Origin of the sequence: Coprococcus sp. TM115-187 (assembly GCF_027679115.1) — a bacterium.
Classification (GTDB): domain Bacteria; phylum Bacillota; class Clostridia; order Lachnospirales; family Lachnospiraceae; genus Allocoprococcus; species Allocoprococcus comes.
In genome coordinates, this window is record NZ_JAQEKS010000018.1 from 1 (window position 1) to 57,671 (window position 57,671).

The window sequence follows — 57,671 nt, forward strand, 5'->3', positions numbered from 1 at the left end:
AACGGTACGCACGGTGGTGTGAGAGGACGGCGGTTAGTCACCGCCTCCTACTCGATTTACAGGGTGTAACACACTACACTTTGCCCTGCAAAGTCGTGTGCCAGACGTTCCCTCTGGACTCCCTTATGGCAGGTCTTACGCCCTGCTTATCCTACGCTCCACGCTTCGGATAAAAGAATGGCAGCATGACGGTGACGGCTCTTGCGAGGGGGTATTCCAAAAACACCGTCATCATCGACATGACCGTCATGCAGGGAATAAGGGTGACAGTTGAGGCAGTCGGTAGGGGGTATCCCAAAACTGCTGTCACCGCCGTCACCGCTGTCACCCAAAGGGCAGTTTACCCGCCGAAGAAAGGAAGATGATGAATTATGCCCTATGCAATCCTGCGTTTCCAGAAACGCAAAGCGGGCGGCGTTGCGGCTTGCGAACGCCACAACGAGCGTAAAAAAGAAGCCTATAAAAGCAATCCAGATATAGATATGGAACGCTCGAAAGATAACTACCATCTTGTGAATCCGCCGAGGTACACCTACAAGAAAGAGATTAACCGCATGGTAGCCGAAGCAGGGTGCAGGACGAGGAAAGATAGCGTGATGATGGTGGAAACGCTTATCACGGCTTCGCCAGAATTTATGAACAGCCTGCCGCCCAAAGAACAGAAAGCGTATTTTACGATGGCTCTGGATTTCATTTCAGAGCGTGTCGGGGAGAAAAATATCCTCTCCGCAGTCGTCCACATGGACGAGAGAACGCCGCATATGCACCTCTGTTTTGTGCCGATTACACCAGACAATAAGCTGTCTGCCAAAACAATTTTAGGCAATCAAAAGAGCCTGTCCGAATGGCAGACCGCCTACCATGAGCGGATGTCCTCACGGTGGAATCAGCTTGAAAGAGGTCAGTCCTCAATGGAAACGAAGCGGAAACATGTCCCCACATGGCTCTATAAGTTGGGCGGCAGGCTTGATAAACAGTATGAGGAAATTGTGTCTGCACTGTCCGACATCAACGCCTTTAATGCAGGGAAGAAGCGTGACAAGGCTCTGGAACTGATTGCGGCATGGCTCCCAGACGTGGAGAAATTCTCAAAGGAAATCAGTAAGCAGAGTGCCTATATCAATAGCCTAAAGGAGCAAATCGGGCAGGAATCAGACTATGCGGGGCGTATGCGTGATGAAAAGTATGAGCAGGAACTAAAGGTGCAGAAAGCGAACCAGAAGATATTTGAGTTGCAGAGAACCAACGAGCAGATGGGGCGGCTGCTCTCAAAGATACCGCCCGAAGTGTTGGAAGAATTGCAGAAAAACCATAAAAGCAGAGCGAAAGAAAGGTAGATATGTGAATGAAGAAACAGGATTTTAAGGTGTTAAAGACCAAAGACTTGTACCCGTTTCCCGACAATCCGTTTCATGTGGCAGAGGATGAAACGCTGTCAGAATTAGCGGAAAGCATCAAGGAATTTGGCATTGTCACGCCGATAATCACACGCCCGAAAGAGGACGGGAACGGCTATGAAGTGATTGCAGGGCAGCGGCGTGTCCGTGCGTCTGAACTTGCAGGGATAAATACCGTGCCTGCGTTTGTCCTGCCCTTAGACCGTGACCGAGCCATCATCACCCTTGTAGACAGTAATTTACAGCGTGAGAATATCCTGCCATCAGAGCGGGCGTTTGCCTACAAGATGAAATCCGAAGCCATGAAGCGGCAGGGTTTCCGCACAGACTTAACCTCGTCACAAGTTGTGACGAAGTTGCGGACGGACGACAAGGTGGCACAGGGCTTCGGCGTAGGCAGGATGACCGTACAAAGATTTATCCGTTTGACGGAACTGATACCGCCGATTTTGCGGATGGTGGACGAGGGGAAAATCGCCCTCACGCCTGCGGTGGAACTGTCCTTTTTGAAGAAAGACGAGCAGGAAAACCTCTTTGCCACGATGGAGAGCGAAGAAGCAACGCCCTCACTCTCACAGGCACAGCGGATGAAAAGCCTAAGCCAGAGCGGGCGGCTTGACATGGATACGATATTTGCAATTATGACGGAGGAAAAGGGAAACCAGAAAGAAACCTTGAAAATCAACACAAGCAAGCTGAAAAAGTATTTTCCGAAGAACACAACGCCGAAGCAGATGGAGGAAACCATCATTAAACTTTTGGAGCGTGAATTGCAGAGGAAACGGGGCAGGGACAGCCGCTAATATTCTCTTTTCGGGAGGTAAATGCAGAAAATTGAGGTATGAAGAATGAAAGAAATCCAGTATGAGATTGTAAAGGAAATCGCCGTATTGTCTAAGGGCGACAGCGGCTACACAAAAGAAATCAATCTTATCTCATGGAACGGAAGAGAGCCGAAATATGACATCCGCAGCTTTTCCCCGAACCGTGAGAAGTGCGGAAAGGGTATCACGTTGAACGCTGATGAAGCAGCAGCACTCCTTGAAGCATTACAGAAAGAAGTAAACAGCGGGGATTGATGGTATCTGATTGACAGGGCGGGGCGTTTCCAGACGTTCTCCTGCCCTGTCTGGAAAGGAAGATTTAAGTATGGGCGAGGATAAGAAAGCAGATAAAAAGAGAAAGCGTATCGTGCCGAAAGCACCAGTTCAGATGATAATCAGCCGTGAATATGTCGGCACGCAGACAGTCACAGAAGCGTTTATCCCGATTATTTCCGAGGATATTCGGAAGAAGATTGCCGAGGGCGACACCTTCGACAATGAGGGGCTGTCCGCTTAGAATGTACGCAATGGAACATGAAAACAGATAGGACAGATATGGAGGTTTTACAGTATGGCAGGAATAAGAATGGAGAACAAGATTTATGAAGTCGGCATGTACTGCCGCTTGTCAAAAGACGATGGCACGGATAACGAGAGTGCGAGCATTGCGACACAGAAATCCATCCTCACGGATTATGTGAAAAAGCAGGGATGGCACTTAGCAAAAACGTATGTGGACGACGGTTACTCTGGTACAAATTTCCAAAGACCAAGTTTCCAGAACATGATTAAGGACATTGAAAGCGGTCTGATAAACTGCGTTATCACGAAAGATTTATCTCGTCTGGGGAGGAACTATCTTGATTGCGGACTGTATCTGGAAGTGTTTTTCCCAGAGCATAATGTGAGGTATATAGCGGTCAATGACGGCGTGGACACGCTCAATAAATCCGCTATGGACATCACGCCTTTCCGCAACATCCTAAACGAAATGTATTCCGCCGATGTGTCGGTCAAGATAAAATCGGCGTACCGAGCGAGGTTTCAGCAGGGGAAATTCATGGGGACGACAGCACCATACGGTTACGTCAAAGACCCCGCCGACCACAACCATCTGCTGATAGATGACAAAGTTGCCCATGTGGTAAGGGAAATATTTGACCTTGCGTTAGCGGGCAACGGAATCGCCAAAATCCGCAAGCACATCAACAAACAGCATATCTTACGCCCCGCCGCTTATGCGGCGGAGCAGGGGGCAACAGGCTATGAGAGGTATTTTGAGGAGAATGAGGAGAACCGTTATATTTGGAGCGAGAACAGCGTAAGGGGCATTTTAAGAAGCCCGATATATGCGGGAAACCTTGCAGGCTACAAGCGGATTGCCGCCAACATGAAAAGCAAGAAACGCCCCTCTAAGCTGCCCGAAGAATGGGAAGTGATACCAGACACCCATGAGGGGATAGTCACGCAGGAGGAATTTGATACCGTACAGCAGCTTATTACAAGCCGCAGATTACCAGAAAACAAGGGCGGCTTTGAGAACATCTTTGCAGGCGTTATTAAGTGTGCGGACTGCGGCTATGCGATGCGGGCTATGAGTGCCAACAGGAGGAAACGCCCCGACATCATCGACTGCGTACAATATTCCTGCAATAATTATGGCAGATACGGTAATATCATGTGTACCGCACACAGCATTGAAGCGAGGGACTTGTTCAACGCTGTCCTCACCGACATCAACCGATTTGCGGATATGGCAGTCAATGATGAAAAGGCAGTGAGGGCGATTGAAAAGCGGCTCACGGAAACAGACCAGAGCAAGGCAAAGGCACTGGAAAAGGAGCAAAGAAAACTGAACAAACGCCTTGCAGAACTGGACAGGCTGTTTTCCTCACTCTATGAAGATAAGGTGATGGAGCGTATTACCGAGCGGAATTTTGAGATGATGTCGGGAAAATACCAGAAAGAACAGCTTGAAATTGAAGCAAGGCTGAAAGAGGTAACGGAAACGCTCAGCGACAGCTATGAGAAGACGCAGGGTGTCCGTGATTTCCTCTCCCTAATCCGCAACTATCAAGGCATTAAGGAACTGGACGCAACCATCATAAACGCACTTATAGACAAGATACTTGTTTCGGAACGTGAGAAACTTACAGACGGAATGGTGCGGCAGGAAATCAAGATTTATTATAAATTCATCGGCTTTGTCGGTGAATTACATATCACACCGACAAAGCGGTGGACTGCGTTAAAGCCTAAGAATTGTACGGTGTGCGGTGTTGAATATGTTCCCCGCTCTGGCATATCGAAGTATTGTCCTGCTTGTGCCAAGAAGATACAGAGGGAGAAATCAAACGAGAGCAAACGCAGGAGCAGGGAGCGAAACAGACAGGCATGTATTGAACTGTCCGCAAAAAATGACCGACTGACTTGGAACAGAGGGAAGGACGTATTATCCGTCAGGGAAACCATAATAAAAAGGTTCATATCTTCCGGTATGTAACAGAATCCACTTTCGACAGTTATATGTGGCAGTTGATCGAGAACAAGCAGAAATTCATTTCCCAGATTATGACGAGCAAAGCACCGGTCAGAAGTTGTGAAGATGTGGACGAAGCGGCGCTGTCCTATGCAGAGGTCAAAGCACTTGCAACCGGAAATCCGGCAGTAAAAGAGAAGATGGCATTAGATGTGGATGTGGCAAAATTAAAGCTTTTAAAAGCTAATCACATGAATAACCAGTACCGCCTGGAAGATGACATTGCAAGGAATTTTCCGCAACAGATTGCAAAACTGACGGAGATTATTGCCAGCTACAAGGCAGATAAAGGAAGTACTGTTGATCGTATTTCGGTAGAGGAGTTTCCAAATTACACTATTCCCGTGATTTCATTGAAGAATCAGAAAAAAATGGTTGCAGTATTAGAAAAAATCGACGCTAAGATAAGGACTAATAATAAGATAAATGATTATTTATCATATCAATCTTCGATGGCAGCTTGACCATTCATGAGCATTGGAAGTAACCAGTCTCTTATTGAGGCTAATTCATCACTTTCTTTCTGATATTGTTCTTGAAGCATGAGCAAACAATTAAACTTGTTTAAAATAGCTTTATTATCAGGAATAAAAACTGGAATATTTTCAATATCTCCTTTGGTAATGAATTTTACAATCGAACCTGAAGCTGCAGATTTAAATGACTTTATTTGATACATGCTTGCTAAATACAGAAGAGCATAATACTCTAGGTCTGGTATTAACACATATGTTCTTTGATAAGCATTAAATTTTCCTGTATAATGCTTAACATTAAACTCTCCATTGCCGGCTATCAAAATAGATGAAGCATTGAACGCATATTCATCACATTTCAATGTATTACTTGAGCAAGTAAAGAAATTATATTTCCCATTTGGTGATGAAAAATTTGCATCTTCCTTCCCAGTAACAATATTGGTCAAAGCAGATGCAATTGTATTATGACCAGTAATATTCCCAGTTTGAGCATCATTCATCATATTTTCATACAACAAGCAAAGTAGCTGTTCTAAATAATCATTTAAAGTGGAATGGAGAAGATAGATACGATCGAGAAATTTCTATTGTAAAAGAGTCATGACCAAAGAGAAATATCTAAATTATATAGATAGCCTTGTTATCCAGTAATTCAAGGAGAACGAATCAACTATCAAAATAAATAATGTTTTGAATACGGGGATGAAGTAGAAAGGAAAGTACCATGACAAAGGATGAAGTAAAAAAACTCTGGATGGACAGTCCGGAATCACTACAGTTTTTAAATAATGCTACAAAATTTTATAATTTAATGATGATGTATCGTTGTGCTATTCGGGAGATACAAACTAAACTTGAGGTTTTGGATGATGAATTTTCAGTTGAGAACAATCGAAATCCTATTTCTTTTATAAAAACAAGGATTAAGAAGCCCAATAGTATTTACAATAAATTGCAGAAAATGGGACATGATTTTACAACAGAAAATATACAGACATATTTAAATGATGTAGCAGGCGTTCGAATAGTTTGTGCGTTTATTGACGATATTTATATGATATCAGATTTGATTACCCAACAGGATGATATTAAAGTTATTGAAATAAAAGATTATATAAAAAATCCAAAACCAAATGGTTATCGAAGCTATCATATGATTGTTGAAATACCAGTATTTTTTGCTAAGGGTAAAACACCTATGCGTGTAGAATTACAGATCCGAACCAATGGTATGGATTTCTGGGCAACATTGGAACATCAACTTCGCTATAAAAAAGGAATTGAAGAAATGCCTGGTTATGATGAGATAAGTGAAGAATTACTTCATTCTGCAAGAGCTATCATTGAAGCGGATAATGAAATGCAGAGAATAAAAGACAAAATTGGTATGTTTCATGAAATTTAGGCAGAAAACTGAGCAAGTAGGAAGGTGGAATATATATGAAGCAAGATACTTTAGAGGGCAAAGCAAAAACAAAAAATGGGGTAAAACGGCTGTGTTTTTCCATAGTCTGCATTCTTCTGGAAGTAATTTTTATTATTACTATCGTAACACGCTTGAATGAATATGCAGAAATTATAAATTTATTTACAAGGATTTTGAGTGGAATCTTGGTTTTGGGATTGTACGCATCAGATAAGACCTCTTCTATGAAAATGCCTTGGGTCATCTTAATTCTAATCTTCCCAATTATGGGTGTAGGCCTGTATTTGTTGATTGGTTTGAATGGTGGCACACATAAAATGCGTGAACGATATACAGAAATTGATAGTAAATTATTACCAATGCTTCCTGACAATCAGGAGTGTTTGAGTAGAATAAAAGAAACGATTCCGAAAGCAGGAAATATCGCAAGTTACATACAAAGAAATTCGCAGTATCCAATCTATCAGAATACAGATATTGTGTATTTTGATGAAGCAGTGACAGGATTAGAGGCACAGCTTAAGGATTTGAAGAAAGCACAGAAATTTATCTTCATGGAATATCATGCGATAGAAGACGCTGAAGCATGGCATAAGATTCAAGATGTTCTGGAAGAGCGAGTAAAAGCAGGTGTGGAAGTTAGAGTATTCTATGATGATATGGGTTCTATAGGCTTTATTAATACAGATTTTGTGAAAAAAATGGAGCGAATAGGAATTCATTGCCGTGTATTCAATCCGTTTATGCCAGGTTTAAATCTGTTTTTGAACAACCGTGATCATAGAAAAATAACAGTTATTGATGGAAAAGTCGGATTTACAGGTGGATATAATCTCGCAAATGAATATTTTAATTACACACACCCGTACGGACAGTGGAAAGATACAGGTATTCGTTTAGAAGGAGATGCTGTTCAGTCGCTTACGGTGACATTTTTGGAGATGTGGAATGCAGTAAGTGATAAGGATGCTAATGATTCTGATTTTAGTAAATACCTTTTCCATTATGATTATGCGGCACAGCAAACTGGGTTTGTTCAACCTTATGCAGACAGTCCTATGGATAATGAGCAGGTAGGAGAAGAAGTTTATATCAGTATGATAAATAAAGCTGAAAAATACTGTTGGTTTATGACTCCATATCTAATCATAACAGATGAAATGACACATGCGTTATGCCTGGCTGCTAAGCGAGGGGTAGATGTAAGAATTATCACACCGGGTATCCCTGATAAGAAGTTCATTTATAATATAACTCGTTCTTTTTATCATGGATTAGTTAAACATGGTGTTCGTGTTTATGAGTGGACTCCTGGTTTCTGTCATGCAAAAATGAGTGTGACAGATGACTGTATGGCAACCTGTGGAACAATTAATCTGGATTATCGAAGTTTATATCACCATTTTGAAAACGGCTGTTTTATGGCAGATTGTCAGGCAGTTGTGGAAATAAAAAATGATCTGATAAGAACGATGGGAGAATGTCGTGATGTGACAGACCAATATCAAACCGGACGAAGTGCATATTTGCGACTGGGACAATTATTTATGAGATTATTTGCTGGATTGCTATAAGAATCTGATGAAACGACCTTTCAAAAAACAGTTGATTTAGAAGTTAACTGTTTTTGAAAGGCCGTTTTTGTTATATCTAACAGTCTGTTGTACAAAGAAGATTTTGCATGGATGAAAAAACAAACCTTGTTGAGGTTAAATTGAGTTTTCCATTGTATTGTATGTGTTTCTTTTAATCGTAATAATGGCAGGTAAGGAGCTGTATATGGTAGTCAGTGGATGTCTTGTGATACGAAAGACAGGAAAAGTACATGGTGCAGACTGGCATGGAAAGATAGTAACCTTTTTATTATATGGAACTGCAGCGGTGCATATTATATGGTTCCACATTACACCGATGGTATCAGATCTGTTGATTGGTTTGTGCGCTATAATGATGGTCATATCGGTCGCTCTGTATATTATCCAGAATACCAGGACTCTTAAGGGAGAGACTGTATAAGCAATTTTATATTGCAATGACTAGAAAAATATTTAGGAGAAGATAGATATAAACAGTAAGTCAAACACACAAACTATGGAGTCTTTAGTCGGTTTAATAAAATTTTAGATAGAAAATAAATCATTCAATGTCATTTAGATAAGGTTTTTTATGACAAAAAGACAGATTGCATATCTGCCTCATAATGCAGTATAATAGTAACGAGATTTATGTAACCCGATACATGAAATCCCTATTTCTCTTTGGACTGAGGTGGATAGGATATTTTCGATTGTACCTGACAGGTGTCAGATACTTTTGTATGAGAAGCATGGTCTCTGTTTCATCACCGCCGTGTTTGAGATATGCCCTGCATATGTTTACTGCATTTGAAACGGATTTACTCTGCATCTGGAGCATAAACTGAATATACTCGCGGAAAGAAAGTTTGCGGTTCCTGGTAAAATCACTTTCCGGATTACGGCAGAACATGGAGTGAATTTCATCGAGTTCTGTGATGCAGTTGTCGAGTGTGGATTTTAAATTAGATAAGAAAAAATCAGCCATAATGAGCCTCCTTGAAATATGTTTATAATCAAGGCTTGCGCAACATATATTGGCTTACTTGTCAACTGTTTTTTGTAATATTTTTAAAGTTTTTAGGCATAAAAACAGTGGCTTTCTATGACAGAAAACCACTAAAATGATGCTTAACTGAATGGCATTGCTTTATAATCACTTTGAAAATGGTTGTTTTATGGCGGATAGTCAGACAGTTTTGGATATAAGAGATGATCTTGGAGCAACAATGAATGAATGCAGGGAAGTGACCGAAAAGTACCGCACAGGACGGAGTGCATATTTACGGATCGGACAGTTGTTTATGAGATTGTTTGCAGGACTATTATAGCAGAAAGAAGAGGTGTTCGATATGTGTACAGCAGCAACTTACAAAACAAAAGATTTTTATATGGGTAGAACGCTTGATTATGAATTTTCCTATGGGGAACAGATTACGATAACGCCAAGAAATTACGAATTTGATTTCCGGTTTGCCGGGAAGATAAAAAGCCATTATGCTTTGATCGGAATGGCATTTGTTGCAGGAGGTTATCCGCTTTATTATGATGCTGTTAATGAAAAAGGCCTTGGAATGGCAGGTCTTAATTTTGTCGGCAATGCGGCATATGAAGAGGCTTTGCCGGAAGATGAAACAGAAGTCAGCCAGGTGGCACAGTTCGAGTTCATCCCATGGATCCTTACACAGTGTGCTACTGTAGCAGAGGCGAGAGAGAAGCTGGCAGCAATGAGACTGACAGGCACAGCATTCAGTGAACAGCTGCCGACAGCACAGCTTCACTGGATCATTGCAGACAAAGACGCCTGTATCGTTGTTGAGTCTATGAAGGATGGGCTGCATGTATATGATAATCCGGTAGGAGTGCTTACCAATAATCCACCATTCCTGGGTCAGATGTTTGCACTGAATAATTATGCCGGAGTATCCAGAAAACAGCCGGAGAGTACTTTTGCAGGAGTATTACAGCTTGATGCATATAGCAGAGGAATGGGTGGAATGGGAATACCTGGAGATCTTTCCAGCCAGTCAAGATTTGTGAAAGTTGCCTTTACAAAATTAAATTCGATCTCCGGTGAAGAAGAGGGTGAGAGTGTAAGCCAGTTCTTCCATATCTTAGGATCTGTAGATCAGCAGCGTGGATGTTGTGAGGTGACAGAAGGCAAATATGAGATCACGATATACACGTCCTGTTGTAATACAGCAAAAGGTATTTATTATTATACGACTTATGATAATCATCAGATCACAGCGGTTGACATGCATGCGGAAAATCTGGATTCAGATCAGCTGATCTGTTATCCGCTTCTGTCCAAGGGCGAAGTCAGATGGCAGAATAAATAATACGAAAATGCACGGAGAAAGCATATCGCAGAACAACAGGAGGAAAGACCATGAAAGAAGTTAAAACACCGAAAAAACCACTGGCATATTATTATGGGATTGTGTTAATAGTGCTGATCGTATTTAATCTGGTTGTCACACCAATCCTTATGGAGCATCAGGTAAAGGAAACGGATTATGGAACTTTTATGAGCATGATCGAGAAGAAGAATATCGGTGAAGTAGAAGTTAAGGACAATCAGATCATCTTTACAGATAAAGATCAAAAAAATATTTATAAAACAGGTCTGATGAACGATCCGAACCTGACGGACAGGCTATATGAATGTGGAGCAGTATTCGCAAAAGATATCGATAAGCAGATGTCACCGATCATCAGCTTCCTGCTGACCGGGGTTTTGCCATTGATCCTTTTTATCGCACTGGGAAATTATATGGCGAAGAAACTGATGGAGCATGCCGGAGGAAAAAATTCGATGGCTTTTGGAATGGGAAAAAGCAATGCGAAGATTTATGTGCAATCCAGTGAGGGAATCCGTTTTTCAGACGTTGCAGGAGAAGATGAGGCGAAAGAAAACCTTTCAGAGATCGTTGATTATCTTCACAATCCGAAGAAGTATACCGATGTAGGTGCGTCTATGCCAAAAGGTGTCCTTCTTGTAGGACCTCCGGGAACTGGTAAAACAATGCTTGCAAAAGCAGTTGCGGGTGAATCAAATGTACCATTTTTCTCAATGTCCGGATCAGAATTCGTAGAGATGTTTGTCGGTATGGGAGCTTCCAAGGTTCGAGATCTTTTCAGACAGGCAAAGGAAAAGGCACCATGTATCGTGTTTATTGATGAAATTGATGCCATTGGTAAAAAGCGTGACGGACAAATGGGCGGAAATGATGAGAGGGAGCAGACCTTAAATCAGCTTCTTACAGAGATGGATGGATTTGAAGGAAATAATGGTGTCATCATTCTTGCTGCAACGAACCGTCCGGAGTCGTTAGATCCGGCACTTACACGTCCGGGACGTTTTGACAGGCGTGTGCCGGTTGAACTGCCGGATCTTGCAGGACGTGAAGCAATTTTAAAGGTTCATGCAAAGAAGATAAAAGCATCTGATGATGTTGACCTGCATACGATTGCACGTATGGCATCCGGTGCATCCGGTGCGGAGCTTGCCAATATTATAAATGAAGCAGCATTACGTGCTGTCCGTAGTGGAAGGACCGTTGTAAATGAATCTGATCTCGAAGAAAGTATAGAAGTGGTTATTGCAGGATATCAGAAGAAGAATGCGGTTCTTTCAGATCAGGAGAAGAAGGTTGTTGCATATCATGAGATAGGACACGCTCTGGTAGCTGCATTGCAGAGTCATTCAGCACCGGTCCAGAAGATTACGATCATCCCGCGTACCTCAGGTGCACTCGGCTACACTATGCAGGTTGAGCAGGGTGATAAATATCTGATGACGAAAAAAGAACTTGAGAATAAGATTGTTACATTTACAGGCGGACGTGCGGCAGAGGAGATCGTATTTGGTGAGATCACGACAGGAGCCTCCAATGATATCGAACAGGCAACAAAAATTGCAAGAGCGATGATCACCCGCTACGGCATGACAGATGAATTCGACATGGTGGCAATGGAAACCGTGACCAACCAGTATCTTGGCGGCGATACGTCTCTTTCCTGTTCCACAGATACCCAGAAGGAAATTGATGAAAAAGTCGTGCAGCTCGTAAAAGCAGAGCATGAAAAAGCAAGAAAAATCCTTTCCGAAAACAGGGAAAAACTGGACGAACTGGCTATGTACCTGTATGAGAAGGAAACAATTACAGGTGACGAATTTATGGATATTTTAGACAGAAAATAATGTAGTTAATTAGATAATCAATGTCATTTAGATAAGGTTTTTTATGATGAAAACAGTATATCATATGCGTTCATGCATTGAAAATACTGTTCAGTTAAGAAATGCTGTATTTTTTAGATGCACTAATGCGTAGAAAGCAGGTGTATGATGAGTTCAAATCATTTTTTGTGTATGACAAAAAGACAGATTGCATATCTGCCTCATAACGCAGTATAATGGTAACGAGATTTATGCAACCCGATACATGAAATCCATATTTCTCTTTGGACTGAGGTGGATAGGATATTTTCGATTGTACTTGACAGGTGTCAGATACTTTTGTATGAGAAGCATGGTCTCTGTTTCATCACCGCCGTGTTTGAGATATGCCCTGCATATGTTTACTGCGGTGGCGAAATTAATTTTATAGACGTGTTTGGTATTTTTAGATGTTTTTACCACAGCGTGAGAAGTCACTAATTCACAGAAATTATACAGAATCATACGAGCATTGATTTCCCCAATTAATACTAAATTGACTACTCCAGCATCACCTATTGATCATATCTTTATTAAAGGATTTATAAAAAATACATGTAGAGTGTCGCAACCAACAGAGTGTTCTGATCATTTAATTTTATGGGCTGAAGAAAAATAGTTAGTAGTTCTGAAAAATGGAATTATTTTTATCAAATTAATCAATACAGCCTGCTGGTTTGATCCAAAAAGCCCAATTTACAGCTTTGGGGCATTTATTTATCTGCTACTCATCATAATGTACTCATATTTTTATACAAATATTACTTTCAATGCGAGCGAAGTAGCACACAGCATTCAGAAAAGTGATGGAATTATCCCTGGAATAAGGTCTGGGCAAAATACAGTTGCATATTTAAAAAGACAGATGAAATCACTGATCTTTATCGGAGCAATCTGTATGTCCATCATTGCTATGGTTCCTATTTTTATCAGTGCACATTATGGATTATCCCGGCTGTCGTTTCTTGGTACATCAGTAATCATTACTGTGAGTGTAATTACTGATACAAAAAATCAAGTACTTAGTCAGCGACGCAGTAAAAAATATATAGCAAAGGCGGTGTAAAAATGTTTAAGAAAAAAGAAAAAAAAGATACAGCATCCGTGTTTTTCTATCCGTCATTAAAGAACACTATCGTCGATACTTTTTTTATTTTATTCATTGCGGCTATAGGAACTGCCACTTATTTTGGAATCGATATGATCATGAGTAAAATAATTTCGTTTATTTAAAAAAAGGCTGGGGAACCAGCCTTTTCCTATTTTTTACAAATTATTTCATATTGCTCATAGCTAAGGAGGTTTATTAATTGGAATATGCTAAGAAAAATACAGAGGATCCAAAACTTCTTTTATCAGTAAAAGAAGCCTGCAAGTTAACAGGAGTGTCCGAAAAAACAATGCGTTCTTTAGCTTATGAGCAAAAAATGATGGTGCGAATAGGAAAAAGAACTTTAATTCACAAAAAAAAATTAGAAAAATGGATTGACCATCAAGTGCGGCATTGAGTATTTTATCCTATAGTACCCAAAAAGAGCTTCTTGAAAAGCTCATTAAAATTTGATACTATTAAACGGATGAAGTACCTGTCCATGGGTCAAGGAAAGACAGGTGATCGTCATGGGAAAAGATCTAACAGGCAAAGAATTAGGAAAAGGGTTTACCCAACGAAAAGATGGGCGTTATCAAACACGCATATCCCTTGGAGGAGGAAAGAAACCGATATGCCTATATGGTCATACTTTAAAAGAAGTTAAAAAGAAAAGGGAAAAATTATTAGAAAAAACAAAATACGGATTAGATATAGACACACACAAAATAACTCTAAATCAGTGGTTTGAAAAATGGATGGAACTCTATATCGTAAATAGGATAAAAAAAAACAACAATTCGAAATTATATCGATTCGTATAATCGGTGTATAAAATATATAGGCTATATGAAATTAGCAGATATTCAAATCACGCATGTTCAAAATATGGTTATTGAACTAGCTAACAAAGGCTATAAAAAATCCACTATCCGTTCTACTGTTTCTGTCGTATCCAGCTGTCTTGAAAGAGCTGTAATCGGAAAAATGCTTTTATTCAATCCATGCAGAGGGATTGTTTATCCGGAAATAACGAATAAAAACTTCAAACCGGTCAAAATGGCAGGACAGAATTTGAAACGCATGACAAATGACGAAATCATAAGGTTTTTTGATGTAGCAAGAGATACTCGATATTACGAATTATATATACTGCTTCTTTTTACAGGAATGCGGATTGGAGAGGCGTGTGCATTGGAATGGAAAGATGTTGACTTTCAAAACAACTATCTCCATGTGTATAAAACAATCAATATTGTCCCTGTTTATTACGATGACAACGGGAACAAACTAGATAGACCTTATTACATCAAGCAAATTACATCTCCAAAAAGAACCGCAAGTATAAGAAAAATCCCACTATTCAAGGCTGCAGTTGATGCGTTATATAGTTGGCACGAAAAACAGCTTGCTGACAAAAGAAAGTACAAAAAAAGTGGGGGATTAAAAATTTGTTATTAAATGATTATCCTCAATTGATTTTTACGACACAAGAGGGAAATTGTTTTATGCCGACACAGGCAGAAAAAGAGTGCCGACGGATAACTTCCATAATGAATAATCATGAAAAACAACAGGCACTAACAGAAAATAGGGAATATCATATTTCCAATATTCATCCTCATTTATTCCGCCATACGTTTATTACATTGTGTTATGAATCTCATATGGATCCAGCGTCTATAATGCTTATTTCCGGACATAATGATATTGATATGATGAAACATTATACACATCCGGACTCCGTATTTATTAACAGCGAGTTTAATAAATATACAGGTCATATGCATAATTATTCATTCCGTTCAAATGCAACAATTGATCAGGATTTACAAATTTGGTCAAAAGATGGTCAAATTAGCATACCACAAACGCTGAAACCCTTATAAAATAAGGAGATTTTGATATGAGTAATGAATTAACACCGATGATGAAGCAATATATGCAGACAAAAGAGGAATACAAGGATTGTATCCTTTTTTACCGCTTAGGAGATTTTTATGAAATGTTTTTCGACGATGCTCTCACAGCATCAAAAGAGCTGGAAATTACTCTGACTGGAAAGAATTGCGGACTGGAGGAACGGGCACCGATGTGCGGAATCCCGTACCATGCAGTTGACAGTTATCTGAACCGTCTGGTATCCAAAGGCTATAAGGTAGCAATCTGTGAGCAGGTAGAAGATCCGAAAACAGCAAAAGGAATTGTAAAACGGGAAGTTATCCGTGTAGTAACACCTGGAACCAACCTGGATACTCAGGGACTGGATGAAACAAAGAACAATTACATTATGTGTATTGTCTATATGGCAGACCGGTACGGACTTTCGGTTGCGGATGTTACAACTGGGGAATATCTGGTAACAGAACTGGATTCCCAGACAAAACTGATGGATGAGCTTTACAAATTTATGCCGTCTGAGATTGTCTGCAATGAAGCATTTTACATGAGTGGACTGGATTTGGATGATTTGAAAAACCGTCTGCATATGGCAATTTATTCACTGGAAGCATGGTATTTTGATGATGCACTCTGCCGGGAAACTTTGCAGGAGCATTTTAAGGTAGCTTCTCTTGAAGGGATTGGACTTTCGGACTATGAATGTGGGATGATCGCGTCCGGTGCGCTTTTAAAGTATCTGGAAGAGACGCAGAAGAATTCCCTGTCTCATATGAGCCGTCTGACACGTTATGCAACGGGTAATTATATGGTTCTGGACAGTGCTACAAGGCGTAATCTGGAGTTGGTTGAGACTTTGCGTGAAAAGCAGAAAAGAGGATCCCTTCTGTGGGTACTGGATAAGACAAAGACGGCAATGGGGGCGAGAACTCTTCGGAAATATGTAGAACAGCCGTTGATCGACAAGGAATCCATTGTCAAAAGGCTGGATGCAGTTGCGGAATTGAAGGACAATGCTATTTGCAGAGAAGAAATCCGGGAATATTTGAATCCGGTGTACGATCTGGAGCGTCTGGTTGGGAAAATCACCTATCAGTCAGCAAATCCAAGAGATCTGATTGCATTTCAGAGTTCCCTTTCCATGCTCCCGTCGGTAAAATGCATATTAAAGGATATGGAGAGTGACTTTTTAAAAGAAATTTATGAAGAACTGGATCCGCTGGAAGAACTTTGTGATCTGGTCGGACGGGCGATTCAGGAAGAACCGCCGCTTGCCATGAAAGAAGGCGGAATCATCAAAGATGGTTATAATGAAGAAGTGGATCGTCTTCGAAAAGCAAAATCCGAAGGAAAGAACTGGCTTGCTGATCTGGAGACCAAGGAACGGGAAAAGACCGGGATTAAAAACCTGCGGATCCGTTATAATAAAGTATTCGGTTATTATCTGGAAGTTACCAATTCGTTCAAAGATCTGGTTCCGGATTATTATACAAGAAAGCAGACCCTTGCCAATGCGGAGCGTTATATCATTCCAGAACTGAAAGAGCTGGAAGATACGATTCTGGGAGCAGAGGATAAACTCTGTGCACTGGAATATGAGCTTTACTGTGAGGTGAGAAATACTATCGCAGCAGAGTTGACCAGGATACAGAGAACAGCAAAGGCAGTTGCAAAGCTGGATGTGATAGCTTCTCTTGCACTGGTTGCCGAGCGCAACAACTATGTACGGCCAAAGATCAATGAAAAGGGCGTGATCGACATTCGTGATGGGCGACATCCGGTGGTGGAAAAGATGATCCCGAATGATATGTTTATTGCCAACGATACTTATCTGGATGATAAAAAACAGCGCATTTCCATCATTACCGGACCAAACATGGCTGGAAAATCCACCTATATGCGTCAGGCTGCGCTGATCGTACTGATGGCACAGCTGGGATCCTTTGTGCCGGCGTCTTCAGCAAATATTGGACTTGTGGACCGCATTTTTACCCGTGTGGGAGCGTCAGATGACCTGGCAAGCGGACAGAGCACCTTCATGGTGGAAATGAACGAAGTGGCAAATATTCTGCGAAACGCGACAAGCAAGAGCCTTCTGATCCTGGATGAGATTGGAAGAGGAACCAGTACCTTTGATGGATTGAGTATTGCTTGGGCGGTTGTCGAGTATATCAGCAACAGCAAACTTCTTGGGGCAAAGACCTTATTTGCAACCCACTATCATGAGCTTACCGAGCTGGAAGGCAAGATTAGCAATGTCAACAACTATTGTATTGCGGTCAAGGAAAAAGGTGATGATATCGTATTCCTGCGTAAGATCGTAAAGGGTGGAGCAGATAAGAGTTATGGTATCCAGGTCGCAAAGCTTGCAGGAGTGCCGGATCCGGTCATTAACCGCGCCAAAGAGATCGTAGAAGAGCTGGTGACAGCGGATATTACCGGAAAAGTAAAGGATATTGCGGTACAGGGAAGTGAAACGAAGAAAAAAACGCAGAAGAAGCTGGATGAGGTGGATCTGACACAGTTTTCTCTGTTTGATACCGTAAAAGATGATGATGTGTTAAATGAGTTAAAGGAACTGGATATCAGCCATATGACGCCAATGGATGCCATGAACAAACTGTATCAGCTGCAGAATAAGCTGCGGAACAGATGGTAGGCTGATCCATAAGAGAAAGGAAAGAAGAATCGAATGCCGCATATAGAATTGCTGGATCAGATTACAATTGATAAGATAGCAGCCGGGGAAGTGATTGAACGCCCGGCTTCTGTTGTGAAAGAGCTGGTGGAAAACGCGATTGACGCAGGATCTACAGCGGTGACTGTGGAGATTGAAGAGGGCGGGATTTCTCTGATACGAATTACGGATAATGGTTGTGGGATCGCGAAACAGGACGTGGAAAATGCATTTCTGCGCCATTCGACCAGCAAAATCCGCAGTGCAGAGGATCTGACACATTTGTCTTCTCTTGGGTTCCGCGGAGAAGCGTTGTCGAGTATTTCGGCAGTTGCAAGAGTGGAACTGATCACAAAGACAAGAGAAGACGTATTTGGGACAAAATATATCATAGAAGGCGGAAAAGGAAGAACGCCGGAGGAGACCGGAGCGCCGGATGGGACGACCTTTCTGGTGCGTCAGCTGTTTTTCAATACACCTGCCAGACGCAAATTCTTGAAGACGCCGATGACAGAGGCAAGCCATATCAGTGATCTGCTGACCAGACTTGCCCTTTCGCATCCGGATATTTCCTTCCGGTTTATCAACAATGGACAGGTAAAGCTGCATACTTCCGGGAATGGGAAGATGAAAGATGTCATTTACCACATTTACGGACGGGAAATTGCGAACAATCTGATTCCACTGGAATTTGAAAAAGATGGTATAAGGCTGTCCGGATATCTGGGAAAGCCAGTGATTAACCGTGGAAACCGAAATTTTGAAAATTATTTTGTCAACGGGCGTTATGTAAGGAACAGTATTCTTGCAAAAGCGATTGAAGATGGATACAAAGATTTTACGATGCAGCATCGTTATCCGTTTGTTGCATTCCAGATTGAGATCAATCCGGAAAAAATTGATGTAAATGTGCATCCATCCAAGATGGAACTTAGGTTCAGTAACCAGCAGGGGATTTACAATCTGCTTTATGAGGCGATCAGTAAGGGTCTGCATGAGCCGGAGTTGATTCCGGAAGTGGAAATGTCTGAGATCAAAGTACCGGGAATGTCTGAAAAAAGACAGGAAAAGAAAACTGTTATAAGAGATGCGGGAAATCCATATCGGACAGATGGCACTTCACCCAAGATGCGAAAGAGTTCCGTTCAGGAGGGGGCAGAGCGAGCGGAATCCTGGTCGCAGTCAGAGATGCCGTCAGCAGAACTTCAGACACAGATAAGTACAGAAAAGACAGTCTCAACCGGTGACGAAAAGCTGGATTATTTTATGCAGAAGATGAGGGAGCGGGTTTATGCCAGTCATCTTACAGAAGCAAAAGAAGAGCAAGAGAAGAATATCGGTGCTAAAGAGTCAAAGATGGCTGCATTAGATGAAAATCCGGCTGTAGATATCCAGAATAAAGGAACAGAAAACAGAGCGCATTCTGATAAAAGCAAAGAAAAAACAGAGTGCGATCCGGAAAAAACAGAGTCAAATCTGTTTTTGAAGGATTTGAAAGCAAAAAAAGTAAAACAGTTAGATTTGTTTGAAGAGCAGATTTTAAAGAAAGAGGCAAGACAGGAATACCGGATCATCGGACAGGTCTTTGAAACCTACTGGCTGATCCAGTATCGTGACAGCCTCTATATTGTAGACCAGCATGCCGCACATGAAAGAGTCCTTTATGAAAGGACCCTTGCAGGAATGAAGAAGAGAGAGTATACTTCACAATACTTGAGCCCACCGATCATCCTGAGCCTTTCTATGCAGGAGATTGATGTGTTGGAGACATTTAAAGACCGCTTTACGGCAATCGGGTTTGAAATTGAGCCATTTGGTGGTGACGAGTACGCAGTTCGCGCAATTCCGGATAATCTGTTTGGAATCGCCAAAAAGGAACTGCTTCTTGAAATGTTGGATTCCCTGTCGGATGGGTTATCGACCAGTCTGGAACCAGAGCTGATTGATGAGAAGATTGCGTCCATGTCCTGCAAGGCGGCTGTCAAAGGAAATATGAAGCTGTCCTATGCAGAAATGGATGAACTGATCAATGAACTGTTGTCCCTGGATAATCCATATCATTGTCCGCATGGCAGACCAACGATCATTGCGATGACAAAGCGGGAACTGGAAAAGAAATTTAAGCGTATTGTGTAGGAGAAGAACATGACACAGATGACAGAGAAGAAAAAGCCACTGATCATATTGACAGGTCCGACTGCTGTCGGAAAGACGGCTGCGTCGATTGGTCTTGCAAAAGCAATTGGAGGAGAGATCATTTCGGCGGATTCGATGCAGGTATACCGGCACATGGATATTGGTTCCGCGAAGATTTTGCCGGAAGAGATGAAAGGTGTGAAACATTATCTGATCGATGTGCTTAATCCGGAAGAGGAATTTAATGTAGCTGTTTTTCAGAAGATGGCAAAAGATGCAATGGTAGAGATCTATAAGAGAGGACGTATTCCGATTGTTGTAGGTGGCACGGGATTTTATATCCAGGCGCTTTTGTATGACATTGATTTTGAAAAGGGAGAAGAAAACACTGCCTATCGAAAGAAGCTGGAAACGTATGCAAAGGAGCATGGTGCGCAGGCGCTCCATGACAGGCTCCGGGAAGCGGATCCAAAGTCGGCAGATGCAATTCATGCAAATAATGTAAAACGAGTGATTCGTGCTCTGGAATATTATCATGAGACAGGAACAAAGATTTCCGAACATAATGAAGCAGAACGGGAGAAGGATTCCCCGTATCGGTTTGCGTATTTTGTTCTGAATGATGTGCGTAGCCGTTTGTATGAGCGGATTGATCGTCGTGTGGATTTGATGGTGGAGCAGGGGCTTGTAGATGAGGTGACTGCTTTAAAGACCAGAGGATGCACAAGGGAAATGGTTTCAATGCAGGGACTTGGATATAAGGAAATTCTGGATTATCTGGATGGAAAGAATTCACTTGAAGAAGCGGTAACGATCCTGAAAAGGGATACCCGTCATTTTGCAAAACGCCAGTTGACCTGGTTCCGCAGAGAGCGGGATGTGAACTGGATCCAGAAAGAGGAATTCGGATACGATGAAGAGAAGATTTTGCAGGCAATGCTTGCGATACTGAAAGAAAAGGAGATTACAGACTAATGGATATCAGTCAGAAAATACAGAAATTATATGAACAGACCGGAATTTCACCGGAAGTTTATGACTTTGGAGAAAAAATTGAAAAATCACTGAAAGAACGTTTTGATAAGATCGATAAAATGGCAGAGTTGAACCAGTTGAAGGTCATTCATGCCATGCAGGAAGCAAGGGTGAATGCAGAATGCTTTAACTATGCATCTGGCTATGGATACAATGATTTCGGAAGAGATACGCTGGAAAAGGTGTATGCAAATGTCTTTCATACCGAAGATGCACTGGTAAGACCACAGATTACCTGCGGAACCCATGCACTTGCTTTAACGCTTTCTGCAAATTTAAGACCTGGTGATGAACTGCTTTCCATCGCAGGAAAGCCGTATGACACATTGGAAGAGGTCATTGGAATCCGCCCATCCACAGGTTCCCTTGCAGAATATGGAGTAATCTATAATCAGGTAGACCTGCTGCCGGACGGAAGCTTCGACTTTGCTTCGATTGAAAAAGCGATTGGTGAGAAAACAAAGCTGATCACGATTCAGCGTTCCAAAGGATATCAGACAAGACCGAGTTTTTCTGTGGATCAAATTGGGGAAGCAATTGCATTTGTCAAGAAGATCAAACCGGAAGTCATCTGTATGGTGGATAACTGCTATGGTGAATTCGTAGAAGAAAAGGAGCCAAGTGATGTGGGTGCGGATCTGGTTGTCGGTTCCCTGATCAAGAATCCGGGCGGCGGACTTGCCCCGATCGGTGGCTATGTAGCCGGAAGAAAGGATCTGATCGAGCAGTGTGCTTACCGCCTTACTTCTCCTGGACTTGGAAAAGAAGTGGGTGCTTCACTTGGTGTGATGCAGTCGTTTTATCAGGGACTTTTCCTTGCACCGACTGTTGTTGCAGGTGCATTAAAAGGTGCTATTTTTGCGGCGAATGTATATGAAAAGCTTGGTTACGCAGTTGTACCGGACGGAAAAGAGGAACGCCACGATATCATTCAGGCGGTAACGCTTGGAAGTGCGGAAGGTGTAATCGCATTCTGTCAGGGAATCCAGGCGGCAGCACCGGTTGACAGTTATGTAACACCGGAACCGTGGGCAATGCCGGGATATGACAGTGATGTGATTATGGCGGCAGGGGCATTTGTACAGGGATCGTCCATCGAACTGAGTGCAGATGGACCGATCAAAGAACCGTATGCAGTATATTTTCAGGGAGGTCTCACCTGGGCGCATGCAAAACTTGGTATTTTAATGTCTCTTCAGAAGTTATATGAAAAAGGAATTGTAAAGGAATTATAGAATGAAAAAAAGAGTCATCATCATCGGCGGCGGAGCAGCTGGTAGTATGGCTGCACTTACGGCGGCGCAGAACGACGCAGATGTACTGCTTCTGGAACAGAATGAAATAATTGGCAGAAAAATACTGTCGACGGGTAATGGCAGATGTAACTTTACCAATCGTTTTCAGGATCCATCCTGCTATCGAAGCGACAATAGCGGATTTGCATGGAAATCAATCGGAAAATTTTCTGAGCCTGAGACAACGTCTTTTTTTAAAAATCTTGGAATTTATCCGAAGGATAAAAATGGCTATCTGTATCCCTGGTCCGAGCAAGCCTCGGCAGTGAGGGAAGCACTGGAGTCTGCGCTGAAACTGGCAAAGATCCGGATTCATACCGGAGTTCGCGTATTTGGGATCATACCAAAGAAAAATGGTTTTCAGATCAGTTTTTCAAAAGATGGGAAAAAAGGAATGATTTCCGGTGAGGCTGTGATCCTTGCGGCCGGATCAAAGGCAGCTGCAAAGCTAGGGAGTGACGGAAGTGGATATGACCTGGCAAAAATGCTGGGACATAAGCTGGTTCCGGTTGTCCCGGCTCTGGTACAGCTCCGGTGCAGGGAAAAGCTGTACCGGCAAGTTGCAGGCGTGCGTACTCATGGAAAAGTAACGGTTTTTATCGATGGGACAGAAACGGCTTCTGATATCGGCGAGCTGCAGCTTACGGATTATGGTATTTCCGGGATCCCGGTCTTTCAGATCAGCCGTTATGCGGCGAGAGGTCTGTATGAAAAGAAAGAAGTTTTTGCAGAACTGGATTTTATGCCGGATTTTGGAGATGTAGAATTTTTGCAGATGTTAAAGGAACGGAAGATAAGGCTGGATGGTCTTGTGATGGAACAGTATTTTAATGGATTATTCCACAAAAAGCTTGCCGGTGCGCTGCTTAAGAGAATTGGAATTTCGGGAACAATGCCGGTGCATGACCTTAGTGAAGAGAATCTGGAAAGACTTTGCCGGATCTGTAAGCATTTCCGAACTTATATTGATAAGACAAATCCGTTTGAACAGGCGCAGATCTGTGCGGGTGGTGTAGATACAAGCGAAATTGATCCGGACACGATGGAGTCGAAGCTTGTAAAAGGACTTTATTTTGCAGGAGAAATTCTGGATGTAGATGGAATCTGCGGAGGTTACAATCTGCAGTGGGCATGGACCAGTGGTTATCTGGCAGGGAAAGGAGCGGCAAATGCTTAGAATCAGTCAGCTGAAGCTTCCGGTTACGCATACGGAAGAGGATTTGAAGAAAAAGATTGTGCACACACTGATGTGCAGGACAGAAGCGGTACAGAGCTATGAGATTATCAAGCAGTCTCTGGATGCCAGAAAGAAGCCAGAGCTGTTCTATGTCTATACTGTGGATGTAAAAGCGGACAATGAAAAACAGCTTTTGAAGATGCTTACCCGAAAAAAGCGTGCAGGCAATGTGCAACTCCATGAAGCAATGCCATATGTTTTTCCGGCAGGAGGCAACGAAAAATTGAAGTCACGTCCGGTAGTTGTCGGATGCGGTCCTGCCGGACTTTTCTGTGCGTATTTTCTTGCAGAATATGGGTATCAGCCGGTTCTTCTGGAACAGGGGGCACCGGTAGAAGAGCGACAGAAAGATGTTGAGGAGTTCTGGAAGACGGGGGTGCTGAAACCGGATTCCAATGTGCAGTTTGGAGAAGGCGGAGCAGGGACGTTTTCAGACGGAAAACTAAATACACTGATCAAGGATCCGGTGGGGCGCAATCGTAAGGTGCTGGAGATTTTCGTGGAAAACGGAGCACCAAAAGACATTCTTTATGTGAATAAACCACACATTGGAACGGATATTCTACGGACTGTGATCAGAAATATGCGGGAGAAAATCCTTGTGTGGGGTGGTGAAATCCATTTCCATACACAGATGACAGAGGTCCTTTTTACAGAAAATACAAGGCGGATCAGAGGGATCATATATGAAGATCTTCTGAAAAAAGAAAAAGAAGAAATACAGACGGAGACGCTGGTTCTGGCACCGGGACACAGTGCGCGGGAGACCTTTGCGATGCTCTTCGAGAAAAAGGTTCCGATGGAGGCAAAATCCTTTGCGGTTGGTGTACGTGCAGAACACCCGCAGGAGTTGATCAATCATTCCCAGTATGGGGATGCAAAGGCATCTCTTCCGGCAGCAGCCTATAAGCTGACTGCAAAACTGCCGGATGGAAGAGGTGTATATTCATTCTGTATGTGTCCGGGAGGCTATGTGGTTAATGCGTCTTCGGAGGAGGGATATCTTGCGGTCAACGGAATGAGCTATCATGCCCGCGACAGCCACAATGCCAACAGCGCAATCGTTGTGACGGTTACACCGGAGGATTTTGAAAGCGACCATCCGCTTGCCGGAATTGCATTCCAGAGAAAACTGGAAAAGGCAGCTTACAAAGCAGGAAAAGGAAAAATTCCGGTACAGAGATACGGGGATTTTTACCGGAGTGTGACCGGAAAAGAAAAGGAAAAGACCGAAGCAGAAGTCTGGTATCAGGGACATGAACCTTGTATGAAGGGTGCGTATGAAGAGACAGACCTGGCGGGGATTTTTCCGGCAAAGATCAGTAGCGCGCTGGTGGAAGGGATGGAAGATTTTAACAAGAAAATTCGAGGTTTTTCGCATCCTCTTTCCATTCTTTCCGGAGTGGAGAGCAGAACCTCTTCGCCGGTACGGATCGTAAGAGATAATCATTCGCTGGAAAGCGTGATTGGAGGACTTTATCCTTGCGGAGAGGGCGCAGGATATGCCGGCGGGATTACGTCGGCGGCAGCAGACGGTATTAAAATCGCAGAAAAAATTCGACAAAAATATGCACCGTTTTTATAGAAAACAGCTGTGTTAAGAAAAAAATAATATTTAAAAAGTCTATACACGTTTTTTAAAATATGCTAAAATGATACCAGTTTGTGATTCAAAAGAGGAGGAGTACAGATGAGAGGAGCCGGAAGTAAGAATGCCTGGGCGTTATTTCTGCTGATTTTGGCAGGAATTGTTCTGGGTGGCTTTATCGGTGTGCTTGCAGAAGGGGTTCCAGCACTTAGCTGGCTTTCTTATGGACAGACTTTCGGGGTAGAGACACCGATTGTTTTGAACCTCGGACTTGTCGTTATTACGTTTGGTCTTACGATTAAGATCACGATCGCAAGCATTATTGGAGTGATTATCTCCATATTCATTTATCGTTTCTTATAGGATGTATAAAGCATCCCATATACAAGGGTGGAGAGTCTGGTGTGAATCAACAAATCCTGCAAAAGGATGAATCAAAAAAATACCATTCGAGAAATGTTATCAGAAGAGCGGCCATATGAAAAATGTGAACGCTTTGGGGCGGGCAGTTTAACAGATATTGAATTGCTCGCTGTTTTGTTAAGGACTGGAACAAAGGGAGAGAGTGCACTGGATCTTGCCAGGAAGCTTTTTTATCCCGGAGAAGGTACACAGCCACAAGCCAAAGCCCATCTTCAAAGCTGGACAAAAGAAGAACTGCTGAAAATCAGTGGAATCGGAAGAGTAAAGGCTATTCAGATCTTATGCCTTTGTGAGCTTTCCAAGAGAATGTCCCAGCTTTCAGCCAGAGAAGATCTGGATTTTTCAAGACCGGATACAATTGCAGCATATTATATGGAAGATATGCGCTATTACAGGCAGGAGCATTTGAAACTGCTGATGCTGAATACGCGTTCCAGACTGATCGGAGAAAGCGAAATTTCGAGAGGGACAGTAAATATGTCCGTAATTTCCCCGAGAGAGCTTTTTATAGAGGCATTGCAAAAGAACGCAGTCTATATTATACTGTTGCACAATCATCCAAGTGGTGATCCGATGCCGAGCAGGGAAGATATTCTTGTGACGCAGCGCATCCGGGAGGGCGGAAGCCTTCTTGGAATTGAACTTCTGGATCATATCATTATTGGTGATAACTGCTATGTATCACTCGCAGAGCAGAAGCTGCTTAAGGAAAAGTAGTATGGAAAGGAACTTTAGATTATGGCGCGAAATATTTACGGTCTTGATCTCGGGACTTATGAGATCAAGGTGTATGATAAAAAGCAGGACAGTACGTGGAAAGAGAAGAATGTAATTGCTATTGTGGACGGAAAAGAGATCTTGGCTGTCGGCGATGAAGCATATGCGATGTTCGAGAGAACACCGGGAAATATTGAAGTGGTGTTTCCGATGAAAGAAGGTGTAATCAGCAGATTTACGGATATGCAGTATCTTCTTCAGAATCTGCTGAAGAAAGAGCGCCGTTTTACAAGAGGATCAGAATATCTGATCGCAGTACCTACGGATGTCACAGAAGTTGAAAAACGGGCGTTTTTTGATCTGGTTGTTCATTCAACGGCGAAAGCAAAAGAAGTGAGTATTGTAGAACGCGGTGTTGCGCAGTGTATCGGAATGGGAATTGATGTCCGGAAGACAAAAGGGATGCTGATCGTTGATTTTGGTGCGGCTACAACCGAATTATCTGTAGTAGGTTCAGGTGGCATGGTACTTAATAAAATGCTTAAGATTGGTGGTATAACATTTGATGTGGCAGTTCAGAATATGGTCCGCCGGAATTATGATTTTCTGATCGGAAGACAGACAGCCGAGGCTCTCAGAAAACGTTTTGGAGTGCTTGGCGGAAACGGAAAAGCTTCCATGGTGGTTGCCGGACGTAATCTGGTTGTTGGTGTACCAAGATACCAGGAAATCCCAAGCAGTGCGGTACGGGCTGCAATGAAAGAATCTCTGGAAACCTGCACTTCGCAGATTGGTCAGTTGATTGAACGGACCCCACCGGAGGTAGCCCGTTCAATCAAAAAGAATGGAATCTGTCTGACGGGTGGTGTTTCCAGGCTACCGGGGCTTGACCGGTACATAGAAGCTGTGACTGGATATCCGGTGCATGTGGCTGCTAAGCCGGATCTGTGTGCAGTAGAAGGGCTGCGACGGATGATCAATTCAAAAGAACTTAAAAAAATTTCGTACTCAATGTTGGATGAAAATTATAGGTGGATAAGATAGATGAAAAGAAAGAATCAATTTTCGACATCAAATAAATACTGGTTGCTGATCCTTGCTATCATATGTATTGTATTGATGGGACTTTCCGGATTTGCAGAGTCCGGGAAAGGACCGCTTTCCTGGGCAGCAGGTTACACGATCGTGCCGATGCAGAAAGGAATCAACCGTGTCGGGATGTGGATCGGCGATGTTTCAGAGAATTTTGCAACACTTCAGGAAATAAAAAAAGAAAACAAAGAACTGAAATCCCGCCTGGAAGAGATGACGACTGAGAATAACCGGTTGCAGCAGAATTCAGCAACGCTGGAAAGATATAAAGAATTATATAAGATGGATCAGAATACAGCGGATTATCCGAAAGTTGCTGCAAATGTAATCGCCAGCGAGAATAGCAACTGGTTTTCGAAATTTACGATTGATAAGGGAAGCAATGATGGGATCAGGAAAGATATGAATGTCCTATCTGGAACCGGACTGGTTGGAATCGTCACAGAAGTCGGACCGAACTGGGCAACAGTAAGTTCGATTATCGATGATAAAAATGTAAGTGCCATGATCCTGACAACCTTTGACAAATGTATTGTAAGCGGAGATCTGCAGACGGTGCAGGACGGACTTTTAAAATTTGAACAGCTTGCCAATAATGAAAATGAAGTGGCGGTCGGAGAACAGGTTGTAACATCGAATATCAGCAGCAAATATCTGCAGGGACTTCTGGTTGGATATATTTCAGAGGTAAATGTAGATTCCAATAACCTGACAAGATCCGGATATATCATTCCTGCTACGGATTTTAAGGAATTACAGGAAGTTCTTGTTATTACAACAACAAAGCAGGATCTGATCGATGGAAAAGGTGAAAGTGGAAGCGATAACGGAGGCGAATAGACATGAAAAAGATTAAAAGGATTCTGATCTGTGCTGTGTTGATCACTGTCTGTTTTCTTCTGGAGACAACGGTGTTTCAAAAGCTGGCGTTTGCCTCGATTATTCCGAATCTCCTGATTATCGTGACGTCCTCATTTGGATTTATGAGGGGACAAAAAGAAGGGATGATCATCGGCTTTTTCTGTGGACTTTTAAAAGATATACTAGGTGGAAATCTGCTTGGATTTTATGCGCTGATCTATATGCTGATCGGATATGGCAACGGATTTTTCCAGAGAGTATTTTATGACGAAGACATTAAACTCCCGTTGGCACTTATTGCCGGCAGTGAGTTTCTATATGGTATGGTGATTTATGTCCTTTTATTCATGTTAAAAAGTGATTTCCATTTTTTGCATTATCTGAGACATGTGATCATGCCGGAACTGGTTTACACGATTCTGGTTACACTTGTTCTGTATCAGATCATTCTGCATATTAACCGAAGACTTGAAGAAGAAGAAAAAAGGAGTGCTAGCAGATTTGTTTGATTTATTGGATCGTCTGAAAAGATGGTTTATCGACTTGGTAAAATCTAGAGTGTTTGTGCTGATGCTTGTGTTTATTGTGCTTTCTGCAATTTTGATACAGCGTGTGTTTGCTTTACAGATCGTAAACGGACAGGCATATCTGGATGACTATAAGCTTCAGATCCAGAAAACAAAAGAGGTACAGGGAACCAGAGGTCGTATCCTGGACCGGAACGGAGTGGTTCTGGCAGATAACAAGCTCGCATATTCCGTCACGATTGAAGACAACGGTGACTATGATACGGTTAAAGAGAAAAATAAAATCATCAATGCAACAATTGAGAAAGTGATCAGTATTGTTGAATCGAATGGAGATTCTATTGTCAATGATTTCAAAATTATTCTCAATGATAATGGAGAATATGCTTATTCCATGACAAGCGAGGTGCAGCGTCAGCGGTTCCTTGCGGATGTGTTTGGAAAAGCAACCATTGATAAGCTCAGTAACAAGCAGAAGGCATACAGTGCGGCAGATCTGATGCATTATCTCTGTACAGATGAGACCTACGGTTATGGGCTGGACGAACAGAAACTGTCCAAAGAAGAAATCCTGAAGCTGGTAACAATCCGGTATTCCATGGGACTGAATCGCTATCAGAAGTATGTGGCTACAACGATTGCAAGTGATGTCAGTGAAAGTACAACAGCTGCTATTATGGAAAACCTGGATACTCTTCAGGGAGTTAATATTGAAGAGGATTCAATCCGTTATTACCCAGACAGCAAATATTTTGCGTCTATTCTTGGTTATACGGGTGTGATTTCACAAGATGAATATGATGCGTTGGATGAAAAGGAGCAGGACTCGTATTCTCTTACGGATGTGGTTGGAAAAGCAGGGCTGGAGCAGACACTGGATAAAACACTTCAGGGTGAAAAAGGTGAAATCAAACTTTATGTTAACAGTGTGGGAAAGGTCATTGAGTCCAAGCAGGGGAAAAAGGCAAAGGCAGGAAATGATGTCTATCTTTCTATTGATGCCAATCTGCAAAAGGCAGCTTATGATCTCCTGGAAGAAAAGCTTGCCGGAATCATCCTTTCCAATCTGACTACGTCTCTGACCTATGACCGTACACAGGCAGAAGAGGGAAGTGATGTGAAGATACCGATTGGTGATGTTTACAATGCATTTATTTCCAATGAGATTCTGAATGTGGGACATTTTGAGGCTGCGGATGCCGGGGAGACTGAGAAAAGTGTGTATGCGTCATTTTCTTCTAAAAAGGAGGCAGTGCTTGCAGATGTGATGGCACAGCTGAGTGATTCAGGTGCGCCGGCATATAAAGACTGTGATGAGGATATGCAGGCATATCTCAGTTATATTATCAGTACTGTACTTACCCAGAATGCAGCAATCATTCAGAAAGATTCGATTGATACCAATGATTCTACATATATTGCGTGGGAAAATGATGAGAGCATCAGTCTCTATACTTATCTGAATTATGCGATCTCCAAGAACTGGATCAATACATCAAAACTGACTGATTATATGAACAGTGACAGTGAGTATTCGGATCAGAATGAAGTATATCAGGGGATTCTGGCGTATATCAGTGCAAATCTTCCTAAGGATTCCGGATTTGACAAACTGATCTACAAGTATATGATACGCAATGAAGAAATCACAGGAAGCCAGATTGGTATGATGCTTTATGAGCAGGGAATTCTGAATTATGATGCAGATGTTTATAATAAGCTTGCGGATGGTACAATGACCGCCTATGATTTCATGTATTCCAAGATTGAAGATCTGGAAATCACACCGGGACAGCTTGGACTGGAACCATCTACCGGATCGGTCGTAGTAACTGACACGAAGACAGGACAGCTTCTTGCCTGTGTATCCTACCCGGGATATGATAATAACCGGCTTGCAAATACCATGGATTCAGGCTATTATACAAAGCTTTTAAATGATCAGTCAGCACCGTTATATAATAATGCGACGCAGGAGAAGACGGCACCGGGATCTACTTACAAACCACTGGTTGCTGTTGCCGGACTGACAGAAGATGTCATTGATACCAGTACGTATATCAGCTGCGGCGGACTCTATGAAAAAATTTCACCGAGTCCACGATGCTGGATTTATCCGGGGTCGCATGGAAGTCTGAATGTGACGAGTGCGATCCAGCATTCCTGTAATATGTTCTTCTATGAAGTTGGATACCGTCTGGGACTTACAAACCAGATGCTCAGTAATGCAAAGAGCAGCGAGTCGGGATATTCTTCTGACCAGGGATGTGAGACGCTTCTGAAATATGCGACTATGTTTGGACTGAACCAGACAACAGGAATCGAAATTCCGGAATCGTCACCTCAGGTATCTGATCAGGACTCTGTACGTTCTGCAATCGGTCAGGGTACTAATAACTATACGACAACTCAGCTTGCAAGATATGTTACAGCAATTGCAAACAGAGGAACTGTTTATAATCTTTCCCTTCTGGATCATGTGGAAAATAAGGATGGTAAGGTAACAAAAACTTACGAACCGGATGTGCTGAACCAGATAGAGGGTGTTTCCGGAAATACATGGGATGCTGTTCAGTCGGGAATGCGGGCAGTTGTTACCAGCAACAGTACATATTCTTCGTTGGGAAATATTACAATGTCAGGTAAAACCGGTACGGCACAGCAGAGTACTACACATCCGGATCACGGTCTGTTTGTTGGCTATGCGCCAAGTGACGATCCGAAAGTCGCATTTGCGATCCGTATCAAAAATGGTTATGAATCTTTATATCCGTCAGAGATTGGAAGAGACCTGATGCGCTATTATTATGGAGAGACAAGCCGTGATGAGCTGATCACAGGGCATGCATCGGCAGCAGGTTCATCATCGACACATGGAGACTAGATTGAGGGGGATCACAGGTATGAAACAGAAAGTCATCATTAAAAGTAATAAATACGGTCTGATTGTTCATATGGATCCTGATGCAGAGTATACAGAGATTCTGAAGGAATTGAGAGAAAAATTTACCGAATCTGCCCGCTTTTTCAAAGATGCGACCATGGCGGTTACGTTTGAAGGGCGGATTCTTACAAAACCACAGGAAGAAGAGGTCATTGGTCTGATCACTGATGTCGCTCATATCCATATTGTCTGTATTTTTGATACTAATGAAAATACAGAAAGATTATACAAAAAAGTAGTAGAAGACTCTCTTAACAGTTTAACCAGAAAAGAAGGTCAGTTCTACAAAGGTACACTCAGACAAAGGCAGGTACTGGAGACAGAGCAGAGTATTATTATACTTGGCGATGTAGAGTTTGGTGCAACCGTAGTATCCAAGGGCAATATTGTTGTGCTGGGTGCGGTAAGGGGAACGGTACATGCCGGGGCAACAGGAGATCGGAATGCGTTTATTACGGCGTTGTCGATGAGACCGCATGTGATGAAGATTGCAGATATTGTATCAACACATACATATCTTCAGGACGAAACCGTAAGACCAAGTATCGCCCGTCTTGACGGCAAGCGCATTTATATCGATCCACTGGAGAATTTAGAGTGGTAGGAGGATCTGAAAAATGGGTGAAATTATTGTAGTGACATCGGGAAAAGGCGGTGTCGGAAAAACAACAACGACAGCAAATATAGGTGCCGGACTTTCAAGGCTCGGGAAAAAGGTACTGGTGATCGATACGGATCTGGGTCTTCGGAATCTGGATGTTGTCATGGGACTTGAAAACCGGATCGTATATAATCTGGTCGACGTGATCGAAGGTGGCTGCCGTTTGAAGCAGGCGATGATTAGTGATAAGCGTCATGAAAATCTGTATCTGCTGCCATCGGCACAGACAAAGGATAAGTCAGCGATCACACCGGAGCAGATGATCAAGCTTACAAATGAGCTTCGAGATGAATTTGATTACGTTTTACTGGATTGTCCGGCAGGGATTGAGCAGGGATTCCAGAATGCGATTGCCGGAGCTGACAGAGCATTTGTTGTGACAACGCCAGAAGTATCCTCCATTCGTGATGCTGACCGCATCATTGGGCTGCTGGAGCAGAATCACATGAAAAAACTGAATCTTATTATTAACCGTATTAGGATGGATATGGTGAAAAGAGGAGAGATGATGTCAGTAGAAGATGTGACAGAGATTCTTCCTATCGATCTGATTGGAGCAATTCCGGATGATGAACAGGTCGTGATCGGAACGAACCAGGGAGAGGCGGTTGTAGATATGGATTCGCTGGCAGGAAAAGCATATACCAATATCTGCCGGCGTATAACCGGTGAAGAAGTGCCATTTCTCGATCTGGATAAACAGGAAAGTTTGTTTTACAAACTTTCCCATATGTTTAAAAGAAATTAGGAGGATGTATCATGCATGTATTTGAAAGAGGTATGCACCATTCATCTGTCCGCATTGCAAAAGAACGTTTGAAAAGCCTTCTTGTTTCGGACCGGGTGCAGTGTCAGCCAGATACTTATGAACTTTTGTGCGGAGAATTATACCACACAATCGGAAAATACATGAAGATAACCGAAGATAATTTTAAAGTGGAAATAACACGTTCACAGATTAGAATCAACTTGACAGGAGAAAAATCGTGAGATTACCAAAAAAGACAAAACCTTATCATTTAAAAGATGTGAAATTCGGTCTGGTCATTTCTGTTATTGCTATATCGATTATCGGAGTTATGGTAATCGGAAGTGCAAAGCAGGCAGTACAGGGAAGACAGATCATAGGACTTGTCGCCGGAGTGATCCTGATGATCATTCTTTCGATGATAGACTATGTATGGCTTCTGAACTTTTACTGGATTTTATACGGGATCAATATCATTGCACTGGTATGTGTAAAGCTGTTTGGAACCAATGTAAATGGTGCACAGCGGTGGATCGATATCGGAGTGACGAATTTTCAGCCATCAGAGCTCAGCAAAATACTGGTTGTCTTATTCTTTGCAAAATTTCTGATGAATCATGAGGATGATCTGAACAGTGCTGCAACCATCCTGAAAGCAGTAGGACTGATTGCACCAACACTGATCCTGATCGTTCTTCAGCCAGACCTTTCAACAACCTTATCCATAGCGCTTGTCTTTTGTGCTATGATGTATCTGGCGGGACTGAGTTATCGATTTATCGGAACCCTGATTGCGATTCTGGTTCCGGTTACGATTATTTTTATCAGTATTGTTGTACAGCCAAATCAGCCATTTCTGCACGATTATCAGCAAAAGCGTATTCTGGCATGGCTGGAACCGCAGAAATATGCAAGTGATGAAGCTTACCAGCAGAATAATGCAATTATGGCGATTGGTTCCGGACAGCTTACCGGTAAAGGACTGAATAATAATACAACCACATCCGTGAAGAACGGAAATTTTATTTCTGAGCCACAGACAGACTTTATTTTTGCAATTGTAGGTGAAGAATTAGGTTTTGTGGGTTGCTGTATCGTGATTGGTCTGTTATTATTGATTGTAGTACAATGCATATTGATAGGACTCAGGGCACAAGATCTGGCGGGGCGGATTATTTGCTGCGGTGTAGCCGCGCAGATAGGATTTCAGTCGTTTATCAATATCGGCGTGGCAACAGGGATCTTACCAAATACAGGAATTCCCCTTCCGTTTGTTAGTTACGGACTGACTTCGCTTATCAGCTTATATATGGGAATTGGCATTGTATTAAATATAGGGCTTCAGCCTAAAAAATATCAGTAAAAGGAGCTGAGAAAATGAATATCGGACTTATTGCGCATGACTCTAAGAAAACACTGATGCAGAATTTCTGTATTGCATATCGTGGGATTTTGAGCAAGCATGAGTTGTATGCGACCGGTACAACCGGCCGGCTGATCGAAGAAGTTACTAATCTTTCTATTCACAAATATCTTGCGGGACCGCTGGGCGGCAAACAACAGCTCGGTGCGCAGATTGCACAGAATGGAATTGATGCTCTGATCTTTCTTCGGGATCCACAGAATCCAAAGCCACATGAACCGGATGTAAATGATGTCATTCGTCTTTGTGACATGCACAACATCCCGATGGCTACCAATCTTGCAACGGCAGAAATCATTATACTTGCATTAGACAGAGGAGACTTGGATTGGCGTGAGATGTATAAGTAGAGCAAAAAGTGCCGCACTGGTATGTGTGGCATCGATAAGTCTGTTTACAGGTGGTTGCATCGGAGGAAAAGGAGCAACACCTGTGACAGCATATGAACTTAAAAATTATAATCAGGATTTATACCAGGGAAAGCTTTATGCAGAGGAGCTGTGTGTAGCACAAAATGATGTGGCGTTAGAGGGATATACAGAAGATACTGAATTGCACAGTGCTGCATTATTTGATCTTACAGGAGAACGTGTATTATATTCTTATAAAGCGCATGAACGACTGTATCCTGCCAGTACAACCAAGATCATGACGGCACTTCTCGCTATTGAGAATGCAAATTTGGATGACCAGGTGACGATTAGTGGAAACGCAGATGCATCCAGTTTTTCGGCGGATGCACAGGTGTGCGGCCTTGCGAAAGGAGAAGTCTGGACACTCAGGGATCTTTTGGGAGCTCTTCTTTTGTATTCTGGAAATGATGCAGCAACTGCAATCGCGGAATATGTAGGTGGATCAGAAGAAGCGTTTGTTAATATGATGAACCGCAGAGCCCAGGAATTGATGGCGAACGGGACTCATTTTATGAATCCGCACGGACTGCATGATGACAATCATTATACAACAGCGTATGACCTTTATCTGATATTTAATGAGTGCATAAAGCATGAAGATTTTGTAAATATCATACAGAGTGAAGCATATACCGCACATTATACAGATGTGGACGGTAACAGCCAGGAGGCGTTGTTTACACCGACCAATCTCTATGCGCAGGGAGAGGTGGATGTGCCGGAGAATGTTACGATCGTAGGCGGGAAGACCGGGACAACGGATGAAGCAGGATATTGTCTGATTCTGATGGAAAAAGATTCCAGTGACAATCCATACATATCGATTGTTATGGGAGCCTCAGAAAAACCGGTTCTGTATGAGGATATGACATCATTGATCGAGGCAATCCCGTCTGGCCAGCAGTAAATGTGGTGTGTGAATCTTATCGTATACACAAAAAGGGGCATCTCTTGTCTGGGAGCCCCTTTCTTTTTTACAAGCATGTAGAAAATACACCGAGATGGTATCAGGTACATTACCTGGGCGTATTAAGATTCGGACATGGATCCGATTCTACCAAAAAGACTGATCAGGTAGAGTCCACACAGTCCGACGATCGTGTAGACGATACGTGAGAACCATGACATGTTTCCAAAAAGCCAGGCAATAAGATCCAGACGGAATATACCGATCAGAAGCCAGTTCACAGCACCGATGATCACGACGGTGAGTGCTGTATTATCAAACCATTTCATGTAAATATCCTCCTTATACGATTCTATACGGTTAGTATGTGTTAAAACTTTGTGATTATTCATAAATGAGAGGAAAAAGATGTTATATTATAAATATTCGGATTACCTGAAAAACAAATATGGTGAAAAAGTATACAAGCTTCCGGTGAACCTTCCGGTCACATGTCCGAACCGTCTTGACGGAGATGGATGTGCATTCTGTGCCGGTGCAGGAACCGGATTTGAGGCAATGTCGGCTGCAGTTTCTGTCACAGAACAGTTGACACGGACCAGACAGATGATCACGAGAAAATACCATGCCAACAAATATATTGCATATTTTCAGAATTATACCAATACCTTTCTTCCTCCGGACAGATTTCGCAGTTATCTGATGGAGGCTACCAGGATTCCGGGTGTCGTGGAGATATCTGTTTCCACAAGACCGGATTGTGTTTCGGCTGAGTATCTTGATATTATGAGAGATATCCGCGCGATGACTGGAATTCAAATGAATGTAGAACTTGGATTACAGACAGCAAATTATCATACACTGCAGATGATCGATAGGGGACATGGTCTTGCAGAATTTATCGATGCAGTACTGCGGATTAAAAGATATACTGGTATTTCAATCTGTACCCATGTGATTCTTAATCTTCCGGGAGATACGGCAGCGGATGCAAAAGAGACTGCAAGAATCCTTACTGCGCTTGGTGTGGATATTGTGAAACTGCATTCGCTTTATATTGCCAGAAATACACGGTTGTGCGATTGGTATGAAAATGGTAAAATAACGGTATGTTCAAAGGAAGAATATTTTGAAAGAGTGATTACGTTTCTTGAACAGATTCCGGAAACCGTGGCAGTAGAACGAATGTTTTCAAGAATTCCTGAGAAAGATGCGGTGTTCTGTAACTGGGGATGTAGCTGGTGGAGGCTGAGGGACGAACTGCTGCAGAAGATGGAAGAGGAAGGCAGGTATCAGGGCAGGTGCTGTGATTATCTGAATGGTGCGGCACTGTGCCTGTTAAAATCCGAATAGATTTGGAGGCTTGATTTTTGGCTGGGAAAAAGAAGAATACGGAGGTCGTCAGCCTCCAGAAATATAAACGAAAAGGATATTTAAATATTGGTACGATTCTGTTTGGAATTATTTTTGTGTATCTTGTTTTTACCGTTCTGATCTATTTTACAAAAGACAGAGTGAGTGTATATGAGGTACGGGAAGGAAGCATTTTAAAAGACAGGAATCTTACCGGAATGGTTCTCAGAAAAGAAACGGTGGTAAATGCTGAAAAAAGCGGATATGTCAATTATTTTGTAGACGATGCGCAGAAGGTTGCACTTGGAACCAATATTTACACCATTACGTCTTCCAAGCTCGAGACACAGACGGATCAGGACAGCAATGAAGAAGTTTCCCTGAATGCAGATGAATGGAACAGTATTCTGCTGAAGGCACAGGGATTTAATGAATCCTATTCACCGGAGGAATTTAAGACGGCATCAAATCTGAAAAGTGAAGTAACAGCGATCTTACAGAACAATACGACACAGAGCAGGGTTGCACAGCTGAATTCTATTTTGCAGTCCGGAAATGTAGATGCATTTCAAAGCCCGGATGACGGAATCGTGGAGCTTTCGGTAGATGGCTATGAAAATCTGACGACAGATAATATCACGGATGAGATGTTTGATAAGGCAAATTACAGTGTCACAGAGCTTTCAGGCAACCAGAAGATTGATGCAGGGCAGCCGGTATATCGCCTGGTCACAGATGAAGAGTGGACGGTAACGGTACGCCTGACCTCTGATCTGGCACAAACCTTCCAGAAAAAAATGAACGGGGAAGATTCCCTTTCTGTTGAGGTCAGATTCCTGAAGGATAATAAGGACCTGTGGGGAACTATGCGACTTACGGAAAAGAAAAATGATATTTATGCCAATATTACTTTTAAGGATTCTATGATCCGGTATGCAGATGAACGGTTCGTGAATATTGAACTGATCCTGGAAGACGAGTCCGGGCTTAAGATTCCGAAAACCTCGGTAACGGAGAAAGATTGTTATGCTGTTCCGATAGATTATATCACGAGCGGCGGGGCTTCTCAGAACGAAGGTGTCTACAGGCAGACGACCAAAAAAGGAAAGACGACAACGGAATTTATTCCGGTGACGATCATTAACGAGGATACGGAATCGGGTATTGCATATCTGGATACAGAGAATCTGAAAAAAGGAGATACTCTTTTGTTGCCGGAATCTTCCGATACGATGGATCTTTTGAAAACCGAAAGCATCAAAGGAGTTTATAATGTCAATAAAGGCTATGCTGTATTCAAGCAGGTTCAGATCCTGAGTGAGAGTGATGAATACTATATTATTGCAGAAGGAAACAGCTACAGTCTATCCAATTATGATCATATTGCCCTGAACGGAGATTCTGTTCGGGATAATCAGATAGTAAGTCAATAAGAAATGGAGTGAAAGAAATGATCACAGAAAACTTAAAAGATGTGGAAGCACGTGTATGCGCTGCATGCGAACGCTCCGGCAGAAAACGGGAGGATGTAACACTGATTGCTGTCAGCAAGACCAAACCGGTAGAAATGCTGGAAGAAGCGTATGCTTACGGTTGCCGTTATTTTGGTGAAAATAAAGTGCAGGAACTGGATGAAAAATATGACATAATGCCGAAGGATATTCACTGGCAGATGATTGGTCATCTGCAGCGCAACAAAGTAAAATGTATCATCGATAAGGCAGAGTTGATCCATTCTGTTGATTCTATTCGTCTTGCGGAAACAATTGATAAAGAAGCAGCGAAAAAAGGTATTGTTGTAAATGTGCTTCTCGAAGTAAACATGGCAAAAGAAGATACAAAATTTGGTTTGATGCCAGAGGAAGTTATGGATTTTATTCATGAAATTGTCAGATTTCAACACATAAAAGTACAAGGATTGATGACAATTGCTCCGTTTGTAGAAAACCCGGAAGAAAATCGTATACATTTTGCAAACTTACGAAAATTATCTGTTGACATTGCAAAGGAAAAAGTTGATAATGTTAACATGAGTATTCTTTCAATGGGGATGACCAATGATTTTGAAGTTGCTATAGAAGAGGGAGCCACCATGGTTCGGATAGGGACAGCAATTTTTGGCGAGCGAAATTATGCTCATCAGATTTAGATACCACAGATAGGAGTGTATAAGAAAAATGGGAGTATTAGATAAGTTTTTAGACGTTATGAAATTAAACGGCGACGATGATGAGTATGATGATGATTTCTACGATGAAGATGACGATTTTGAAGATGAGTCATATGAAGAAGAGAAGCCAAAAAAGAATATTTTTGGAAAGAAAGATAAACCGGCTGCTTACGAAGAAGAAGAGGAAGATTATCAGCTTAAAAAATCAGGTCGTTCAAATAAAGTCACCCCGATGCGCCAGCCTTCTACACGCAGAAATGCTCCTGCAATGGAAGTTTGTGTAATCAAACCAAACGCAATGGATGATACACGCGAGATTACAGAGACTCTTCTCGCGGGAAGAACTGTTATTTTGAATCTGGAAGGTATGGATCTTGAGATCGCGCAGAGAATTATTGATTTCACATCAGGATCTGCTTTTGCAATTGATGGTAATCTTCAGAAGATTTCAAGTTATATTTTTCTGGTAACACCGGCAAATGTTGATATTTCCGGCGATATGCAGGATCTTCTGAATACTTCGTTCGATGTGCCGATCCAGAACCGTTACTAGAAGAAAGAAGACAGGGTATGGAAAAAGAAGAGACTTTACTTCGTAAACGTCTGATTGAGCTGTCTAACAATGCTTATCAGAGAGGAATCATTATGTATTCCGATTTCCTGAACCTGAATGAACTGAATATATTACATACTACGCCGAAGGATTCTTTCCCTGTTCCATACAGGACCTTTGGCGGGTATGATCCGTCAGAGCGTCAGATGGCAGCATTTCTACCTGATGCTTTTTATATGTATATGGATGAGGAAAGTATCCGCAGTACATATCCGATCCGCATTCTGAAGATCAGTCCGCTACAGCCGAAATTTGCTGAGGAATTATCACACAGAGATTATCTGGGTGCACTTCTGAACCTTGGGATCACAAGGGCAAAGACGGGAGATATTCTGATTCACGATAAGGAAGCTTATGTTTTTGTACATCAGGAACTGACGGAGTTTCTTGTAAAAGAACTGACCAGGGTACGTCATACAACCGTTCGTGCCGTAGAAGTAGAAAATGCAGATTTTAAATGGGAGCCAAAGTACGAAGAGATTAAGGGGACTGTTGCGTCAGTACGCCTGGATTCCCTTCTTTCACTGGCTTTTTCTTCGTCCAGAAGTAAACTTACTGCATTGATTGAGGCTGGGCGTGTATATGTAAACGGAAAGCTGATTACCAGTAATGGATATCATGTAAAGGACAACGATATCGTTTCCGTAAGACAGATGGGACGTTTTCAGTATGAAGGAGTTCTTTCCGAGACAAAAAAAGGACGTTATTATGTTACAATCCGAAAGTATATCTAATGGCATTAGCAGTAAAGGAGAGCATATGAAGAACAGACCAGGGTTAAAACAATATATTTTTGCAGCACTTGGAGTCGTAATCCTGGTGCTTCTGGATCAGTATACAAAGCTTCTGGCAATTGCACATTTGAAGGATCAGTCTGCATTTGTGTTGTGGAATAATGTTTTTGAATTGCATTATCTTGAAAACAGAGGAGCTGCATTTGGGATTTTTCAGAACCAGCGATGGTTCTTTGTCATCATGACCGTTGTGATCCTTGTTATTGTGAGCTGGTTTTATGGCAGAACTCCGGTAGAAAAAAGATATCTGCCACTCAGAATCTGTATGATCGTTCTGACAGCCGGAGCAATCGGGAATTTTATTGACCGTCTGACCAGAGGATATGTGGTTGACTTTTTTTATTTTTCACTGATTGATTTTCCGATTTTTAATGTGGCGGATATTTATGTGACTGTGACGTTTATCGTTCTGGTTCTGCTGATCTTTTTTTATTATAAGGACGAAGATTTTTCTATTTATTCGCGCAGACAGGAGCAGAAACATGCAGATTAAAGAATTTCAGAGTGAAGAAAATGCAGGGGAGAGAATCGACAAATTTCTCACAGAGAAAGTGCCGGAGCTTTCCCGTTCTTATATTCAAAAACTGATAAAAGAAAAAAATGTAAAGGTAAATTCCACAGTAATCAAATCTAACTATAAGGTTGCAAAAGGAGATCAAATTCAGATTACGATACCGGATTTGACGGAACCGGATATCCTGCCGGAAAAAATACCATTGGATATTCTCTATGAGGATGATGATATCCTGGTGGTTAATAAGCCGAAAGGTATGGTAGTGCACCCGGCAGCAGGTCATTATACCGGAACCCTGGTCAATGCGATCATGTATCATTGCAAAGACCGGCTTTCAGGAATCAACGGTGTAATGCGTCCGGGAATCGTACACAGGATCGATATGGATACTACCGGTTCTCTTCTGGTATGTAAAAATGATACCGCACACCAGATCCTTGCAGAGCAGTTAAAAGAGCATAGCATTAAGCGGATTTATCATGCAATTGTACACGGTAATATCAAAGAGGATTCCGGTACTGTGAATGCGCCGATCGGACGCCATCCGATTGACCGAAAGAAAATGAGTATCAATGAGAAAAATGGCAGAAATGCAGTGACACACTACCGGGTCCTGGAGCGGTTTGGCGATTATACTTATATTGCCTGTGAGCTTGAAACCGGTCGCACACATCAGATCCGTGTGCATATGGCAAGTATCCATCATCCGTTGCTTGGAGACTGTGTATATGGTCCGGCAAAATGTCCGTGGACACTACAGGGGCAGACACTTCATGCGAAAATTCTTGGAATTATCCATCCGAGAACCGGAAAATATATGGAATTTGATGCCCCACTTCCGGAATATTTTGAAAATTTATTGAAAAAACTACGCAAAATGTCATGAAAATCTATACATTTATTATGAATTGTTATATAATATGTATAGGATAATCATGGAATAATGACCTGCAAAGGAGCGTGACGTTTATGAGTAAAACACATACAATTATAACAATAGGTCGTCAGTTTGGAAGCGGAGGACGCGAGATTGGAAAACGTCTGGCAGATGAACTGGGAATTGAGTTTTATGATAAAGAATTGTTGTCACGGGCAGCAAAGGACAGTAAGATATGCAAAGAGCTTTTTGAGACACATGATGAAAAACCGACGAACAGTTTTCTCTATTCATTGGTAATGGATACATATTCTATGGGATTTGCATCCGGTTCTGTCAATGAAATGCCACTAAATCACAAAATTTTCCTTGCGCAGTTTGATGCGATCAAAAAGATTGCGGAGGAAGGACCGTGTGTACTGGTAGGAAGATGTGCGGATTATGCGCTGGAAGAGCGGGATGATGTACTAAGTGTATTCATTCATGCAGATCTGGAAGACAGGATTAAAAATGTAGCAAAGCTGAATGAACTGACAGATAACAAAGCAAAAGATCTGATACATAAGACAGATAAACGCAGGGCAAGCTATTACAATTATTATACCAACAAAAAATGGGGCGATGCCGAAAGTTATGATATTTGTATAAACAGTTCCAAGTTTGGGGTTGACGGATGTGTGAAAGCTATCAAAGATTTTCTTGAATTAAAGGCAAGCTTTGAAGAGTAAGAACAGCGATTATAATGTTATAAGACGGGGGAAATAAAAATCCCCCGTTTTTTAGACCTGTAGCAAAATACTTATGTTCTGATAATTTCGGAACACAGGCATTATAGTGTCAAATAAAGAGAAGAAAGAGGAGACAAGAAAACATGAAATTTGTAATTCAGAGAGTAACACATGCCGAGGTTGCGGTAGAAGGAGAAGTGATCGGAAAGATTGGAAAAGGATTTATGGTGCTGATCGGAGTGGCACAGGATGATACCAGAGTGATTGCAGACAAAATGGTAAAGAAGTTGACAGGACTTCGCATTTTTGAAGATGAGAACGGAAAGACCAATCTTGCCCTGAAGGATGTGGATGGAGAACTTCTTCTGATTTCCCAGTTTACCTTATATGCAAACTGTAAAAAAGGATTCCGCCCAAGTTTTATTGAGGCAGGTGCACCGGATATGGCAAATGAACTGTATGAATATATTATTGAAGAATGTAAGAAAGTGATCCCGGTTGTGGAAAGAGGAAACTTTGGCGCAGATATGAAGGTATCTCTTTTAAATGACGGTCCATTTACGATCGTGCTGGATTCGGAGCAGATTTGTTAAATTATTATTTGGTTTCTAAAGATGTATCGTGTATAATAGAATACAGATGGAATACACAAGAAAGTGGGGAATGTAATAATGAGTTATGAAGCATTAAACAGCAGGATTATGGAGATGAAGGATGAAATTCTTGCTGGAATCCAACAGAACATGAGAATTGAAAGCGTGCGTGGTGAGGCACAGCCAGACGCGCCATATGGTCCGGGACCGAAGGCTGCTCTGGAAGATGCCCTTGAACTTGGCCGCAAGCTTGGCTTCAAGGTTGGGCAGGCAGACAATCGTATAGGCTGGGTAGAATATGGAGAAGGAAAAGAGATGGTAGGCGTTCTTGGTCATGTAGACGTTGTACCGGCTGGCGATACCGGTTGGACTTATCCTGCCTATGGTGCCGAGATCCACGATGGAATTCTTTGGGGAAGAGGATGTCTGGATGATAAGGGACCGATCATTGGATCAATTTACGCATTGAAGGCGATCCGTGACCTGAATCTTCCAATTGACCGTAGAATCCGTGTTATTTTTGGATCGGATGAGGAATGTGGCTCTTCATGCGCAGCGTATTACGTAGAGAACGGATATGAGATGCCGACGATCGGATTTACTCCGGATGCAGATTTCCCTGTTATTTTCTGTGAAAAAGGAACGACCGGCATCAAAGGCGGTTCTAAGGTTTATGACAAAGGTCATATCGAAGTGGAATATTTTGGTGGTGGAATTGCTGACAATGTCGTGATTCCAACTTGTAAACTGATCGTAAAAGGAGATATTAAGGTAGCAGAGACAGAAGGAATCACTGTGACGCATGAAAACGGAAAAACAATCGTTGAAGCGGTGGGAAGAAGCGCACATGGAAGTACCCCGCATCTTGGTGTAAATGCAGCAATTCTTCTTTTGAATGCAGTGAAAGAGAATGAATTTGGTGGAGAATTCCAGCAACTGATGGAATTTCTTCTGAAAGAGATCGGAGCGGAGACAAATGGAGAATCACTGGGAGTACATTATGTGGATGAAGAAACTGGTGAGACAACCGTAAACCTTGGTATTGTTTATTATGATGGAGAAGAGACCTATTTTACATTAGATGTCCGTTATCCAAAAAATGCAGATCCGAAAGTTGTTGATGATACACTGATCAATCATATCAACAGTTACACATTCGATGTGCTCCGGAAAAATAACCACAAAATTCTCTATGTACCAAAAGACTCTGAACTGGTGACAAAGCTCGTTCATGTATATGAAGAAGAGACTGGCGAGCACCTGGAACCACTTGCAATCGGTGGTGGAACTTACGCAAAGAAATTCCCGAACATGGTTGCATTCGGACCGGTATTTCCAGGTGAAGCAGACGTGATCCATCAGCCAGATGAACATGTGGAAGTAGAAAAGCTTCTCCGTGCACTGCAGATTACGGCAGCAGCAATGTACGAACTTGCAAAAAAATAGTAGAAAACAGTACTGACTGAATCATCTGAATATGTCATATATAGATACGAGCATCGAAGGGTGAGCTGTTCAATGGAACAAAAGCCGGATAAGATGACAGGTTGAGAATACCTGTACATCTTATCCGGCTTTTTTGATGCATTTGAAAAAATATTTATGATAGTAAGAGAAAAAGGGATATGGAGAAGAACATATATAAAAAACAGGTGATTACTTGCAAAAAGCACTTCTATCTGAGATGCTTCTGCAAGTAATCACCTGTTTTTTAAAAATTAACGGAAGAAGCGCATAACAGCAGCAACTTTCCCTAAAATCGTAACATCTTCAAGGATAAATGGTTCCATTGCATCATTCTCCGGTTGAAGACGGATCACACCTTCTTCTCGGTAAAACGTCTTTACCGTTGCACCGTCATCAATCAGAGCAACAACCATGTCACCGTTCTCTGCAGTTGCCTGTTTTTCCACAATGACATAATCTCCATCCAGTATACCGGCATTTATCATACTTTCACCCTGAACTTTCAGCATAAAGAGTTCTTTATTTGATGAAATATATTCAGTAGGAACAGGATAGTAATCTTCAATATTCTCCTGTGCAAGAACCGGTTCTCCTGCAGCTACATGGCCTACGATCGGAATCTGAACCATCTCACGTCTTGTGAGATTAAATGAATCATCCAGAATCTCGATTGCACGTGGTTTGGTTGGGTCACGTCGTATGTATCCGTTCTTCTCAAGAGTCTCGAGATGAGAGTGTACAGAAGAAGTTGACTTCAGATTCACAGCATCACAGATCTCACGTACAGCCGGTGGAAAACCACGTTGCAGGATCTGGGACTTAATATATTCAAGTATCTCTTCCTGTTTCTTGCTAATATTACCTTTACTCATAAAAGACCTCCTAAATCTGTATCTATATCAATTTGAATTATTATCTGAACTATTAAAATTATCATATCATACAGAAGAAAAAATAGCAAACAAATGTTTAGAAAATACGTTCGATTTGCATATTGACAAACGTATGTTCTTGCTGTATATTGATAACAGAACAGTTGTTCGGGAACATGCTTTCTGGTATATAGGAGAACTGAAAAGATTACAGAAGAAAAGGGAGGAATTTATCATGAGATCAGAGAAAAGAAAAGATATGTATGCAGATCGATATCATGCAGGAGCAAAAGGACAGAAGCACTGTCATTATGCAAAGCACCGTAAGACGAATTCTATCAGACGGTTTGTGACAGGGATTGCGGCTCTGGTGATGGTTATGTCACTGAGTTTTGGATTTGGAAGCTTTTTCTCCAGTGCGCACGATAGCAAAGTTGAAGAACCTTCCGGAGAGAGATATTATAAAAGTGTCCAGCTTGAAAAAGGGGATTCACTCTGGAGCATTGCACAAAGATACAGACGAACAGAAGATTCTATATATGAATATATGGATGAGCTGGCAGAAGCAAATCATTTAAGTTTAAAAGACAGGAATAATCTCCAGGAAGGAGACTATCTGGTTGTTTCGTATTATGGAGATGATTCTGTTTATTAAAGACCATCTGTGCTGTCAGGTAGCAGCGAATAATCTGCCTGACAGCACATTATATACACTCTATTTTTTATAAAAGTCTAAAAGACTAAGACATTCTTAAGGTCTCTAACCAAGATCCCATCGCTCACCCCGTCTTAGTCTTTCCGGACTTTTTAATTTTATACTAAGAAATTTTATATTTTTAAGGCTATACTTGATTTTACTAGTGACTTTAAAGGATTATCATGATAAAATCAAACAGGTGTATTTAATTTTAGAATAAAAGAGGAGATTTTGTTATGGATAATCATAAAAAAAGGAGTACATTTTCCGGTAAATTAGGATATGTACTGTCAGCAGCAGGAGCTTCTGTAGGTCTTGGAAATATCTGGAGGTTTCCTTATCTTGCGGCGAAATATGGCGGAGGAATTTTTCTGCTTATCTATATTCTGTTAGCCCTTACTTTCGGTTATACGATGATAATTGCTGAATCAGCAATTGGCCGTATGACAAGAAAAAGTCCGGTAGGTGCGTTCAAATCTTTTGGAAAGTCAAAATGGATTTCTTTTGGTGGATGGATTAATGCGATTATTCCGGTTCTGATTGTACCATATTATTCTGTAATTGGAGGATGGGTTATCAAGTACCTTTTGGAATATGTAAAAGGGAACAGCAGTAGTCTGGCTCAAGATGGATATTTTTCGGAGTTTATTTCAAATGGATTTTCTACAGAAATCTGTTTTATCATATTCTGTCTGATTACATTGATTATTATTTATGCAGGTGTTCGGAATGGAATTGAGCGTGTTTCAAAGTTTATGATGCCGATTTTGATCGTGCTTTCGCTGATCATTACCATTTACTCAGTAACACGACCAGGTGCAATGGAAGGCGTGAAGTATTTTCTGGTGCCAAATCCAAAGAATTTCTCATGGATGTCTGTGGTAGCTGCTATGGGACAGATGTTTTATTCCCTATCGATTGCTATGGGAATTTTGATCACATTTGGTTCTTATATGAAGAAAGATATTTCGATTGAAGATTCTACAAGAAATGTAGAAGTATTTGATACAGCGATTGCAATTATGGCAGGACTTATGATCATCCCAGCCGTATTTGCGTTTTCAGGTGGAAATCCGGATATGTTACAGGCAGGGCCGGCACTGATGTTTATTACAATACCAAAGGTGTTTGAGAATATGGGATTGGGAACAGCAATTGGAATTCTGTTCTTTCTGCTTGTTCTTTTTGCTGCGCTGACAAGCTCAATCGCATTGACAGAGAGTGCAGTATCTACATTTGAAGATGAAATCGGCTGGAGCCGTAAAAAGTCTACTGTGCTTGTTGGTGTGATCATGATAGTATTAGGAAGTTTATCTTCACTTGGATATGGACCACTTGCATTTGTGAAAATTATTGGTATGCAGTTCCTGGATTTCTTTGATTTCCTGACTAATTCGGTAATGATGCCGATCGCGGCACTGATGACAAGTCTTTTGGTAGCTAGAGTTGTTGGGGTAAAGAAGATAGAAGAAGAGATTATTCATGGAGAAAATGCATTCCGCAGAAAGAAGATTTTTGCTGTTATGATTAAATATCTGTGTCCAATCTTTGTTCTGATTATTTTGATCAGTTCTGTGGCGAATGCATTTGGATGGATTTCCATGTAGAATAATATGTGAAAAAAGGAGTGTAAAGAAATGGAACAGATGAAAGTTGGAATTATCGGTGCTGGGCGAATTGCAGCAAATATGGCGAAAACACTGGACGGTATGGACGATGCGGCTGCATATGCCATTGCTGCAAGAAATCTTGACAGAGCGCAGAAATTTGCCAAAGAATGGGGATTTGAAAAGGCATATGGCTCATACGAAGAACTGGTAAATGATCCGGAAGTAGAGTTGATTTATATCGCGACACCACATCCGTTTCATATAGAACAAGCCAAACTTTGTATCAATCATGGGAAACCGGTACTTTGTGAAAAACCATTTACTGTAAATGCTGTTGGAGCAAAAGAAGTATTTGCTCTCGCAAAGGAAAAAGAAGTCTTTATTACGGAGGCAATTTGGACAAGATACCTTCCATCCCGTAAAATAATCGATGATATTATTGCAAGTGGTGAAATCGGAGAAATAAAGGGGATTTCAGCAAATCTCGGATATGATATGCATACAAAAGAACGTCTGATCGATCCGAAGCTTGCCGGTGGAGCGCTATTAGATGTAGGTATTTACCCACTGAATTTTGCAAGCATGGTTTTAGGCGATGATGTTGAAGAAACGCTTTCTTCCTGCGTAAAATTTGACAGTGGAGTGGATGCACAGAATTCCATTATTCTGAAATACAAAAATGGATCGATGGCTTCTATACAAAGCAGTGCACTTACCGGTACAGAACAATATGGTATGATATATGGGACCAAGGGGTATCTGATTGCGGAAAATATTAATGATATTACGGCGGTAAAAGTGTATACACCGGATCGGGAATTTGTAAGGGAAATTACAATGCCAGAACAGATCACTGGGTTTGAATATGAAGTACGCGCTTCTATGAAGGCCATCCGTGAAGGAAAACTTGAATGTATGGAAATGCCGCATGAAGAAAGTATTCGCATCATGGAACAGATGGATGGGCTTAGAAAAGACTGGGGGATTGAATATCCATTTGAAAAAGGAAACAGACCGTGCTAGTAATTATAATTAGCTGTCCCTGGCAAAAAGTTGTCTTGGGACAGCAGTATTTTGAATAACCAATCTATACGACAAATACCGATTTTTCCAAAAGATATAGACAAATCTTCCGAAACCATGCTATAATCATACCTATATCGGGGAAATTTATGGAATTTAGGAGGTTCTTAGAATCATGCCATCTGATACAAAAACATACCAGGAAGAAACTTATATTGATAATACTATTCGTCTTCGTGGTGTTTTAAACACCATGCCTGACTTTGCACGTGATTATTTTCGTGCCATTGAACCAACCACATCACCAAAGACACGAATATCGTATGCATATGACATCCGTTTGTTCTTTCAGTTTTTAATTGAAGAAAATCCTGTTTATAAACATCACTCAATTAAGGACTTTCAGGTACAAGATCTGGAAGCTATTCAGCCGGTTGATATTGAGGAATATCTGGAATATCTGAAGGTCTATGATACTACAGATGTTCATACCAAAGAAACCAAACAGGTCACAAACTCTGAACGCGGCTTATTCCGCAAAATGTCTGCATTACGCAGCTTTTATAATTATTTCTTTAAAAGACAGATAATTCAGAAAAATCCGACCTTATTTGTAGATATGCCGAAGTTACATGACAAGGCGATCATACGTTTGGATACCGATGAGGTTGCAAAGCTTTTGGATTATGTGGAATCCTGTGGTTCCAAATTAACCGGTCAGGCACTCTCCTATTATAATAAGACGAAAGAACGTGATATTGCGATCATTACTCTTCTACTTGGAACAGGTATTCGAGTATCGGAGTTAGTTGGACTGGACCTGTCAGATGTGGATTTCAACAATAATGGGGTCATGGTGACACGAAAAGGTGGAAGCCAGATGGTTGTTTATTTTGGTGAAGAGGTGGAAAAAGCACTTCGCAATTATCTGGAGACATACCGTAAAGCGGTAACGCCCCTTGCTGGCTATGAAAATGCTCTGTTTTTATCAACCCAAAGACGCCGGATCGGTGTGCAGGCGGTTGAAAATATGGTTAAAAAGTATGCCAGTCAGATTACAAATAAAAGAATCACGCCACATAAGCTCAGAAGTACCTATGGTACTGCCCTTTATAAGGAAACAGGGGATATTTATCTGGTAGCGGATGTTCTGGGGCACAAAGATGTCAATACAACGAAAAAGCACTACGCTGCAATCGATGAAGACAGACGACGTAGTGCTGCAAATGTGGTAAAATTGCGGGAACCGTAAATTGTCAAAGCTCGGTAAAACTTATTATTTCTTTACTCTTAATGTCCTTAAATAGATCTTCTGTTCCGGCGTGATCCGGTAGCTTTCAATTGCTTTCTGAATCGTCTTATTATGTGTCCAGGTGTCCAGCCTTTTCTTTTCCAGATAAGGAATGATCTGGTCATACTGCTTTGCAAGAGCGGTAGCAAAATACCAGGCACGCATCATGTTTACATAATATTCGTCCGATTTAACTTCGGCTACCTTTTTGGGATATTCCGGTTTAAACTGTTCATCCAGATAATACCGCATCAGCATTCCAATTCCAAAACGGACGATATACGGGTGATCCGATGCTATCCAGCGGCAGACTTCCTGGATAAATATGTCCAGATGATTTTTTACTGTCCGGAGCGCGATCATATCACAGGTTGCCCAGTTATCTATATACGGGAGAAAACGGTCCAGTGCGGCAATACAGGATGGGTACGCTTTAATCTGTTCAATCAGTAGTCCATGAAGGTTGTTTTCTTCATAATATTTATGTGGAAGCACTTCAAGAAATGCAGAAACATTGTCTGTTTTACCGAACTTTTTTGCGTATGCGCGCAAAGAAGGAGTCCGCACACCGATGACGGTTTCCTTATTGACTGTCGGCATCAGTTTTGCCTGAAAATCCCGATAAGCAAGATCCTGTATTGCAAAGAGATCTGCTTGTACATTTTCTATTACTTCTCTACTGCTCATTTGTCATTTCCTCCTGAAATATTGTAGATTTATAATTCGGTATAACGAAATTTGCTACAGCTTGACAGCGGTTTAAGCATTTATAAGATCGTGCCTGTCTCATAGAGCGCATTCTTCCGCTCCATACGCTTTAATTCTGGCAATACGGTAAGTAACATGGTGATGAAGCATAATCCTCCACCAATGACGTTAGAAACCGGCTCAGCGAGAAATACGCCATCTGTTCCCATATGCAGGGCATACGGCATCAGATATGTCAGAGGCACGACGATAAATACCTTCCGAAGTAGTGAGAAAAAGATTGCATGCTTCTTCTTATTCAGGGATTTAAAGACCGTCTGGCCAATGTATTGCATATCCATGCAGATAAACGCTGCAAAATACTGCTTCAGGGCAGGAACTGCATCTTTCATCAATGTAGCATCCGAACTGAAAATTCCGATCAGGGTTTTCGGCGCGATGATGATGATACTCCACATCACAGCTGTGTATCCGAGAATCATAAGTGCCATCATGGCACCGGCTTTTCTTACACGGCATGGGCGTCTTGCACCATAATTGTAACTCAGGATTGGCGAAGTCCCTTCGTTGATTGCATAAATCGGAGTTTCTACAAGCTGTCTGACACTGGATACGATGGTCATAACAGAAATGTAGATATCTCCGCCTGTGACGGAAAGTACATTGTTGCAGACAATCGTTACCAGACTGTTTGTCAACTGCATGATAAATCCGGCAGTTCCCAGGCTTACAATGTTTTTTGCATAAGCTGTACAGCTGGCAAGTTCCTCTTTTTTGAGGAGCCTCACTTTCAGTTCTGCTTTCTTTGTAAGAAAGAAAAAGACAAATGCAGCAGAAAGTGTCTGAGAAATGACCGTTGCAATTGCGGCACCGCACACGCCAAGCCCGAACACAAAAATAAACAACGGGTCAAGCAGCAGGTTCGTTACTGCCCCTATGGTAACTGAAAGCATGCCGATGGTTGAATATCCCTGTGCATTGATAAACGGGTTCATACCGGTTGCAATCATAGAAGGCAGAGTTCCAATTAGGTAAAGCATCAGGTACGGATATGCATAGATCAGAGCGTCTTTTGAGGCACCAAACAGTACCAGGATCGGGCGGGCAAATAAAAAGCCAATTACCATAAGTACAATGGCACAGATACAGACCATGGAAAAAGAAATATTCATAATTTTTTTCGCTTCCTGTGGCTCATTTTTGCCGCGCTCAATCGAAAATAATGGTGCACCGCCGCTTCCGAATAGATTGCTGAATGCGGTAATGATGACAATTACCGGGAAACAAAGACCGACTGCACCAAGTGCTGCAGTTCCGATGTGCGGGATACGTGCAATATAAATCCGGTCTACAATGTTATAAAGTAAACTTAAAATCTGGGCAACCAGCATCGGGAGCGATGCTCCAAGGATATTACTGGTTATCGTTCCATTTTCAAAATCGACTCGTTTCATTTGTAAATTCATTCCTTTTTATTTTTCTTGCTTTTTAATTCTAACATGATGTAATATATATGTAAATTATTGTTTTTGTATGATAATTCAATAAAAATCATATGGATAATATATTTTCATTTTTAAATAATCAGGAGATGAATTACATTTTTATGGAAATCAGACAGTTGGAATATTTTCGTGCGATCGTAGATGCCGGAACGATCAGCGGTGCAGCAAGAGTTCTTCACATGACCCAGCCACCGCTGAGCTATCAGATGAAGATGCTGGAGGAAGAATTACAGGTATCACTCTTTTTGCGAGGTACAAAGAAAATTACGCTTACAGATGCCGGAAAGACGCTTTATGAGCAGGCCGGTAATCTTCTGATGCTTGCAGATCTGACCAAACAGGAGGTTGTCAAATCCGGTCAGGCAGCTACCCTGCACATAGGGATCACACCATCCACTGTATCGATGATGTCCGAATATCTGCTTTACTTTGCAAAAAAGTATCCTCAAATTCATTTTGATGTACATGAAGGATCTACATTTACACTGAAAGATCAGCTGGAAAATGGAATGATCGATTTGACTACACTCCGCACACCAATTGTGTTAAATGGCTGTGAAACCAAGTCTCTTTCCCGGGAGAAGCTGCTTGTGATGGCAGTTCCTGATCACCCTCTGTTGCAGGGACATACATCCATCAGTCTGCGGGAACTTTCCGAACAACCCTTAATCCTCTCCCACCGCTACCGCAAATATATGCTTGCCGCATTTGAGGGTGCCGGACTGGTCTGTGATATTTATTTTGCCTGTGAGGATGCCCGCACTGCAATGACGATGGCAGAAAAGGGACTGGGAATTGCGATTCTTCCGGAGTCTATGCTGAAGCTCACTAATAAATTAAAAGCATATGATATTACTGGAGCTGATCTTACAACTGAAATTCTTCTTGCATGGAGGAAAGGCAGGATGCCGGCGGAATTACAGGATTTTCTGACATTATTTGAGGAGAAAATATAAAGTAAAAGAGCAGAGATACCTTCGAATGACTCTGCTCTTTACTTTATTTTATCATTTGGTAAGTATTTTTTAAATAGGATAAATAGAATTACCAGCTTGATTTCTGCTCATCTATAACTTCCAAAGTCTCCGAATTTACCAGATAGAAATCAACCAGTTCTGTCTCATATCCACCATCCGGATATACCTTTTCCAGAACCAATTCTTCGAAAGTATTATTATTTTCATCTGTCTTAGAACCGTTATCATACAGACAGTAATTGACATTTACTGTTGTGCCATCCTTCTCTTCTGTTGTCTCAGAGAGGATCGCGTAATTTTCGCCCTTTGCATTTGCCGTGTAAGTGAAATTCATATCCGGAAGGGGATTCTGTTGCTGGATATATTGATACACAGCACGCATTTCGTCCTGAAGCGGTGAAGCCTTCTGGGATTCCTGTGCCGGAGAATTTTCGGTTGAATCAGTGGTACTACTATCTTGTGTTTCAGAATCATTCGGGTCGGAATCTGGTACAGAGGATTCTGTTAAAGTATCTGTATTCGGTAAAAACAAACCCGTTTTTTGCATATAAATCAGGTTATCAGTTCGGTACTGTGTAGCGATGCCGTAATCAGGCTGTACGGAAAGATAAATATAATGCTGATCTTGACCGGTTACGGTTTCCGTTCCTTCTACGCCAAAGCTCACAATTAAAAAGCTGTAACCAATCAGAGAAAGTAAGAAAAGAGTCAGTGCGGCATAAGAAACGGCAATTATTCGTCTGGCTGCTTTCCTATTAAGGAGACTTTTTTGCTTTTTATACAGACAGATCATGCCCCAGATCAGCAGGCAGGACAAGGTGACAGAAACGCAGATGACGGATATTTCAGCAAAATAATAGCGGATTGCATATCCTGCGCTTTTATTGATACCATACCATGCACCGTAGAAAAAGGTACTGTATGCCAGAACGATTGTAATCAGACAAGTACGCAGGATATGCTCTTTTCTTGTCGGAGTAAATTTTTTTAATGCAGAAATAAGTCTGTCCATTTCTTCTGCTTCAATCCAGGTGGTAAGTTCTGCTTCAGATGGATATTCACCGTTTGTGTCAGAAATCCCTGTATAACGGGTTAAAAATTGATTTTTTGTATCAGTATCTCCCACTTCTGCTGCCAGTAAGATCTGCATATAATACAACTGTTTTAACTGGACCGGTGTGCATTTTTCAATAGAAATCTGTGTAATTGTCTGTGTAGCATGATCGTATTTCCCAAGCTGGATTTCAAGGCTTGCAATCAGGAGCAGCATGCGGTTATTCGTAGCAAGATCGCGGACAGATTGTATATGATACATATAAAGCGCATACTCATAGTGTTCGTCCAGTGGCATTCTACTCGATATCTTTCTGCTCCATCCGGCTTCTACAAACTGGAGCCCGAAAGCAAGTTCGATAACGGAAAGAATCTGGCAAAGGAAAGCCGTAAGTCCCCAGACATTGGTAGTGAGTTTCTGATAGGTCAGAAAAAAGATTGCAGCGGCAGCCAGGATGACGAACAACCATCTCAGCATGAACACGCGGCGGGCTTTCTTTTTTACGGTTGGATTCCATGGATATGTTTTTAATTCTGAATCTAGCACGGGCAAATCTCCCTTCCGTTGTCTAATTATCGATTTCCAAAAATATAATCTTAGTATTTAAGCGCCTCCTTTATGACGAAATAAAAGGGGCGCTTAAATCACTTTTCATATTTACTATTTTACTTCTACCAGTTCGATCTGGAAGTTCAGTTCTTTTCCAGCCATCTCATGGTTGGCATCAAATGTGATGTTGGTTTCTGTCTTTTCGGTTACGGTTACCGGAAATGGCTGTCCATACTGGTTGGTCAGATATGCACGTGCACCGACTTCCAGATCTTCTGATCCAGGAAGTTGTGCGATTTCCAGCGTGAAAATGGCGCGTGGATCCGGCATGCCGTAAGCTTCTTCCGGCATCAGATGGATGTTGATGGTCTGTCCTACTTCCATTGTTGCAACGGCTTTATCGTAACCATGGATCATCTGTCCGGCTCCGCATACAAATTCCAATGGCTCTCCGCGGTCATAGGAAGAATCAAACTGGGTACCATCATCAAAGGTACCTTTGTAATGGGTACGGCAGGTCTTTCCGACATTCGGACCTTCAAAATCCGGCACATGTGCGCCACCACATCCGCTGCATCCACTGCAGTGTCCGCCACAGGAATGTTCTTCTTCAGCAGAAGCTTCTTCTGTTGCTGTTTCTTCATGCTGTCCACAGCAGGAATGACCTTCTTCGTGGTGATGGTCACAATTTGTACCTGCAGATTCCAGTTCTCCTGCAAGATAGGCATTCACTGCCGCATCTACTTCTCCTGCTGCACCGGATATAACTTTGATACCGGTTTCTTTCAGCGCTTCTTGTGCACCTTCTCCGATACCGCCACAGATCAGAACATTTGCACTCTGCTCAGAAAGGAATCCTGCAAGCGCACTGTGTCCGGCGCCACCAGCATGAACAATCTGCATGGAAGTGATCTTTCCGTCTTCTACCTCATACATTTTAAAAGTTTCTGTCTTTCCGAAGTGCTGGAAAATAGATCCGCCTTCGTATGTTACTGCTATTTTCATTTGTAAAATCCTCCTTGAGATACCTTTACTCAATAGTATAACATATGGATTGCGAAACGCATAGAAAAAGTATACAATAATGAAAGAAATAATGAGACAAAACGAAAGAAAAAAGGGACTGGAAAATGAGTAGTATTTATTTGAGCAACGCAATATTTATGATGATAATACTGACGATCATCTTTTTAAGGATCCGGTATTATATTACATGGAGCCCGAGTAAAAAATATACGATGATCTTTATTGGCATGGTAGAGCTTTATGTGTTAATGGATGCATTGTTTATGAAAGAACTCTTAGGTAAGTCAGGAAACTTTTTGCAGTTTAAGCTGGTTGTGTTTTTCTTTTATCTGGTTTATGTAATCATGCCATATGTGTGGCATTTGTTTATGCAGAGTTATATGGGGATTAACCGTTCAAAGAAGCAAAGATTTGCGGAAATGATTCCGTTCATTCTCCTGGTTCTGATGGTGCTTCTCTCAGTTCCGACGGGAATTGTCTGGAGATTTTCACGGAACCGGACCTATATACGCGGTACATTTTTCGGAGTGTTTGCCGTACTCAATCTGTTTTATTACGTTTATACATTTGCACAGACATTCTTTATTTTATTCATGAACAATACAAAGGGTGTCAGATATCTCATAAAATCGGCACTGTTTTCAGCAGTCCCACTGATCGGAATTCTGGCAAATACCTATATCATTCCACTTTATGGGGCATATCCGTTCCAACCGTACTGCCTGGTAATCGGAGCACTGCTCTCCTACCTGTTCATGGTGGAGCACCAGCAAGATCAGATGGAGTTTGAACACCGGAAAAGACTGTCCAAAGCATTGGAACTGGAAAAAGAATCGACACGGAAAGCGAAAGTAGCCGGTGAGGTAAAGAATGCTTTCCTTGCAAATATGTCCCATGATATCCGTACCCCGATGAATGCGATCATTGGATTTTCTGATATCATTGCAGAACATCCGGATGATGAAGAAATTGTAAAAAATGCAATTTCCAAAATTCAGGCATCTGGTGAGATTCTTCTGAAGATCATCAATGATGTGTTGGATCTGTCTAAAATCGAAAGTGGAAAGGCAGAAATTGTGGAGATGGTAACTGACCTGAAGCAAATGGAAGAAA

58 protein-coding genes and 3 pseudogenes (1 of these 61 running past the window's edge) are annotated in these 57,671 nt (G+C 41.8%); 53 read left to right on the forward strand and 8 right to left on the reverse strand.

Annotated elements, in window-relative coordinates:
* Nucleotides 1–185: 185 nt before the first annotated feature.
* The 8 genes and pseudogenes from PGW42_RS11315 (at nt 186) to PGW42_RS16150 (ending at nt 5,224) form a co-directional block, all read left to right on the forward strand.
* Complete coding sequence (locus PGW42_RS11315) at nt 186–365, forward strand: hypothetical protein (protein ID WP_004613323.1); 180 nt, start codon at nt 186–188, stop codon at nt 363–365.
* A 6-nt stretch (nt 366–371) separates the two neighbouring features.
* On the forward strand, nt 372–1,337 hold the full coding sequence (gene mobV / locus PGW42_RS11320) for a MobV family relaxase (RefSeq protein ID WP_002596256.1): 966 nt from the start codon (nt 372–374) through the stop codon (nt 1,335–1,337).
* A gap of 8 nt (nt 1,338–1,345) precedes the next feature.
* Nucleotides 1,346–2,200, forward strand: coding sequence for a ParB/RepB/Spo0J family partition protein (locus PGW42_RS11325; protein ID WP_002596257.1), 855 nt, complete (start codon nt 1,346–1,348; stop codon nt 2,198–2,200).
* 45 nt (nt 2,201–2,245) lie between these two features.
* Nucleotides 2,246–2,476, forward strand: coding sequence for a YdbC family protein (locus PGW42_RS11330; RefSeq protein WP_002596258.1), 231 nt, complete (start codon nt 2,246–2,248; stop codon nt 2,474–2,476).
* Nucleotides 2,477–2,546: 70 nt separating this feature from the next.
* Nucleotides 2,547–2,738 (forward strand): hypothetical protein, encoded by a 192-nt coding sequence (locus PGW42_RS11335; protein WP_002596259.1) that lies wholly within the window; start codon nt 2,547–2,549, stop codon nt 2,736–2,738.
* A 54-nt stretch (nt 2,739–2,792) separates the two neighbouring features.
* On the forward strand, nt 2,793–4,724 hold the full coding sequence (locus PGW42_RS11340) for a recombinase family protein (RefSeq protein WP_118247407.1): 1,932 nt from the start codon (nt 2,793–2,795) through the stop codon (nt 4,722–4,724).
* A pseudogene (locus PGW42_RS11345) lies at nt 4,643–5,047 on the forward strand (helicase); the annotation flags it as partial. The gene PGW42_RS11340 and the pseudogene PGW42_RS11345, both read left to right, overlap by 82 nt.
* Nucleotides 5,027–5,224 (forward strand): restriction endonuclease subunit S, encoded by a 198-nt coding sequence (locus PGW42_RS16150; RefSeq protein ID WP_256171082.1) that lies wholly within the window; start codon nt 5,027–5,029, stop codon nt 5,222–5,224. The pseudogene PGW42_RS11345 and the gene PGW42_RS16150, both read left to right, overlap by 21 nt.
* Here PGW42_RS16150 and PGW42_RS11355 read toward each other — a convergent pair.
* Entirely contained in the window at nt 5,203–5,742 is a 540-nt protein-coding gene (locus PGW42_RS11355; protein WP_117558176.1) for a restriction endonuclease subunit S, read from the reverse strand. The genes PGW42_RS16150 and PGW42_RS11355 overlap by 22 nt on opposite strands.
* Before the next feature lie 221 nt (nt 5,743–5,963).
* On the opposite strand from PGW42_RS11355, the gene PGW42_RS11360 reads away from it, so the two are divergent.
* The 3 genes and pseudogenes from PGW42_RS11360 to PGW42_RS11370 form a co-directional block, all read left to right on the forward strand.
* Nucleotides 5,964–6,644, forward strand: coding sequence for a GTP pyrophosphokinase (locus PGW42_RS11360; RefSeq protein ID WP_009203863.1), 681 nt, complete (start codon nt 5,964–5,966; stop codon nt 6,642–6,644).
* Nucleotides 6,645–6,679: 35 nt separating this feature from the next.
* Nucleotides 6,680–8,239, forward strand: coding sequence for a cardiolipin synthase (gene cls / locus PGW42_RS11365; RefSeq protein ID WP_117558174.1), 1,560 nt, complete (start codon nt 6,680–6,682; stop codon nt 8,237–8,239).
* Nucleotides 8,240–8,399: 160 nt separating this feature from the next.
* A pseudogene (locus PGW42_RS11370) lies at nt 8,400–8,681 on the forward strand (CDP-alcohol phosphatidyltransferase family protein); the annotation flags it as partial.
* Nucleotides 8,682–8,888: 207 nt separating this feature from the next.
* Here PGW42_RS11370 and PGW42_RS11375 read toward each other — a convergent pair.
* Entirely contained in the window at nt 8,889–9,227 is a 339-nt protein-coding gene (locus PGW42_RS11375) for a hypothetical protein (RefSeq protein WP_055248539.1), read from the reverse strand.
* 151 nt (nt 9,228–9,378) lie between these two features.
* On the opposite strand from PGW42_RS11375, the gene PGW42_RS11380 reads away from it, so the two are divergent.
* The 26 genes from PGW42_RS11380 (at nt 9,379) to PGW42_RS11500 (ending at nt 36,137) form a co-directional block, all read left to right on the forward strand.
* Entirely contained in the window at nt 9,379–9,570 is a 192-nt protein-coding gene (locus tag PGW42_RS11380) for a hypothetical protein (RefSeq protein ID WP_008370191.1), read from the forward strand.
* A 21-nt stretch (nt 9,571–9,591) separates the two neighbouring features.
* Complete coding sequence (gene bsh, locus PGW42_RS11385) at nt 9,592–10,581, forward strand: choloylglycine hydrolase (RefSeq protein ID WP_005360258.1); 990 nt, start codon at nt 9,592–9,594, stop codon at nt 10,579–10,581.
* A gap of 50 nt (nt 10,582–10,631) precedes the next feature.
* Complete coding sequence (ftsH, locus tag PGW42_RS11390) at nt 10,632–12,446, forward strand: ATP-dependent zinc metalloprotease FtsH (RefSeq protein WP_055248541.1); 1,815 nt, start codon at nt 10,632–10,634, stop codon at nt 12,444–12,446.
* 712 nt (nt 12,447–13,158) lie between these two features.
* The gene (locus PGW42_RS16270; RefSeq protein WP_416387083.1) at nt 13,159–13,530 is read left to right on the forward strand and encodes a hypothetical protein; all 372 of its coding nucleotides are present in this window, start codon (nt 13,159–13,161) and stop codon (nt 13,528–13,530) included.
* A gap of 244 nt (nt 13,531–13,774) precedes the next feature.
* Nucleotides 13,775–13,972 carry a helix-turn-helix domain-containing protein gene (locus PGW42_RS11395; protein ID WP_117558317.1) on the forward strand — a complete coding sequence of 66 codons (198 nt, stop codon included), beginning with the start codon at nt 13,775–13,777 and terminating at the stop codon, nt 13,970–13,972.
* A gap of 112 nt (nt 13,973–14,084) precedes the next feature.
* On the forward strand, nt 14,085–14,378 hold the full coding sequence (locus tag PGW42_RS11400) for a hypothetical protein (RefSeq protein ID WP_270203665.1): 294 nt from the start codon (nt 14,085–14,087) through the stop codon (nt 14,376–14,378).
* Nucleotides 14,379–14,403: 25 nt separating this feature from the next.
* Nucleotides 14,404–15,015, forward strand: coding sequence for a tyrosine-type recombinase/integrase (locus tag PGW42_RS11405; RefSeq protein ID WP_117558321.1), 612 nt, complete (start codon nt 14,404–14,406; stop codon nt 15,013–15,015).
* A 14-nt stretch (nt 15,016–15,029) separates the two neighbouring features.
* Nucleotides 15,030–15,443 (forward strand): tyrosine-type recombinase/integrase, encoded by a 414-nt coding sequence (locus PGW42_RS11410; protein WP_270203687.1) that lies wholly within the window; start codon nt 15,030–15,032, stop codon nt 15,441–15,443.
* A gap of 17 nt (nt 15,444–15,460) precedes the next feature.
* Nucleotides 15,461–18,112, forward strand: a complete 2,652-nt coding sequence (gene mutS, locus PGW42_RS11415) for a DNA mismatch repair protein MutS (protein WP_330677035.1) — start codon at nt 15,461–15,463, stop codon at nt 18,110–18,112.
* Between the two features lie 33 nt (nt 18,113–18,145).
* Nucleotides 18,146–20,266 (forward strand): DNA mismatch repair endonuclease MutL, encoded by a 2,121-nt coding sequence (mutL, locus tag PGW42_RS11420; protein ID WP_270203667.1) that lies wholly within the window; start codon nt 18,146–18,148, stop codon nt 20,264–20,266.
* Between the two features lie 9 nt (nt 20,267–20,275).
* Entirely contained in the window at nt 20,276–21,241 is a 966-nt protein-coding gene (gene miaA, locus PGW42_RS11425) for a tRNA (adenosine(37)-N6)-dimethylallyltransferase MiaA (RefSeq protein WP_173692525.1), read from the forward strand.
* A complete protein-coding gene (locus PGW42_RS11430; protein WP_270203668.1) occupies nt 21,241–22,536 on the forward strand; it encodes a methionine gamma-lyase family protein in 1,296 nt (431 codons plus the stop codon). Before miaA ends, PGW42_RS11430 begins: the two co-directional genes overlap by 1 nt.
* Before the next feature lies 1 nt (nt 22,537).
* Complete coding sequence (locus PGW42_RS11435; protein WP_270203669.1) at nt 22,538–23,773, forward strand: aminoacetone oxidase family FAD-binding enzyme; 1,236 nt, start codon at nt 22,538–22,540, stop codon at nt 23,771–23,773.
* Nucleotides 23,766–25,418, forward strand: a complete 1,653-nt coding sequence (locus tag PGW42_RS11440; protein ID WP_270203689.1) for an NAD(P)/FAD-dependent oxidoreductase — start codon at nt 23,766–23,768, stop codon at nt 25,416–25,418. The genes PGW42_RS11435 and PGW42_RS11440 overlap by 8 nt, the downstream gene beginning before the upstream one ends.
* A gap of 105 nt (nt 25,419–25,523) precedes the next feature.
* Entirely contained in the window at nt 25,524–25,784 is a 261-nt protein-coding gene (locus tag PGW42_RS11445; RefSeq protein ID WP_008370229.1) for a DUF4321 domain-containing protein, read from the forward strand.
* Nucleotides 25,785–25,850: 66 nt separating this feature from the next.
* A complete protein-coding gene (gene radC, locus PGW42_RS11450) occupies nt 25,851–26,561 on the forward strand; it encodes a RadC family protein (RefSeq protein WP_008370231.1) in 711 nt (236 codons plus the stop codon).
* Between the two features lie 21 nt (nt 26,562–26,582).
* The gene (locus PGW42_RS11455) at nt 26,583–27,605 is read left to right on the forward strand and encodes a rod shape-determining protein (RefSeq protein ID WP_270203670.1); all 1,023 of its coding nucleotides are present in this window, start codon (nt 26,583–26,585) and stop codon (nt 27,603–27,605) included.
* Entirely contained in the window at nt 27,606–28,493 is an 888-nt protein-coding gene (gene mreC / locus PGW42_RS11460; RefSeq protein WP_117823648.1) for a rod shape-determining protein MreC, read from the forward strand.
* 2 nt (nt 28,494–28,495) lie between these two features.
* Nucleotides 28,496–29,023 (forward strand): rod shape-determining protein MreD, encoded by a 528-nt coding sequence (mreD, locus tag PGW42_RS11465; RefSeq protein WP_172676481.1) that lies wholly within the window; start codon nt 28,496–28,498, stop codon nt 29,021–29,023.
* Between the two features lie 61 nt (nt 29,024–29,084).
* Complete coding sequence (locus PGW42_RS11470; protein WP_442872436.1) at nt 29,085–31,925, forward strand: penicillin-binding transpeptidase domain-containing protein; 2,841 nt, start codon at nt 29,085–29,087, stop codon at nt 31,923–31,925.
* Nucleotides 31,926–31,944: 19 nt separating this feature from the next.
* Nucleotides 31,945–32,589 carry a septum site-determining protein MinC gene (locus PGW42_RS11475; RefSeq protein ID WP_242999992.1) on the forward strand — a complete coding sequence of 215 codons (645 nt, stop codon included), beginning with the start codon at nt 31,945–31,947 and terminating at the stop codon, nt 32,587–32,589.
* A 13-nt stretch (nt 32,590–32,602) separates the two neighbouring features.
* A complete protein-coding gene (gene minD / locus PGW42_RS11480) occupies nt 32,603–33,394 on the forward strand; it encodes a septum site-determining protein MinD (RefSeq protein WP_008370246.1) in 792 nt (263 codons plus the stop codon).
* 11 nt (nt 33,395–33,405) lie between these two features.
* On the forward strand, nt 33,406–33,636 hold the full coding sequence (locus PGW42_RS11485; RefSeq protein WP_022221008.1) for a cell division topological specificity factor MinE: 231 nt from the start codon (nt 33,406–33,408) through the stop codon (nt 33,634–33,636).
* Nucleotides 33,633–34,757 carry an FtsW/RodA/SpoVE family cell cycle protein gene (locus PGW42_RS11490; RefSeq protein ID WP_008370248.1) on the forward strand — a complete coding sequence of 375 codons (1,125 nt, stop codon included), beginning with the start codon at nt 33,633–33,635 and terminating at the stop codon, nt 34,755–34,757. The genes PGW42_RS11485 and PGW42_RS11490 overlap by 4 nt, the downstream gene beginning before the upstream one ends.
* 14 nt (nt 34,758–34,771) lie before the next feature.
* The gene (locus PGW42_RS11495) at nt 34,772–35,167 is read left to right on the forward strand and encodes a methylglyoxal synthase (protein ID WP_008370250.1); all 396 of its coding nucleotides are present in this window, start codon (nt 34,772–34,774) and stop codon (nt 35,165–35,167) included.
* Entirely contained in the window at nt 35,151–36,137 is a 987-nt protein-coding gene (locus PGW42_RS11500) for a D-alanyl-D-alanine carboxypeptidase family protein (protein WP_270203672.1), read from the forward strand. Before PGW42_RS11495 ends, PGW42_RS11500 begins: the two co-directional genes overlap by 17 nt.
* 122 nt (nt 36,138–36,259) lie before the next feature.
* Here the strand turns inward: PGW42_RS11500 and PGW42_RS11505 are convergent, their stop codons facing one another.
* Nucleotides 36,260–36,466, reverse strand: coding sequence for a DUF378 domain-containing protein (locus PGW42_RS11505; RefSeq protein WP_270203673.1), 207 nt, complete (start codon nt 36,464–36,466; stop codon nt 36,260–36,262).
* A 79-nt stretch (nt 36,467–36,545) separates the two neighbouring features.
* Here PGW42_RS11505 and PGW42_RS11510 point away from each other — a divergent pair, with 79 nt between their 5' ends.
* The 10 genes from PGW42_RS11510 to pepV all read left to right on the forward strand — a co-directional run bounded on the left by PGW42_RS11510 (nt 36,546) and on the right by pepV (nt 45,225).
* Nucleotides 36,546–37,490, forward strand: coding sequence for a TIGR01212 family radical SAM protein (locus PGW42_RS11510; RefSeq protein WP_055260970.1), 945 nt, complete (start codon nt 36,546–36,548; stop codon nt 37,488–37,490).
* Nucleotides 37,491–37,507: 17 nt separating this feature from the next.
* Entirely contained in the window at nt 37,508–38,923 is a 1,416-nt protein-coding gene (locus PGW42_RS11515; protein ID WP_270203675.1) for an HlyD family efflux transporter periplasmic adaptor subunit, read from the forward strand.
* Nucleotides 38,924–38,940: 17 nt separating this feature from the next.
* On the forward strand, nt 38,941–39,639 hold the full coding sequence (locus PGW42_RS11520; protein ID WP_270203677.1) for a YggS family pyridoxal phosphate-dependent enzyme: 699 nt from the start codon (nt 38,941–38,943) through the stop codon (nt 39,637–39,639).
* A gap of 28 nt (nt 39,640–39,667) precedes the next feature.
* The gene (locus tag PGW42_RS11525; RefSeq protein ID WP_008370263.1) at nt 39,668–40,213 is read left to right on the forward strand and encodes a cell division protein SepF; all 546 of its coding nucleotides are present in this window, start codon (nt 39,668–39,670) and stop codon (nt 40,211–40,213) included.
* Nucleotides 40,214–40,230: 17 nt separating this feature from the next.
* Nucleotides 40,231–41,007, forward strand: coding sequence for a YlmH/Sll1252 family protein (locus tag PGW42_RS11530; RefSeq protein WP_215633885.1), 777 nt, complete (start codon nt 40,231–40,233; stop codon nt 41,005–41,007).
* A gap of 25 nt (nt 41,008–41,032) precedes the next feature.
* Nucleotides 41,033–41,560 carry a signal peptidase II gene (gene lspA / locus PGW42_RS11535; RefSeq protein ID WP_270203678.1) on the forward strand — a complete coding sequence of 176 codons (528 nt, stop codon included), beginning with the start codon at nt 41,033–41,035 and terminating at the stop codon, nt 41,558–41,560.
* A complete protein-coding gene (locus PGW42_RS11540) occupies nt 41,550–42,467 on the forward strand; it encodes an RluA family pseudouridine synthase (protein WP_270203680.1) in 918 nt (305 codons plus the stop codon). Before lspA ends, PGW42_RS11540 begins: the two co-directional genes overlap by 11 nt.
* Before the next feature lie 83 nt (nt 42,468–42,550).
* Nucleotides 42,551–43,186, forward strand: a complete 636-nt coding sequence (locus PGW42_RS11545; RefSeq protein WP_270203681.1) for a cytidylate kinase-like family protein — start codon at nt 42,551–42,553, stop codon at nt 43,184–43,186.
* 143 nt (nt 43,187–43,329) lie between these two features.
* A complete protein-coding gene (gene dtd / locus PGW42_RS11550; RefSeq protein WP_055260960.1) occupies nt 43,330–43,779 on the forward strand; it encodes a D-aminoacyl-tRNA deacylase in 450 nt (149 codons plus the stop codon).
* A 78-nt stretch (nt 43,780–43,857) separates the two neighbouring features.
* Entirely contained in the window at nt 43,858–45,225 is a 1,368-nt protein-coding gene (gene pepV, locus PGW42_RS11555; RefSeq protein ID WP_270203682.1) for a dipeptidase PepV, read from the forward strand.
* 272 nt (nt 45,226–45,497) lie between these two features.
* Here pepV and lexA read toward each other — a convergent pair whose 3' ends face one another.
* Nucleotides 45,498–46,118 (reverse strand): transcriptional repressor LexA, encoded by a 621-nt coding sequence (gene lexA, locus PGW42_RS11560; RefSeq protein ID WP_055157087.1) that lies wholly within the window; start codon nt 46,116–46,118, stop codon nt 45,498–45,500.
* 235 nt (nt 46,119–46,353) lie between these two features.
* Between lexA and PGW42_RS11565 the strand changes: the two genes are divergently transcribed.
* The 4 genes and pseudogenes from PGW42_RS11565 (at nt 46,354) to PGW42_RS11580 (ending at nt 50,700) form a co-directional block, all read left to right on the forward strand.
* Nucleotides 46,354–46,773, forward strand: a complete 420-nt coding sequence (locus PGW42_RS11565; RefSeq protein ID WP_270203683.1) for a LysM peptidoglycan-binding domain-containing protein — start codon at nt 46,354–46,356, stop codon at nt 46,771–46,773.
* A gap of 278 nt (nt 46,774–47,051) precedes the next feature.
* A complete protein-coding gene (locus PGW42_RS11570) occupies nt 47,052–48,422 on the forward strand; it encodes a sodium-dependent transporter (RefSeq protein ID WP_195502628.1) in 1,371 nt (456 codons plus the stop codon).
* 27 nt (nt 48,423–48,449) lie between these two features.
* Nucleotides 48,450–49,448 (forward strand): annotated as a pseudogene (locus PGW42_RS16155) (Gfo/Idh/MocA family protein); the annotation flags it as partial.
* 175 nt (nt 49,449–49,623) lie between these two features.
* Nucleotides 49,624–50,700, forward strand: coding sequence for a tyrosine-type recombinase/integrase (locus PGW42_RS11580; protein WP_055157081.1), 1,077 nt, complete (start codon nt 49,624–49,626; stop codon nt 50,698–50,700).
* 24 nt (nt 50,701–50,724) lie between these two features.
* Here PGW42_RS11580 and PGW42_RS11585 read toward each other — a convergent pair whose 3' ends face one another.
* Nucleotides 50,725–51,426: a DNA alkylation repair protein gene (locus PGW42_RS11585; protein ID WP_117834757.1), complete on the reverse strand. Its 702-nt coding sequence runs from the start codon at nt 51,424–51,426 to the stop codon at nt 50,725–50,727.
* 80 nt (nt 51,427–51,506) lie between these two features.
* Nucleotides 51,507–52,901, reverse strand: coding sequence for an MATE family efflux transporter (locus tag PGW42_RS11590; protein ID WP_270203684.1), 1,395 nt, complete (start codon nt 52,899–52,901; stop codon nt 51,507–51,509).
* 152 nt (nt 52,902–53,053) lie between these two features.
* Here PGW42_RS11590 and PGW42_RS11595 point away from each other — a divergent pair, with 152 nt between their 5' ends.
* Nucleotides 53,054–53,908, forward strand: a complete 855-nt coding sequence (locus tag PGW42_RS11595) for a LysR family transcriptional regulator (protein ID WP_022221020.1) — start codon at nt 53,054–53,056, stop codon at nt 53,906–53,908.
* 88 nt (nt 53,909–53,996) lie between these two features.
* On the opposite strand, the gene PGW42_RS11600 is transcribed toward PGW42_RS11595, so the two are convergent.
* Both PGW42_RS11600 and PGW42_RS11605 read right to left on the reverse strand, forming a co-directional pair.
* Entirely contained in the window at nt 53,997–55,529 is a 1,533-nt protein-coding gene (locus PGW42_RS11600; protein ID WP_270203685.1) for a hypothetical protein, read from the reverse strand.
* Nucleotides 55,530–55,643: 114 nt separating this feature from the next.
* Complete coding sequence (locus PGW42_RS11605; protein ID WP_270203686.1) at nt 55,644–56,537, reverse strand: NifB/NifX family molybdenum-iron cluster-binding protein; 894 nt, start codon at nt 56,535–56,537, stop codon at nt 55,644–55,646.
* Between the two features lie 125 nt (nt 56,538–56,662).
* Between PGW42_RS11605 and PGW42_RS11610 the strand changes: the two genes are divergently transcribed.
* On the forward strand, nt 56,663–57,671 hold the 5' portion of the coding sequence (locus PGW42_RS11610) for an ATP-binding response regulator (protein ID WP_215633879.1). 878 nt of this gene lie beyond the right edge of the window; only the first 1,009 of its 1,887 coding nucleotides appear in the window; its start codon is at nt 56,663–56,665; the stop codon falls past the right edge of the window.

Coding starts and splice junctions, on each gene's coding strand:
- PGW42_RS11580 (WP_055157081.1), top strand. CDS start 49,624: ATGCCATCTGATACAAAAACATACCAGGAAGAAACTTATATTGATAAT.
- PGW42_RS11455 (WP_270203670.1), top strand. CDS start 26,583: ATGGCGCGAAATATTTACGGTCTTGATCTCGGGACTTATGAGATCAAG.
- mobV (WP_002596256.1), top strand. CDS start 372: ATGCCCTATGCAATCCTGCGTTTCCAGAAACGCAAAGCGGGCGGCGTT.
- minD (WP_008370246.1), top strand. CDS start 32,603: ATGGGTGAAATTATTGTAGTGACATCGGGAAAAGGCGGTGTCGGAAAA.
- lexA (WP_055157087.1), bottom strand. CDS start 46,118: ATGAGTAAAGGTAATATTAGCAAGAAACAGGAAGAGATACTTGAATAT.
- mutL (WP_270203667.1), top strand. CDS start 18,146: ATGCCGCATATAGAATTGCTGGATCAGATTACAATTGATAAGATAGCA.
- pepV (WP_270203682.1), top strand. CDS start 43,858: ATGAGTTATGAAGCATTAAACAGCAGGATTATGGAGATGAAGGATGAA.
- PGW42_RS11335 (WP_002596259.1), top strand. CDS start 2,547: ATGGGCGAGGATAAGAAAGCAGATAAAAAGAGAAAGCGTATCGTGCCG.
- PGW42_RS11445 (WP_008370229.1), top strand. CDS start 25,524: ATGAGAGGAGCCGGAAGTAAGAATGCCTGGGCGTTATTTCTGCTGATT.
- mreC (WP_117823648.1), top strand. CDS start 27,606: ATGAAAAGAAAGAATCAATTTTCGACATCAAATAAATACTGGTTGCTG.
- PGW42_RS11485 (WP_022221008.1), top strand. CDS start 33,406: ATGCATGTATTTGAAAGAGGTATGCACCATTCATCTGTCCGCATTGCA.
- PGW42_RS11495 (WP_008370250.1), top strand. CDS start 34,772: ATGAATATCGGACTTATTGCGCATGACTCTAAGAAAACACTGATGCAG.
- PGW42_RS11590 (WP_270203684.1), bottom strand. CDS start 52,901: ATGAAACGAGTCGATTTTGAAAATGGAACGATAACCAGTAATATCCTT.
- bsh (WP_005360258.1), top strand. CDS start 9,592: ATGTGTACAGCAGCAACTTACAAAACAAAAGATTTTTATATGGGTAGA.
- PGW42_RS11570 (WP_195502628.1), top strand. CDS start 47,052: ATGGATAATCATAAAAAAAGGAGTACATTTTCCGGTAAATTAGGATAT.
- PGW42_RS11440 (WP_270203689.1), top strand. CDS start 23,766: ATGCTTAGAATCAGTCAGCTGAAGCTTCCGGTTACGCATACGGAAGAG.
- PGW42_RS11475 (WP_242999992.1), top strand. CDS start 31,945: ATGAAACAGAAAGTCATCATTAAAAGTAATAAATACGGTCTGATTGTT.
- PGW42_RS11380 (WP_008370191.1), top strand. CDS start 9,379: ATGGCATTGCTTTATAATCACTTTGAAAATGGTTGTTTTATGGCGGAT.
- PGW42_RS11330 (WP_002596258.1), top strand. CDS start 2,246: ATGAAAGAAATCCAGTATGAGATTGTAAAGGAAATCGCCGTATTGTCT.
- PGW42_RS11605 (WP_270203686.1), bottom strand. CDS start 56,537: ATGAAAATAGCAGTAACATACGAAGGCGGATCTATTTTCCAGCACTTC.
- PGW42_RS11435 (WP_270203669.1), top strand. CDS start 22,538: ATGAAAAAAAGAGTCATCATCATCGGCGGCGGAGCAGCTGGTAGTATG.
- mreD (WP_172676481.1), top strand. CDS start 28,496: ATGAAAAAGATTAAAAGGATTCTGATCTGTGCTGTGTTGATCACTGTC.
- PGW42_RS11430 (WP_270203668.1), top strand. CDS start 21,241: ATGGATATCAGTCAGAAAATACAGAAATTATATGAACAGACCGGAATT.
- PGW42_RS11565 (WP_270203683.1), top strand. CDS start 46,354: ATGAGATCAGAGAAAAGAAAAGATATGTATGCAGATCGATATCATGCA.
- mutS (WP_330677035.1), top strand. CDS start 15,461: ATGAGTAATGAATTAACACCGATGATGAAGCAATATATGCAGACAAAA.
- PGW42_RS11545 (WP_270203681.1), top strand. CDS start 42,551: ATGAGTAAAACACATACAATTATAACAATAGGTCGTCAGTTTGGAAGC.
- PGW42_RS11400 (WP_270203665.1), top strand. CDS start 14,085: ATGGGAAAAGATCTAACAGGCAAAGAATTAGGAAAAGGGTTTACCCAA.
- PGW42_RS11405 (WP_117558321.1), top strand. CDS start 14,404: ATGAAATTAGCAGATATTCAAATCACGCATGTTCAAAATATGGTTATT.
- miaA (WP_173692525.1), top strand. CDS start 20,276: ATGACACAGATGACAGAGAAGAAAAAGCCACTGATCATATTGACAGGT.
- PGW42_RS11505 (WP_270203673.1), bottom strand. CDS start 36,466: ATGAAATGGTTTGATAATACAGCACTCACCGTCGTGATCATCGGTGCT.
- lspA (WP_270203678.1), top strand. CDS start 41,033: ATGAAGAACAGACCAGGGTTAAAACAATATATTTTTGCAGCACTTGGA.
- PGW42_RS11520 (WP_270203677.1), top strand. CDS start 38,941: ATGATCACAGAAAACTTAAAAGATGTGGAAGCACGTGTATGCGCTGCA.
- PGW42_RS11360 (WP_009203863.1), top strand. CDS start 5,964: ATGACAAAGGATGAAGTAAAAAAACTCTGGATGGACAGTCCGGAATCA.
- PGW42_RS11340 (WP_118247407.1), top strand. CDS start 2,793: ATGGCAGGAATAAGAATGGAGAACAAGATTTATGAAGTCGGCATGTAC.
- radC (WP_008370231.1), top strand. CDS start 25,851: ATGAATCAAAAAAATACCATTCGAGAAATGTTATCAGAAGAGCGGCCA.
- PGW42_RS11595 (WP_022221020.1), top strand. CDS start 53,054: ATGGAAATCAGACAGTTGGAATATTTTCGTGCGATCGTAGATGCCGGA.
- PGW42_RS11540 (WP_270203680.1), top strand. CDS start 41,550: ATGCAGATTAAAGAATTTCAGAGTGAAGAAAATGCAGGGGAGAGAATC.
- PGW42_RS11355 (WP_117558176.1), bottom strand. CDS start 5,742: ATGATGAATGATGCTCAAACTGGGAATATTACTGGTCATAATACAATT.
- PGW42_RS11375 (WP_055248539.1), bottom strand. CDS start 9,227: ATGGCTGATTTTTTCTTATCTAATTTAAAATCCACACTCGACAACTGC.
- PGW42_RS11510 (WP_055260970.1), top strand. CDS start 36,546: ATGTTATATTATAAATATTCGGATTACCTGAAAAACAAATATGGTGAA.
- dtd (WP_055260960.1), top strand. CDS start 43,330: ATGAAATTTGTAATTCAGAGAGTAACACATGCCGAGGTTGCGGTAGAA.
- PGW42_RS11585 (WP_117834757.1), bottom strand. CDS start 51,426: ATGAGCAGTAGAGAAGTAATAGAAAATGTACAAGCAGATCTCTTTGCA.
- PGW42_RS11530 (WP_215633885.1), top strand. CDS start 40,231: ATGGAAAAAGAAGAGACTTTACTTCGTAAACGTCTGATTGAGCTGTCT.
- ftsH (WP_055248541.1), top strand. CDS start 10,632: ATGAAAGAAGTTAAAACACCGAAAAAACCACTGGCATATTATTATGGG.
- PGW42_RS11325 (WP_002596257.1), top strand. CDS start 1,346: ATGAAGAAACAGGATTTTAAGGTGTTAAAGACCAAAGACTTGTACCCG.
- PGW42_RS11525 (WP_008370263.1), top strand. CDS start 39,668: ATGGGAGTATTAGATAAGTTTTTAGACGTTATGAAATTAAACGGCGAC.
- PGW42_RS11470 (WP_442872436.1), top strand. CDS start 29,085: ATGCTTGTGTTTATTGTGCTTTCTGCAATTTTGATACAGCGTGTGTTT.
- PGW42_RS11315 (WP_004613323.1), top strand. CDS start 186: ATGACGGTGACGGCTCTTGCGAGGGGGTATTCCAAAAACACCGTCATC.
- cls (WP_117558174.1), top strand. CDS start 6,680: ATGAAGCAAGATACTTTAGAGGGCAAAGCAAAAACAAAAAATGGGGTA.